The 56,908-nt window shown below is 34.6% G+C and carries 59 protein-coding genes (2 of these 59 only partly in view); 20 read left to right on the top strand and 39 right to left on the bottom strand.

The window, feature by feature from the left end; translation table 11 throughout:
• The 3 genes in view from OXQ85_RS03905 to OXQ85_RS03895 are tightly spaced (at most 15 nt apart) and all read right to left on the bottom strand, a layout consistent with a single transcriptional unit that may run on beyond the window.
• Window positions 1-191, bottom strand: the beginning of a protein-coding gene (locus OXQ85_RS03905; protein ID WP_267402501.1) for an ABC transporter ATP-binding protein. The gene continues 730 nt to the left of window position 1, outside the view; 191 of the gene's 921 nt are visible here — the first part of the coding sequence; the start codon lies at window positions 189-191; its stop codon lies off the left edge, out of view.
• 9 nt (window positions 192-200) lie between these two features.
• A complete protein-coding gene (gene egtB, locus OXQ85_RS03900; RefSeq protein WP_267402500.1) occupies window positions 201-1,391 on the bottom strand; it encodes an ergothioneine biosynthesis protein EgtB in 1,191 nt (396 codons plus the stop codon).
• 15 nt (window positions 1,392-1,406) lie between these two features.
• Entirely contained in the window at window positions 1,407-2,384 is a 978-nt protein-coding gene (locus tag OXQ85_RS03895; protein WP_267402499.1) for an L-histidine N(alpha)-methyltransferase, read from the bottom strand.
• A 260-nt stretch (window positions 2,385-2,644) separates the two neighbouring features.
• On the opposite strand from OXQ85_RS03895, the gene OXQ85_RS03890 reads away from it, so the two are divergent.
• Window positions 2,645-5,044: a hypothetical protein gene (locus OXQ85_RS03890; protein ID WP_267402498.1), complete on the top strand. Its 2,400-nt coding sequence runs from the start codon at window positions 2,645-2,647 to the stop codon at window positions 5,042-5,044.
• A gap of 80 nt (window positions 5,045-5,124) precedes the next feature.
• On the opposite strand, the gene OXQ85_RS03885 is transcribed toward OXQ85_RS03890, so the two are convergent.
• The 12 genes from OXQ85_RS03885 to OXQ85_RS03830 all read right to left on the bottom strand — a co-directional run bounded on the left by OXQ85_RS03885 (window position 5,125) and on the right by OXQ85_RS03830 (window position 13,489).
• Complete coding sequence (locus tag OXQ85_RS03885) at window positions 5,125-5,514, bottom strand: 5-fold beta-flower protein (RefSeq protein WP_267402497.1); 390 nt, start codon at window positions 5,512-5,514, stop codon at window positions 5,125-5,127.
• 142 nt (window positions 5,515-5,656) lie between these two features.
• Window positions 5,657-6,781 (bottom strand): hypothetical protein, encoded by a 1,125-nt coding sequence (locus tag OXQ85_RS03880; protein ID WP_267402496.1) that lies wholly within the window; start codon window positions 6,779-6,781, stop codon window positions 5,657-5,659.
• A complete protein-coding gene (locus OXQ85_RS03875; RefSeq protein ID WP_267402495.1) occupies window positions 6,778-6,948 on the bottom strand; it encodes a hypothetical protein in 171 nt (56 codons plus the stop codon). The genes OXQ85_RS03880 and OXQ85_RS03875 overlap by 4 nt, the downstream gene beginning before the upstream one ends.
• 66 nt (window positions 6,949-7,014) lie before the next feature.
• Entirely contained in the window at window positions 7,015-7,581 is a 567-nt protein-coding gene (locus OXQ85_RS03870; protein ID WP_267402494.1) for a transposase, read from the bottom strand.
• A gap of 38 nt (window positions 7,582-7,619) precedes the next feature.
• Window positions 7,620-7,895, bottom strand: a complete 276-nt coding sequence (locus OXQ85_RS03865) for a heme-binding domain-containing protein (RefSeq protein ID WP_267402493.1) — start codon at window positions 7,893-7,895, stop codon at window positions 7,620-7,622.
• A gap of 34 nt (window positions 7,896-7,929) precedes the next feature.
• The gene (locus OXQ85_RS03860) at window positions 7,930-8,307 is read right to left on the bottom strand and encodes an antibiotic biosynthesis monooxygenase family protein (protein WP_267402492.1); all 378 of its coding nucleotides are present in this window, start codon (window positions 8,305-8,307) and stop codon (window positions 7,930-7,932) included.
• 23 nt (window positions 8,308-8,330) lie between these two features.
• Complete coding sequence (locus tag OXQ85_RS03855; protein WP_267402491.1) at window positions 8,331-8,963, bottom strand: NAD(P)H-dependent oxidoreductase; 633 nt, start codon at window positions 8,961-8,963, stop codon at window positions 8,331-8,333.
• Between the two features lie 59 nt (window positions 8,964-9,022).
• Window positions 9,023-9,466 (bottom strand): nuclear transport factor 2 family protein, encoded by a 444-nt coding sequence (locus tag OXQ85_RS03850; protein WP_267402490.1) that lies wholly within the window; start codon window positions 9,464-9,466, stop codon window positions 9,023-9,025.
• A 259-nt stretch (window positions 9,467-9,725) separates the two neighbouring features.
• Window positions 9,726-10,733, bottom strand: coding sequence for a VOC family protein (locus OXQ85_RS03845; RefSeq protein ID WP_267402489.1), 1,008 nt, complete (start codon window positions 10,731-10,733; stop codon window positions 9,726-9,728).
• A 265-nt stretch (window positions 10,734-10,998) separates the two neighbouring features.
• The gene (locus OXQ85_RS03840) at window positions 10,999-11,856 is read right to left on the bottom strand and encodes an SDR family oxidoreductase (RefSeq protein WP_267402488.1); all 858 of its coding nucleotides are present in this window, start codon (window positions 11,854-11,856) and stop codon (window positions 10,999-11,001) included.
• A 116-nt stretch (window positions 11,857-11,972) separates the two neighbouring features.
• Window positions 11,973-12,551, bottom strand: coding sequence for a Crp/Fnr family transcriptional regulator (locus OXQ85_RS03835; protein ID WP_267402487.1), 579 nt, complete (start codon window positions 12,549-12,551; stop codon window positions 11,973-11,975).
• Window positions 12,552-12,748: 197 nt separating this feature from the next.
• Window positions 12,749-13,489, bottom strand: a complete 741-nt coding sequence (locus OXQ85_RS03830; protein ID WP_267402486.1) for a hypothetical protein — start codon at window positions 13,487-13,489, stop codon at window positions 12,749-12,751.
• Between the two features lie 264 nt (window positions 13,490-13,753).
• Between OXQ85_RS03830 and OXQ85_RS03825 the strand changes: the two genes are divergently transcribed.
• The 3 genes from OXQ85_RS03825 (at window position 13,754) to OXQ85_RS03815 (ending at window position 15,672) form a co-directional block, all read left to right on the top strand.
• Window positions 13,754-14,212, top strand: coding sequence for a MarR family transcriptional regulator (locus OXQ85_RS03825; RefSeq protein WP_267402485.1), 459 nt, complete (start codon window positions 13,754-13,756; stop codon window positions 14,210-14,212).
• A gap of 12 nt (window positions 14,213-14,224) precedes the next feature.
• Window positions 14,225-15,070, top strand: a complete 846-nt coding sequence (locus OXQ85_RS03820; RefSeq protein ID WP_267402484.1) for a universal stress protein — start codon at window positions 14,225-14,227, stop codon at window positions 15,068-15,070.
• Window positions 15,071-15,177: 107 nt separating this feature from the next.
• Window positions 15,178-15,672 (top strand): hypothetical protein, encoded by a 495-nt coding sequence (locus OXQ85_RS03815; RefSeq protein WP_267402483.1) that lies wholly within the window; start codon window positions 15,178-15,180, stop codon window positions 15,670-15,672.
• Between the two features lie 75 nt (window positions 15,673-15,747).
• Here the strand turns inward: OXQ85_RS03815 and OXQ85_RS03810 are convergent, their stop codons facing one another.
• From OXQ85_RS03810 to OXQ85_RS03800, 3 genes are all read right to left on the bottom strand, one after another.
• On the bottom strand, window positions 15,748-17,145 hold the full coding sequence (locus OXQ85_RS03810) for an alkaline phosphatase (RefSeq protein WP_267402482.1): 1,398 nt from the start codon (window positions 17,143-17,145) through the stop codon (window positions 15,748-15,750).
• 81 nt (window positions 17,146-17,226) lie between these two features.
• Window positions 17,227-18,432 carry a GTP-binding protein gene (locus OXQ85_RS03805; protein WP_276590710.1) on the bottom strand — a complete coding sequence of 402 codons (1,206 nt, stop codon included), beginning with the start codon at window positions 18,430-18,432 and terminating at the stop codon, window positions 17,227-17,229.
• 9 nt (window positions 18,433-18,441) lie between these two features.
• Window positions 18,442-18,780 carry a MerC domain-containing protein gene (locus OXQ85_RS03800; protein ID WP_267402481.1) on the bottom strand — a complete coding sequence of 113 codons (339 nt, stop codon included), beginning with the start codon at window positions 18,778-18,780 and terminating at the stop codon, window positions 18,442-18,444.
• 87 nt (window positions 18,781-18,867) lie between these two features.
• On the opposite strand from OXQ85_RS03800, the gene OXQ85_RS03795 reads away from it, so the two are divergent.
• Window positions 18,868-19,248: a transcriptional repressor gene (locus tag OXQ85_RS03795; RefSeq protein ID WP_267402480.1), complete on the top strand. Its 381-nt coding sequence runs from the start codon at window positions 18,868-18,870 to the stop codon at window positions 19,246-19,248.
• A gap of 481 nt (window positions 19,249-19,729) precedes the next feature.
• Here the strand turns inward: OXQ85_RS03795 and OXQ85_RS03790 are convergent, their stop codons facing one another.
• The 3 genes from OXQ85_RS03790 to OXQ85_RS03780 all read right to left on the bottom strand — a co-directional run bounded on the left by OXQ85_RS03790 (window position 19,730) and on the right by OXQ85_RS03780 (window position 24,404).
• Window positions 19,730-21,049 (bottom strand): aspartate kinase, encoded by a 1,320-nt coding sequence (locus OXQ85_RS03790; RefSeq protein ID WP_267402479.1) that lies wholly within the window; start codon window positions 21,047-21,049, stop codon window positions 19,730-19,732.
• 358 nt (window positions 21,050-21,407) lie between these two features.
• On the bottom strand, window positions 21,408-23,666 hold the full coding sequence (locus tag OXQ85_RS03785) for a TonB-dependent siderophore receptor (protein ID WP_267402478.1): 2,259 nt from the start codon (window positions 23,664-23,666) through the stop codon (window positions 21,408-21,410).
• 333 nt (window positions 23,667-23,999) lie between these two features.
• Entirely contained in the window at window positions 24,000-24,404 is a 405-nt protein-coding gene (locus tag OXQ85_RS03780; protein ID WP_267402477.1) for a DUF1573 domain-containing protein, read from the bottom strand.
• Window positions 24,405-24,561: 157 nt separating this feature from the next.
• Between OXQ85_RS03780 and OXQ85_RS03775 the strand changes: the two genes are divergently transcribed.
• Both OXQ85_RS03775 and OXQ85_RS03770 read left to right on the top strand, forming a co-directional pair.
• A complete protein-coding gene (locus tag OXQ85_RS03775; RefSeq protein ID WP_267402476.1) occupies window positions 24,562-25,806 on the top strand; it encodes a HAMP domain-containing sensor histidine kinase in 1,245 nt (414 codons plus the stop codon).
• A 16-nt stretch (window positions 25,807-25,822) separates the two neighbouring features.
• Entirely contained in the window at window positions 25,823-26,503 is a 681-nt protein-coding gene (locus OXQ85_RS03770; protein WP_267402475.1) for a response regulator transcription factor, read from the top strand.
• 3 nt (window positions 26,504-26,506) lie between these two features.
• Here OXQ85_RS03770 and OXQ85_RS03765 read toward each other — a convergent pair whose 3' ends face one another.
• Both OXQ85_RS03765 and OXQ85_RS03760 read right to left on the bottom strand, forming a co-directional pair.
• Window positions 26,507-27,208, bottom strand: coding sequence for a response regulator transcription factor (locus tag OXQ85_RS03765; protein ID WP_267402474.1), 702 nt, complete (start codon window positions 27,206-27,208; stop codon window positions 26,507-26,509).
• Complete coding sequence (locus tag OXQ85_RS03760; protein WP_267402473.1) at window positions 27,198-28,259, bottom strand: histidine kinase; 1,062 nt, start codon at window positions 28,257-28,259, stop codon at window positions 27,198-27,200. The genes OXQ85_RS03765 and OXQ85_RS03760 overlap by 11 nt, the downstream gene beginning before the upstream one ends.
• A gap of 182 nt (window positions 28,260-28,441) precedes the next feature.
• Here OXQ85_RS03760 and OXQ85_RS03755 point away from each other — a divergent pair, with 182 nt between their 5' ends.
• Window positions 28,442-29,545: an acyltransferase gene (locus OXQ85_RS03755; protein ID WP_267402472.1), complete on the top strand. Its 1,104-nt coding sequence runs from the start codon at window positions 28,442-28,444 to the stop codon at window positions 29,543-29,545.
• Between the two features lie 62 nt (window positions 29,546-29,607).
• On the opposite strand, the gene OXQ85_RS03750 is transcribed toward OXQ85_RS03755, so the two are convergent.
• Complete coding sequence (locus tag OXQ85_RS03750; protein WP_267402471.1) at window positions 29,608-30,735, bottom strand: alpha/beta hydrolase-fold protein; 1,128 nt, start codon at window positions 30,733-30,735, stop codon at window positions 29,608-29,610.
• A 233-nt stretch (window positions 30,736-30,968) separates the two neighbouring features.
• Between OXQ85_RS03750 and OXQ85_RS03745 the strand changes: the two genes are divergently transcribed.
• Window positions 30,969-31,454, top strand: a complete 486-nt coding sequence (locus OXQ85_RS03745) for a hypothetical protein (protein WP_267402470.1) — start codon at window positions 30,969-30,971, stop codon at window positions 31,452-31,454.
• Window positions 31,455-31,615: 161 nt separating this feature from the next.
• On the opposite strand, the gene OXQ85_RS03740 is transcribed toward OXQ85_RS03745, so the two are convergent.
• The 6 genes from OXQ85_RS03740 to OXQ85_RS03715 are packed head-to-tail and all read right to left on the bottom strand — an operon-like array spanning window position 31,616 to window position 39,387.
• Window positions 31,616-32,308, bottom strand: a complete 693-nt coding sequence (locus OXQ85_RS03740; RefSeq protein ID WP_267402469.1) for a hypothetical protein — start codon at window positions 32,306-32,308, stop codon at window positions 31,616-31,618.
• A 3-nt stretch (window positions 32,309-32,311) separates the two neighbouring features.
• Window positions 32,312-33,883: a hypothetical protein gene (locus OXQ85_RS03735; RefSeq protein ID WP_267402468.1), complete on the bottom strand. Its 1,572-nt coding sequence runs from the start codon at window positions 33,881-33,883 to the stop codon at window positions 32,312-32,314.
• Window positions 33,871-34,557 carry a hypothetical protein gene (locus OXQ85_RS03730; protein ID WP_267402467.1) on the bottom strand — a complete coding sequence of 229 codons (687 nt, stop codon included), beginning with the start codon at window positions 34,555-34,557 and terminating at the stop codon, window positions 33,871-33,873. The genes OXQ85_RS03735 and OXQ85_RS03730 overlap by 13 nt, the downstream gene beginning before the upstream one ends.
• A gap of 5 nt (window positions 34,558-34,562) precedes the next feature.
• Window positions 34,563-36,365, bottom strand: coding sequence for a DUF2235 domain-containing protein (locus tag OXQ85_RS03725; protein WP_267402466.1), 1,803 nt, complete (start codon window positions 36,363-36,365; stop codon window positions 34,563-34,565).
• Between the two features lie 21 nt (window positions 36,366-36,386).
• A complete protein-coding gene (locus tag OXQ85_RS03720) occupies window positions 36,387-37,487 on the bottom strand; it encodes a DUF2931 family protein (protein ID WP_267402465.1) in 1,101 nt (366 codons plus the stop codon).
• Window positions 37,488-37,524: 37 nt separating this feature from the next.
• The gene (locus OXQ85_RS03715; RefSeq protein ID WP_267402464.1) at window positions 37,525-39,387 is read right to left on the bottom strand and encodes a phage baseplate assembly protein V; all 1,863 of its coding nucleotides are present in this window, start codon (window positions 39,385-39,387) and stop codon (window positions 37,525-37,527) included.
• Between the two features lie 268 nt (window positions 39,388-39,655).
• On the opposite strand from OXQ85_RS03715, the gene OXQ85_RS03710 reads away from it, so the two are divergent.
• The 4 genes from OXQ85_RS03710 to OXQ85_RS03695 are packed head-to-tail and all read left to right on the top strand — an operon-like array spanning window position 39,656 to window position 42,299.
• Window positions 39,656-40,213, top strand: a complete 558-nt coding sequence (locus OXQ85_RS03710; protein WP_267402463.1) for a hypothetical protein — start codon at window positions 39,656-39,658, stop codon at window positions 40,211-40,213.
• Window positions 40,214-40,265: 52 nt separating this feature from the next.
• Window positions 40,266-40,715 carry a lipocalin-like domain-containing protein gene (locus OXQ85_RS03705; RefSeq protein ID WP_267402462.1) on the top strand — a complete coding sequence of 150 codons (450 nt, stop codon included), beginning with the start codon at window positions 40,266-40,268 and terminating at the stop codon, window positions 40,713-40,715.
• Window positions 40,716-40,740: 25 nt separating this feature from the next.
• The gene (locus tag OXQ85_RS03700; protein ID WP_267402461.1) at window positions 40,741-41,709 is read left to right on the top strand and encodes an NAD(P)H-quinone oxidoreductase; all 969 of its coding nucleotides are present in this window, start codon (window positions 40,741-40,743) and stop codon (window positions 41,707-41,709) included.
• A 14-nt stretch (window positions 41,710-41,723) separates the two neighbouring features.
• Window positions 41,724-42,299 carry a YoaK family protein gene (locus OXQ85_RS03695; RefSeq protein ID WP_267402460.1) on the top strand — a complete coding sequence of 192 codons (576 nt, stop codon included), beginning with the start codon at window positions 41,724-41,726 and terminating at the stop codon, window positions 42,297-42,299.
• A 117-nt stretch (window positions 42,300-42,416) separates the two neighbouring features.
• Here the strand turns inward: OXQ85_RS03695 and OXQ85_RS03690 are convergent, their stop codons facing one another.
• The 6 genes from OXQ85_RS03690 to OXQ85_RS03665 form a co-directional block, all read right to left on the bottom strand.
• Complete coding sequence (locus OXQ85_RS03690) at window positions 42,417-42,755, bottom strand: hypothetical protein (RefSeq protein ID WP_267402459.1); 339 nt, start codon at window positions 42,753-42,755, stop codon at window positions 42,417-42,419.
• A gap of 206 nt (window positions 42,756-42,961) precedes the next feature.
• Window positions 42,962-43,612 (bottom strand): nitroreductase, encoded by a 651-nt coding sequence (locus tag OXQ85_RS03685; protein ID WP_267402458.1) that lies wholly within the window; start codon window positions 43,610-43,612, stop codon window positions 42,962-42,964.
• A 5-nt stretch (window positions 43,613-43,617) separates the two neighbouring features.
• A complete protein-coding gene (locus OXQ85_RS03680; RefSeq protein WP_267402457.1) occupies window positions 43,618-44,706 on the bottom strand; it encodes an RnfABCDGE type electron transport complex subunit D in 1,089 nt (362 codons plus the stop codon).
• A 3-nt stretch (window positions 44,707-44,709) separates the two neighbouring features.
• The gene (gene rsxC / locus OXQ85_RS03675) at window positions 44,710-45,963 is read right to left on the bottom strand and encodes an electron transport complex subunit RsxC (protein WP_267402456.1); all 1,254 of its coding nucleotides are present in this window, start codon (window positions 45,961-45,963) and stop codon (window positions 44,710-44,712) included.
• Window positions 45,942-46,910, bottom strand: coding sequence for an FAD:protein FMN transferase (locus tag OXQ85_RS03670; protein WP_267402455.1), 969 nt, complete (start codon window positions 46,908-46,910; stop codon window positions 45,942-45,944). The genes rsxC and OXQ85_RS03670 overlap by 22 nt, the downstream gene beginning before the upstream one ends.
• Entirely contained in the window at window positions 46,855-47,175 is a 321-nt protein-coding gene (locus OXQ85_RS03665) for a hypothetical protein (RefSeq protein ID WP_267402454.1), read from the bottom strand. Before OXQ85_RS03665 ends, OXQ85_RS03670 begins: the two co-directional genes overlap by 56 nt.
• A gap of 184 nt (window positions 47,176-47,359) precedes the next feature.
• Here OXQ85_RS03665 and OXQ85_RS03660 point away from each other — a divergent pair, with 184 nt between their 5' ends.
• From OXQ85_RS03660 to ade, 6 genes are all read left to right on the top strand, one after another.
• Window positions 47,360-48,367, top strand: a complete 1,008-nt coding sequence (locus tag OXQ85_RS03660) for a histidine kinase (RefSeq protein ID WP_267402453.1) — start codon at window positions 47,360-47,362, stop codon at window positions 48,365-48,367.
• Complete coding sequence (locus OXQ85_RS03655) at window positions 48,364-49,077, top strand: LytTR family DNA-binding domain-containing protein (RefSeq protein ID WP_267402452.1); 714 nt, start codon at window positions 48,364-48,366, stop codon at window positions 49,075-49,077. Before OXQ85_RS03660 ends, OXQ85_RS03655 begins: the two co-directional genes overlap by 4 nt.
• A gap of 779 nt (window positions 49,078-49,856) precedes the next feature.
• Window positions 49,857-50,420 (top strand): hypothetical protein, encoded by a 564-nt coding sequence (locus OXQ85_RS03650; protein WP_267402451.1) that lies wholly within the window; start codon window positions 49,857-49,859, stop codon window positions 50,418-50,420.
• An 82-nt stretch (window positions 50,421-50,502) separates the two neighbouring features.
• On the top strand, window positions 50,503-51,207 hold the full coding sequence (locus OXQ85_RS03645; protein WP_267402450.1) for an ATP-binding cassette domain-containing protein: 705 nt from the start codon (window positions 50,503-50,505) through the stop codon (window positions 51,205-51,207).
• 51 nt (window positions 51,208-51,258) lie between these two features.
• Complete coding sequence (locus OXQ85_RS03640) at window positions 51,259-51,690, top strand: hypothetical protein (protein WP_267402449.1); 432 nt, start codon at window positions 51,259-51,261, stop codon at window positions 51,688-51,690.
• A 110-nt stretch (window positions 51,691-51,800) separates the two neighbouring features.
• Entirely contained in the window at window positions 51,801-53,429 is a 1,629-nt protein-coding gene (ade, locus tag OXQ85_RS03635; protein ID WP_267402448.1) for an adenine deaminase, read from the top strand.
• Window positions 53,430-53,596: 167 nt separating this feature from the next.
• Here ade and OXQ85_RS03630 read toward each other — a convergent pair whose 3' ends face one another.
• The 3 genes from OXQ85_RS03630 to OXQ85_RS03620 all read right to left on the bottom strand — a co-directional run bounded on the left by OXQ85_RS03630 (window position 53,597) and on the right by OXQ85_RS03620 (window position 56,065).
• On the bottom strand, window positions 53,597-54,403 hold the full coding sequence (locus tag OXQ85_RS03630; RefSeq protein WP_267402447.1) for a patatin-like phospholipase family protein: 807 nt from the start codon (window positions 54,401-54,403) through the stop codon (window positions 53,597-53,599).
• 71 nt (window positions 54,404-54,474) lie between these two features.
• Window positions 54,475-55,047 carry an NAD(P)H-binding protein gene (locus tag OXQ85_RS03625; RefSeq protein ID WP_267402446.1) on the bottom strand — a complete coding sequence of 191 codons (573 nt, stop codon included), beginning with the start codon at window positions 55,045-55,047 and terminating at the stop codon, window positions 54,475-54,477.
• Between the two features lie 34 nt (window positions 55,048-55,081).
• Window positions 55,082-56,065 carry an aldo/keto reductase gene (locus OXQ85_RS03620; RefSeq protein ID WP_267402445.1) on the bottom strand — a complete coding sequence of 328 codons (984 nt, stop codon included), beginning with the start codon at window positions 56,063-56,065 and terminating at the stop codon, window positions 55,082-55,084.
• A gap of 163 nt (window positions 56,066-56,228) precedes the next feature.
• Between OXQ85_RS03620 and OXQ85_RS03615 the strand changes: the two genes are divergently transcribed.
• A protein-coding gene (locus OXQ85_RS03615; RefSeq protein WP_267402444.1) for a response regulator transcription factor crosses the window boundary here: on the top strand, window positions 56,229-56,908 show its 5' portion. 217 nt of this gene lie beyond the right edge of the window; the window shows 680 of its 897 coding nt (coding positions 1-680); the start codon lies at window positions 56,229-56,231; its stop codon lies off the right edge, out of view.

Below are 56,908 nucleotides of genomic sequence, written 5' to 3'. Positions count from 1 at the left end.
TTTTTGCCGTCAATAAAAATTGCTCCGGCGTCTGGTTCTATAAGCCGATTAAGCATTTTCAATGTCGTTGTTTTTCCACACCCGCTGGTTCCCAACAACACTATAACTTCCTTATCATTTGCTTGAAAAGAAATATTATCAACCGCTTTCTTTCCGTTAAAATTTTTTGAAACTGATTCTACTGTAATCATGATTAAAAATTATTGAGCAAGCCTTATTCCCGTAAACTGCCACTGCAAATGAGTAGGAAAAAAATTTCTGTAAGTATTTCTGCTGTGCCCAATGGGTGTAGCAATTGAGGAACCCCGCAAAATAGTTTGATTGACCATAAATTTACCATTATACTCACCCACTGCTCCGGATTGCTTTTTAAATCCGGGATAAGGCAGGTAGGCAGAATTTGTCCATTCCCAGCGTTCTCCCCAATGGAAATGTTCTGATGCAATCTCCCATTCTGCTTCTGTCGGAAGACGTTTCCCCTTCCAAGCGGCAAAAGCAGAAGCTTCAAAAAAATTGATATGACAGACCGCCTCATTTAAATCGATCACTTCTAATCCTCTTAAAGTATAATTTAGCCATTTTTCATCTATAAAATGCCAGTATAATGGAGATCTTGCATTATTCTGCTTTACCCACTCCCAACCCTCAGCATGCCAGTATCGAAAATCTTCATACCCTCCAGCCTCAATAAACTGCAAATATTCTTCATTGGTAACCAGTTGATTATAAATTTTGAATTCATTGAGATAAACTTTATGTCTTCCTAGTTCATTATCAAAACAAAATCCTTCTCCATTGAAGCCAATTTCGTAAATTCCTTCTGGAAAATTAATCATTTGCGGATTTTTTTTGCTTTCTTTTTTTGAAATATTTTCTTTCTTGTAGGGTGGAAATAAAGGGTTATGTCCTAAAATATATTTAATATCTGTGAGTAGTAATTCCTGATGCTGCTGTTCATGATTAAGGCCCAATTCGATTAAGGATTCTAATGACTCGTTGAGGTACCCGCTTTTAAAAAATTCTCCCATCTTTTCATCAACGTATTTTCTATACTTAAAAATATCCGATACAGATGGTCTGCTAAGGTTTCCTCTGTCTGTGCGGATTACACGAGCTCCAATGGTTTCATAATAACTATTAAACACAAAGTTATACTGTTCATCAAAAACTTTATATCCCGGAAAGTTAGGTTGTAAAATAAATGTTTCAAAAAACCACGTTGTATGTCCCAAATGCCACTTGGGTGGGCTTACATCTATTATAGGCTGTACAACATAATCTTCAATCTCAAGCGGCCTACAAATTTCTACAGAATGATTTCTTATTTCTGAGTATTTTTCTGCCCAATTTTTAGTAAAATTTATATCATTTGGTAACTTAACTGTTTTCATACAAATCATTTTAAATTATACCATCCAGATAGAATCTACAAACCAATTTTTAGAGTCATTAATTTCAGTAACAATATGAAATCCTGAATTTCCTGCAAGGCTTCTAATATCTTGCCGGGAGAATTTCTGAGAGATTTCCATGTCAATCAGTTCATTTTCTTTGAAATGAAAACGGTGATTTCCTATGCAAACTGTCTGATCGCAAAGACTTACCAAAAAACTTTTGCATGCTCCTGAAATGGGATCATATGTTTGATAATGCTGAAACTGTTCCAACATAAAGTTTGCATTCAGTTCACGGTTTATTCTTGTAAGTAGATTAAGATTAAATGAGGCCGTAATACCGGCAGGATCGTTATAAGCATTGAGAATAGTCTGTGGATTCTTCTTTAAATCAAAACCTATTATAAACAAATCTCTAGGGTTCAGTTTTCGTTTTACTTCACTGCAAAAATGGATTGTTTCTTTCATATCCATATTTCCGATATTGCCCCCTAAAAATAATACTACCTTTTTTCTTTCAGAAATACGAGTCGCTTTATCAAGCATATCGAAATATTCGCCTTCTAAAGGATAGATTTCCAATGTTGGAATCTTTTTACTTAGACTGTCCTGCAAAACAGAAAGGATATTGCCGGAAATATCTATGGGCATATAGGTAAAACTTGTTCCTTTTTCAGCCAGCGTTTCAAGTAAAAAAGAAGATTTCATCGCATCTCCGGCTCCTAGTTCTATCAAATCAAAAGATTCAATACCCTTAGAAATAGCATTAACGATCTGTTCTGTTTTATTCTTAAATATATCTAATTCACATTGTGTAAGATAATATTCCGGCATGTTCATAATCTGCTGAAAAAGATGATCTCCTATTTTATCATAAAAATATTTTGAAGATAATTTTTTTGGATAATTAGATAATCCGGAAAAAATATCCGCACGGAAATCAGAAACATAGTCATTAAGCTGAATATTCTGTTGTAAGTTTATATTCATAGTTCATATTTTGTTTGGTTTTTATCTAAATACAACTATCTTGCCGCCGCGGGAATTACTCTCCTTCCCTCATGATGTTTTATAATTTCATCTCACTTAAAGATAAGATTTATTTTAAATTTTATTACTCCGTTTTAAATAATCAAATTCAATTTTCTATCAAAACCTATATATTTTTTTCAAATTATAAGTTAAATATCAATTATTGAAGTCTTTTATTGAGTAATTTAGCATTGGATTTAAAATGCGTTAAGATTTCTATGAAAAATATTTTCTTTCTATTGCTTATTTCAGCGGTACAACCTGTGTTTTCACAAACGAAACTCGAAAAAGCACTCACCAATCTTGAAAATAATTACGAACAGGAAAAAGTATACCTCCTTACCGATAAAAAGCAATATGTAGCCGGCGACCAGATTTGGTTTAAAAGTTTTGTATTTGATGGCTATAACCGTTCAGCACTTTCTACCACGTTATTTGTAGAATTATACGACGCTGATAAAAAACTGATCGATTGGAAAACCGTACTTCTTACCAACGGTGAAGGAAGCGGAGATTTCAAGCTTAAAGAAAATCTTCCGGAGCAAGTGTATTTTGTACGAGCTTATACTCCTTACATGACGAATTTTAATGAAGATTTTCAGATTGTTAAAACGATTCCTATTTATAATCCTAATTCAACGGAAACACTGGAAATCGCCAAAAGTTCTGACTGGTCTGCCAAAGCTTTTCCGGAAGGCGGAAATTTTATTAACGGAATTCCTACAAAATTTGCGGTAAGATTATCCAGCAACTCCGCTTTACCCGAAACCTGGAGCGGAAAAATCATAGATGCACAAAATCCAAACACAACCATCACAACTTTTACTTCTTTCGATAAAAATGTCGCTTCTTTTAAAATAACTCCATCTTTAGGAAAAAAATATCAGGCAATTATTCAGGATAATACTGGAAAAAAGCAAACCATTGATTTACCAGAAGTAGCAAGCAGCGGATTGAGTTTAGAAATTGTAAGTTCCAAAGATGGAATTAAATACAGTTTGAAAGGAGTAAATTTAAAACAACAGCTTCAGAACTATAAAATCATAGGAACCATTAATAACCATTTGGCTTACAAAGCGAATATCAATCAGTTAATTAATGAAGCTTCGAGCCTTATTCCGACAAAAATAAGCAACGGAAATAATGGTATTTTTCAACTGGCAATTTTTGATGATGAAGATAATTTGGTGGCAAAAAGACTTTGTTTTATAAAACCTGACAATCTGAAAATTGAAAAAGCAGAAATTATTGGTCAGGATTTGAAACATACGCCAAGATCTTTCAACAGCATTGACCTTTCGCCAGAATCTTATTTTAAAAATTATACCGTTGTCGTAAGCGATGATGATGGCAGCAATACTCCGGAAGAAGAAAATCTACTGAGCGGACTTTGGTTAACGGGAGATTTTCATTCAAAAATAGATAGTCCGGCGCAATATTTTTCTAAAAATGCCAACAGCGAAGCTCTAGATGCCTTGCTTATTTCTGAAAACTGGGGAAGATTCGACTGGAATACTGTGCTTAACGGAGCTATTCCTAAACTGAAAAGTAATTCTCAAAAATTTCTTTCTTACAGAATAAAACCTCTTAAAAGCAATGCTTTGTTGAGAGATGCAACGGTAAATTTGGTTTTGAAATTAGGAGAAAATCAGCCAACGATTAATCCATTCAAAACAGATCAAAACGGATATGTTTATTTAAATAATGTCAACTTCAATGAACCCTTGAATGTTTCCATCTTTGTAAACGCAGATAATAAAGAATCGAGCACGGATAATCTATTTGTGACCGCAGAACCTTTAATTGTTCCCACTCCATTTACAGGGAAATTTCCGACTACAAAATATAAGCTGGTAACGGCTTCCGGCAATAAGAAGATTTCACCATCAATTTCAAGAGCTATCAATACTCAGAAAAATATGAGAAAAGATGAAAATATTGATGTGCAAATTGAAGAAGTAAAAATAGTCGGTAAAAAAGCTGACCCAAAAGAAGAACTCGACAAACAATTGTCTACCGGGATGTTTAGTTCTGTAAATTCTACCGTTTTTGATTTTGTAAATGAAGATCAACATGCCGAAGGATTTAATAATATTTTTGACTGGCTACAAGGCAGAGCGGCGGGTTTAACGTTTCAAAGAGATAATTCGGGGGTGAATGTTCCTTATATTCGTAATTCGCAGGCTAAGTTGTATTTAGATGAAATTCAAACAGATCCGTCGATGATTTCAAGCCTGCCCGTAACAAACATTGCAATGGTGAAAATCATCAAAGGTGGCGGATTGGTAGGCGATGCCGTGGCAATCTATACTTTGAGAGGAAATATGAAATCTAAAACAAATGAAAAAGAAGCGACTAAAAACAATTCGACAACGATAAAAGGATATGATAAACCTTCAGAATTTCCGCTTGAAATGTTGAATGACGACGATTCTCCAAAGAAAATAGAAAACGATACACGAGAAACATTATACTGGAATCCGAATTTGTTTGACAGCGATTATGTTCCGCCAAGAATTAAATTTTACAATAACGATACAGCAAAACAATATAAAGTATTGATTATAAGTTTTGATGAAGATGATAATTTGCTATATGATCAACAAGTTTTAAAATAATTTTACGATTATTATTTAAATTCAATACAAAAAATTCCGCACTATTGTAGCGCGGAATTTTTATTTAAATATTTTTCATTTTAAAACTTAAAAAAGAAAAAAGCCACTGCCGCCCATTCTTTTTTGACGCCTTTGGCATAACCGATGGTACTGCGGCTGCTATTTTCTACCGTTCCGTCACTTTTTACATAGCCAATTGTTGAGCGGCTGCTGTTCTCAACCGTACCGTCAGTCTTCACGTAACCTACTGTAGAACGGCTTTTATTTTCAATCGTTCCATCACTTTTAATATAGCCAATCGTACTGCGGCTCTTGTCCTCAATTGTTCCGTCACTTTTAATATAACCAACCGTGGAATGGCTACTGTTTTCAATGGTTCCATCTGATTTAATATAGCCAGTTGTACTACGACTTCCGGATTCTATGGTTTGGGCACTTACAAGGGAAAGACTGAATAAAAGCGAACACATACATAATGTTTTTTTCATGGTTTAAAATTTTAATGGTTATTATTTTTTTGATTAATTAATGCTTGCCAAAATATAGCGACTTTCTGGGAAATAAAAAACGAAGCTTCTAAAAATAGAAACTTCGCTTTAGGTTATAAATTGATTAGACTTTATCTTTATAATGATTATAAAATTCTAACTGGTCTATTAAAACTTCATTAATTTCTACCCAGCCATGCTTTTCAGATAAATCGATAGCAGCTTTCCAAGCATTCATATTAGGACTTCCAAAATTTACACCATTCCAATATCCCGCACTTACCAAAGCATCCCATGCCAAAAGAGGATCGTTTAATTCTTCATCTATAGCTTTAGCGGCTTCAATATGAGCGTCTCCACCGTAAGTATTTTTATTTTTACTAAGAATTTGACCTACTTCATACAATGGATGATTCTTCATTTTTGAAAAATATCCTAATTCAGGTTTAAATTTACTTATTATACCTCCTAATTGAAAACTGGATGATGTTGCAGAAGGTATAAAATCAAAGTCAACTTCCATAGCATCAAAACCATGTGGTTGGATAAAACTTTGCCAAAATTGATTTTCCTTTTTTTCTGTTTTAATATCAATCAAATTATAAGCTCTGTGACCAATAGCATTATAAACTCTCGTATTCCAAATACCATAATCTTTTACTTCAAAATCCGGAAGATAAGATTCATTTTCAATCATTAAATTCATTAAATTAACATACTCTTTCTGCTGTTGAGTACTATAATAATGATTCCAGAAATCTAAATATACTTTGGTGTAATGTTCTGATGGATTTTCAAGATATACTAGTTTATCTTCGCTATTTATATAATCCTTTAAAAATTTCAAGGAATCAAGATTATCAGTATATTCTCTATAAGGCAAGGATAGCTTCTCTAGCAACTCCCACTTTTCTTTAATTTCTTCATTTACAATATCTATGTCATTTAAAAATCGAAGCCATGACATTGTAACAAAAGAGCTTAGGTTAGGTGAAACCGTCCAAAAATCAACATTACTTTTTGCGACAATTTGCGAATTTAATAATTTAATATTTGGTACTAACTTTATAGCAAAGCTATTATAAGATTCGAAAGCAAAAGGAGCAACAGACCAGTATCCTGAACGCAAAATACCCATACATCTTTCAATTTCATTTTTATTTTCAAATTCAAAACCTAATGTAAGATACACTTGTTTTTTTTCACTATATGCTTCTTTTAAATCTTGATGTATTTTATTTAATTTCATAAATTTATTTTTTTAACAATCTGATTTTCCCATATTCGTCTTGCTAACGATTCCAACTTATCCAATGCTTTTGGATGCTCTGACTTATCTCCATCTTTATCACTTTTACTAAGTGCTGTAGCTACAGTTTGAAGACCTACAATTAAAGCATCCTTATAACTTTTCATTGCGATATCATTAATATTTGATAAAATCCCCGCTACCGCACGATTGCATCGTGTGGTTTACATTATTTATAAATCAAACATTCTAAAAACAACAACATGATCTAAAAGTCCTTTTTCATCAGAATAATCTATTGCACTGCTGTATCTATAATCCTCCGCACGGAAAACCAAACCTGCTTCTACCGGATTTTGATGTATATAATTAATTTTCTGCCAAATCACTCTGTTGCTCCACAATTCAATGGGCTTATTATCATGTCTCCAAAATTGATATTGGGTTACATTTGAAGTTTTTAAACCTTCTTTAAGAAAGAAACTTAATAAAAATTCTTTTCTACTTTCTGTAGGATTTTCTTTGATTGCTGTGACAATTGCTTTGCTTGTAAACCTTTTTAAATCGCCAATCAAAAGTTCTGGTTTCTGTCCATTTATACTCCTAAAAACTAAATGTACATGGCTTGACATGATGCACCATGCATGAATTTCCATCCCTTTATTCTTTTGGCAAAATCTTAAACTTTCTAAAAAAATTTCTTTGTATTCATTTCTAATAAAAACATCCAGCCAACCTACTACAGCAAAACTTATGAAATATATTCCTTCAGGATTGTGAAACTTATAATTACGACTCATCAATTATGTTTTTATAAAGATAAAAACTTTTTAAGAAATTATTGGATAATAAAAATGCCACACGAAAGGATTCGTGCGGCAGCGGGGGGAGAATTGACCAAAAAATTCGCAGGCGTAATTTTATCATACCAAAGCAAATTGGCTTCCGAAGAATGACAATCAAAACACGAATTTCTGAGAATCGTATTGACATCTTTGGGAACATTCACAAGGTCTTGCGTAGGTTTTCCGTCATTAATATTTTCAGGTCTAAAAAATTGAATGAGTAGAAAACCAGCAAGTAAAATCCAAATGAGTTTATTGATGTTTTTCATTAGATTAATTTAAGAATTAATTATAAATCTACAATCATACCTTTCCACGTGGGTCGTCGATATGAATTTTTGAAACATCATAACGAACACCTTCTCGGTCAATAATCCTAACGTTTTTCACCACAGTACTCAAAGCTTTCAAAAATGTTTCTGAGTTTTCGTGGCGCTCATACGCTTCTTTATCTTTCCAGCCTTCGAGAAGATGAAATGTATTTTCATCGGTCAAATCCTGCGAGAAAGCATAATAAATACAGCCTTCCAGCTCGTTTGCTGCAACCATTTCGGGAATAACGGCGTCAATGAAAATTTGTTTGTCTTCGGGATGCACTTTGTAATAAGCGCTTACCGTAATTCCCGTTGTTTGTGTTTTATCGTGGTTATTGGACGTTCCGATTTTTTCTGAATGATTCATATTATTTATTTTAAAATTAATGATTAAAGAAAAGTCACAAACTCCTCAAATGGTTTTCGTACTTTTTTCTGATTAAGATTCCAGTCGTTTTCTGCGTCTCTGTAGCCTAAAGCCAACAGCATTGAACTTCGTAAACCTTTGGATGAAAGTTGCAAAAATTCATCAAGCGCAATTGGGTCAAAACCTTCCATCGGTGTAGAATCTATTCCTTCCGAAGCGGCTTCAACAATCGCTAAACCTAAAGCAATATTCGCTTGTTTTGCTGCATGATGAAAGTTTTCTTCGATGCTCATATTTCCGAAAAACTGTTTTGAAAACGCTCTTTGCTTATCATAATGAGCAGAATCTACATTGCGTTTTTCTGCCAGATAATCGAATACATTATCAATTCTTTCTTTAGAATATTCATCCCAAACTGCGAAAACCAAAAGATGCGATGATTCTACAATTTGAGGCTGGTTCATTGCGATAGGCAATATTTTCTTTTTGATTTCGGGATTACTGATGACGATGATTTCGTAAGGTTGTAATCCAATTCCTGAAGGCGCCAAATGAGCTGCTTCCAATATGTTGTTGATTTTTTCTGAGGAGATTTTTTCGCCTGTCATTTTTTTTGTGGCGTATCTCCAGTTCAGTAGTTCTAATATATTTTTCATTTGATTTTATGTTTTAAATCAAGGCAAATGCGAATAATCATTTGCCTTGATTGGTTTATTTAAAAAACGCCTAATTGACCTAAAAGTATCATTCCTGCATTATAACAATGGAATGATTTTACTTTTCCGTTTTCAATTTTGAAGACATCACAACAAGGCACTTCGATGGTTTTTCCCGTTGGTTCCAAAGTTCCAGATGCTAATTGAAGTGATCCGTTATGCGTTCCGTTCAAGGATAATTCTACGATGACTGTATTTTCATCTTCCAAGACATACAATTCGTATAATTCTCTGTGCATATCCGGAAATGCGGTAGCAAAAATATCTACAGGTTTCCCAATATCTTCACCGTAATATTTGGTTCCGGAAGATACATCCCAGAAATATCCGTCTTCTGCAAAAAGTTCTGCAAATCCTTTTGAGTCCTGAACTTCGGCTATTCTGTACAATTCGCGGATTAATGTTTCGTTGGCTGAATTTTGATTGATTACTGATGCTTTCATATTGTTTTATTTTAAATGTTAAAGATTGAGTTTGATTTAAATTTTTATTGTTCTATTTTTTTAAACGCAAAGTTTTAATTCAACTTTATCCATTATTTTTAGAGGGCAAAGGCAAATAAAATTTGCTTCGCGAAGCTTGAAAACACAGCTTAATCAAATCAACTTGTTGATTTTTCTTTGCTCACTTAAATAATTAAATCTTTAAATAAAATCTTTGCGTCAAAAAATAAATATTGAGTTTATTAAGAAATGAGAGAATTTAATTTTTGTTGTCTACAAAAACATATAGTTTCACAGCTTTTCCGTTTTCAAAAACGAATAAATCCATTCCTGTTATAGCATCTGGTTTTTCGGGAGTTCCGTTTTGCCAGTACAGTCTTGCAATGTTGTGATTGACGTCTATGGCTTTGATGTGAGAAAATTTAGAATTCGGACTTTTCTGTTGCAATCCATCCACAAAACCATTGATTTCTTTGTGACCGACTGCGATAAAATGACTGTCGACCATTTCAATATCATCTGCGTAAATTTTTGACATTAATGCTTCACGTTTTTTAAGGTCTCTCTCGTTCCAGATTGCTAAATGTCCTTCTACCAAAGATTTAATTTCTGCCTCGGAAAGCGGTTTGACATCTGATTTTTCAGTTTGAGTTTTTACTGCATCTTTCGGTGACCATAAAATTGTTGCCGGACTTTTTTTCTCATAGCCTTTTCCGTTCGGGTAAGAAACCAATTCCATTTTAGAACCCCAAGGTGTTACAAAATAAACCCAAGTTTCGCCTTCTGTATCTCCCGATGGCATCAAAAACGGTTCTCCTAAAAATTGAACGCCTTTGCTTTTAAGATACGCTACACTTTTGCTGATATCATTGGTGTAAAAAGCAATGTGACTCGCTCCGATATCGTCTCCTCCGGGTTGTTGAGAACTTCCTTTGTTGTCTTGATATTCGAATAATTCGATGTTGGCTCCTGTTCCCGCTTTTACCATTTTGATGGTTACGGGACCGGTTTTAGTATTCATATGATTGTTCTTTTTCCAAGCATCATCCAAAGGAATCGGACCTAAAGTGGTTACTGCCGAAAATCCTAAAACGTCTGTGAAGAAATTTACTGCCTGTTTCATATCCGGAACGTTGATTCCCACGTGGTCGATTCCAAGAATTCCTGTTTTTTCCTGCGCTGAAGTGTTTGAAACTGCTGCTGATAATAAAAGTGCACTTGCTACTGCTGTTGCATTGGCTTTGATTTGTTTTTTTAAATTGCTCATTGTGATAATTTTTTGTTATTATTTATGAAGCAAATTTCCAACATTCAGTAGCCTTCTTCCATTGACAAAAGCTTGAAAAAAAAGCAAACAAATGTCAATGAAAATGATGATTTGAATACCAAGCTTTCTCTCTAGCCCCGATTGCAACGGCATCCTTTTGTGGAGCAAAGCGGAACAAAAGATATAGTGGAAAGCGGGATTAAGCTCCAAATAAAAAAGGCTGGAACGAAATATTCCAACCTTTGATTCTTTATTTAAATCTTACTTATTCGCTGTATTTTGCCAGCCATTTTGCTTTCAGTTCGGCTCTGGCATTGATGAATTCCAAATCTGTTCCCTGCGCAACGGCATCTAACGGAAAACGTAACGGGCGAGAACCCTCTTTCATCTGAATCAATTCTAAAATTCCGTCTGCAATGGTTTGCGGATTCATATTAAATTCTTTCATCTTGCCAAATAACGCAGCGCCAATCGCATTGAATTGTTCTGTTGCAACCGGGTCATACAATGTTGCAATTTCTGGTTTGTCTGCATTAACTCCGGCTTTTTCGCCTGTATTCATTTCTGTTGGATAAACTCCGGGCTGGATGGAAACGTTGTCGATATTGAATTGTTTCAATTCGTCCTGCAAGCCTTCTGTAATGCTTTCAACGCCGAATTTCGATGCAAAATAGGGAATCATAAAAGGTGAGGTATGAGCGCTTGCTCCGGAAGTAATGTTGATAATCAAACCGCTTTTATGTTCTCTCATAGAAGGTAATACAGCCTGATAAGTTCGGATAACTCCATAGAAATTCACTTCAAACATTTGACGAATTCTGTCCAAACTATATGCTTCCAACAACCCAAAACCTGAAACTGCGGCGTTATTAATCAAAACATCAATTTTACCAAATTTTTGAAGTACTTTTTCAAAAGCATTGGTGACCGAAGCATCGTCGGTTACATCGATTTCAACGACTTCTAAATTAGGCAGTGCTCCCAATTCTTTGGCTACGGCTTCATTCTTTCCTGACACGCCGCGCATTCCTGCAATTACATTATAGCCTGCGTTGGCTAGGGTTGTAGCTGTTAATTTTCCAAAGCCTGTGCTTGTTCCTGTGATAAAAACTGTTTTGTTCATTTTGTCTTATTTTTAATTGTTATTTTAATAAGGCAAAGATGTTACAAGATGAGGCCTTTTTCCATTGACAAAAGCTTGAAAAAAAAGCAAACAAATGTCAATGAAAATGAAGTGTTTTATTTCTTAACCATATTCCTACGCAGTCTGGTAAGGGTTTCGGGAGTAATTCCAATATAGGAAGCAATCATGTGTTGCGGAATACGGTTGACAATATGAGGATACTTTTCAAGGAAATTCTGATATTTTTCTTCTGCCGTAAAACTGATATTTGCCAAAATTCTCCCTTGAGAAACAATAAAACTCTTCTGAATAATCTGATTGACCATTTGATTCAGTTGAGGAATTTCTGCGCAAAGCTTCTCAAAATCTGCTTTTTCAATTAAAATCAATTCTGTAGGTTCGATAGCGTCAATATTCAAACGAGACGGAGTTCCATTGATTAAACTTTCACGGTCGCCTGTCCAATAATTTTCGGGAGCAAAGTTGATGATGTGTTCTGTTCCGTTTTCAGCGATGGAAAAAGTTTTCACCAAACCTCTGCAAATAAAAGCATTGTAATGCCAAATGTCTCCTTCCTGACAAAGAAATTGTTTCTTGCGGAGTTTTTTAAGTTTGTAAACAGATTCTATTAATTGTATCTCCTCATTAGAAAGTTCTATTTTGTCGGTAAGGTATTTTAGGAAAATTTCAAACATTGATTTTCAGTTTCAGAACAAATTTAACGATAATCACTCTAACAAAGATTATTTTGGAAGATTTTACGTTTGAATAAATTCAAAATATAATCAGAAAGGGAAATTAATTTTAAGTAAATCTTAATTATATAACAAAAACCTCCGTATTGGAGGCTTAATTTTCAATATGCTAAAATAAGTTGATATAATTTTTTGCCTTAATTTGAAACCTTATAGATATAGAAAGAAGCGATACTAGACCCTAATAAACCCACAGACAGCGCATTAGAACCTGTAAGCCCAAAGGAAATTTTGTCGCCCGCCTGAAATGTGTACACTGAATTAATACTCGTTTCCGAAATTGTTAAATTCAAAAGAACCAAATTCGCTCCGCTGAATGCTTTGGAATCTATTAAAGTAGCTATTCCCAATCGGGTTCGCGTTATTCCTATTCCCGGTGTATTGGCGAGAATTTCTGCCTGTAAACCTGTACCATATCTGAAAGTAAACCCTAAAGCATATGTGCCGTTAGACGGTATGATATACGTATTATCGGTATCTGAAAATAAAGCTGCGCTGCCTACCGTTCTTTCCGAATTGAGGAAATTAACAGCTCTAAACCCAGTCGGGAAAAGTCCTAAACTTAATAAGCTAATTCCGGCTGTTTTTTTGGCAGCATACATTGAAGTATTAGTCGTACCCGATGTATTCACCGCAGTTACAGCAGCATCAATAATAGTTTGCGGAGGAATCTGAGAAACAAGAAAATCGCCTCCCGGATTTTGGTTGGATGCTAAAATTTGATAGCCTGGCAAAGCCGCCGCCGTAGGAGTTTGTCTGATTTTCAGCGTGCCATTTACGTCGAGAGTCGCTGCGGGATTAGCCGTGTTTATTCCCACTTGGCCAAAAATACTGTACGGAATAACCGCAAGGATAATTGTAAAAATCGTTGCTTTCATGAGTAAATTTTTTATAGTTTTCATGAAAATATGATCCAAAAAACATGCCTTTAGGTTTAAATAAAATTAATATTTAGCTTATTGTGGTATCAAAATATTAATCATAAAATTAAATTTAATAAATAAAATAAACAATAAAACATATTTTAAGGAATTTATTTTAATTGAATACATTATTATTTATCATATTTCTTCTTATTAGTTTTAATTCAAACTAATTTTATTATATTTGATAGAAGAAAGATGTAATCTAGATCATAGAAAATGGTAAACGAAAAAGACAATATCAACGAGCTGGCTCTGAGTCTTGGGTTTGCCATGACCGAAATGAAAACTAAATTTCGGCAGAAAATACAGGAAAAAATCAATGAACATGATCCTAGTTTTTCTTACGAAATGCTGGAGATATTGGGCTTGATCTGGCGAGGAAATGACGGCATCAATCAGCAGGAAATCGCCAACCAGATCAGTAAAGATAAATCGAGTGTGACCTATCTTATCAGTAATTTGGTAAAACGCGATTTGGTTTTAAGAATTGAAGATACCAATGACCGCAGAAATAAAAAGATTTATCTTACCGAAAAGGGAAATAAGATCATGGAAAATGTATTTCCGTGGGTTTTAGAATTATATAAAAAAGCCGCCGGTGATGCGAAAAAAAGTGAAGTAAAACAAGCTTTTGATCTCATCAAAAAAATGACAAATAATCTCGATCAACTATAAAAATCAACTGAAATGAGAACAATATTAATTCCCGTAGACGCAAGCGCAACCACCCAAAATGCAGTAAAATTTGCCGCAAACTGGGCAAAACAATATGCTTATGAACATATTATTTTGCTGATGGTTTCTAATGAATCGATGTTTGATTATCTTCATATTGCAGATCCGTATTCTGTGGTTGCAGAAGATCATGTTAACAATGTACGAGTAGATACGGAAGCTTTATTGCGAAATTTAAGTTGGGTTGTGAAAGAAATTGTGCCCAATGTTACCGTTTCGACTGTTTTAAGCAGATCATCTATTCTGCGAACCATCAACGAATCGATAAAGGAAAATCCGTCTGTTGAATTGATTGTTTTGGGAGCCGATTTACATGATGAAAATGACGATAGTCTGGTTTCAGAAAATATTGTGGAAATTGCCAGAACAAGCCCGATTCGAACATTAATTGTTCCTAATAATCACAGTTATACGAGGGTTGAAAACGTTTTGGCTCCGTGCGATATTACTCAAATCGGAAAGCTGGAAAGAATTTCAAAATTTAAAGAAAGACTTCAGACCAATCATTTAAAACTTAGCCTGCTTCATATTTACCAAAAAGACGAAAATCTAGATCAGGAAAAGCAACAGGAACTCGAAAAATATATTTTCAACAATTTTGCAGATATTTCTACACGTATTTATTATTCGCAAGATCCTAATACGATTAAAGGAATTTCATCGTTTGTTGCCGAGCATCCTGTCGATATAATTACTGCACTGCCCGGAAAACATAGTTTCCTGTATTATTTAATGAATAGAAGTGTAACAGAAGCTATTTATCAAAATATTAATAAACCTGTAATGATTTTAAAGTAATCGGTTTTTAGACTCTTTTAAAATTTTGTTGAAAGGCAAACCCCTAATTTAGATATATTCCAAAATCACAAACCTGTATATTTGCGTTTTAAAAAAGAACGATAAATATGCCGAATAACGCTTTCTATAAGCTTATCCCTATGACCACTTTTGTGATTGATTATTATTCTAACGAAGGATATGCCGATTTGCAGACCCTGAAATTAATGATCAATTACGCACAGTTTCTGAAAAAAGATCTTCAGTTAGGAATGTTTGTGCCTGTGGATCAGAATGGAGAACCTTTGAAAGAACCTAAAAATTATTCGAGCTGGAAATCAATCAAACATAATACCATCGAAAGTGAAGATGAAAACAATGCTTTCGAAGAATATAATATATACAAAAAAGCAGCGAAAAAATGTTTGTTTGAAGGTTTTGAAGTCGCATACAACGGCTATTCTGTCGTGAGAATTGTGGCTAAATACAATCAGTCTATCGAGTTGTCTTTCAATAAAAAAGACGGACTTTGCTCAACCTTTACAAATGTTGAATCTTTGGTCGATCAGGATATTTATTTAAGCACCGCTGCTTTAAAAATGATCGGCATAAAGAATTTTTAAGCTTAAAAAAATTTTGACTTGCTAAAAACTGGCAAGTCAAAATAATATGATTACATATTTCGTATTCGATTTACATTAAATTTTTGAAGCTTTCAGCAACAATTGATGCAAATCTGTATTTTTCACGAAAGAAGGCAACAATTCTTTACCGGGACCAAAAGCCGCAACCTCAACATAATCTCCGGAATGATCCATACTAATCCAGCCGACATTATTATGTTTCTGCTGCATATCCGAGAAAGCTTTGTAAGGCAATTTTTTGTAATTATACAATCCCGATTCATGCTTTTCAAGGCCTAAATAAAAATCAAGCAAATGCTTTCCTTCTTCATCGCTCAATCGTATTTTGTTGGTTTCATAAATCCAGTCTTTAATTTGTTGAAGGTTAAAATCTGATTTAATAGAATTTAAAACATATTCATTCGAATATTTATAATTTGAAATACTATTGAATTTTGAAGTCGCATCTGGACCATAAATCGTTCCCGGATTGGCATTTCCGTGATCTGTGGTAATGATGACAAGCGTTTCACCATCTTTTTCAGCAAAATCTAAAACTGTTTTTACCGCTTCATCAAAAGCCAGCTGATCATGAATTAATGCTGAAATATCATTCGCATGCGCCGCCCAATCAACCTTTCCGCCTTCCACCTGAAGAACAAAACCTTCAGAATGATCTCTCATCTGCTCAATTGCCGCGCCAGCCATTTCTGCCAAAGTTGGACTTCCCTGAAGATCCGACAAATTATTTCGATCAACCGTATAAGGCAACGCTCCCGAACTGAAAACGCCTAAAACCTTTCCGTTTTTTTTAGCATTCTTAAGATCCGTTTTAGTTTTTAAAACCTGATATCCTTTTTGTTTATATGAATTGTAAACATCTTTACGATCGGTTCTTTTTTCGGGATTAAAAAATTCGTCACCACCGCCCATCATTACATCTAATCCCTTTTCAAGATACATTTCAGCGATTTCGGGCTCTGCATTTCTGCTCTCGGAATTAATACAAAAACCCGCCGGCGTCGCATGCGTGATCGTAACCGTTGTCACACAACCTGCCTTCTTTCCTGCTTTTTTAAATTTTTGCCAGATAGGAACGTATCTTTCACCATTATCTCCAACATTCAAAACCCCATTTTTAACCCTTACTCCACCGCCAAAAGCTGAACTTGCTGCCGCTGAATCGGTCACAATAGAACTCGCAGATGCCGTATCCATCAAAGCTCGGCTTACTTTTCCGGTATAGTACAGATTAATCCAATGGCTGGTTTTTCCCAAAATGTTTCTGGAATAAAGATCTGCCATGCTTAACGTTCCCAAACTCATTCCGTCGCTTACCATGAAGATAATATTCTTAGCTTTTTTTGAGTCTGAAGGAATAGCTTTGGCATTTCCGGCAAATAAATCAAGCGGATTTATAGTCAATAAACCGGATAGCATGGCCGATCCTTTTAAAAATTTACGTCTGTCCATAATAAAAATCTAATGTTCAAAGTTAATGCGAATACATCAACTAATGAGACTAAGTTGCATTAATTATTTGTGAAATTTATTCTAAATATTTTGAGGAAAAGGATCTTCAAAATTTCTTCCTTCTTTCATCATTATGGCTTCCAATTCAGTGATAAGACAAGTTTCCAAATCATGTAACATTTGTTCTTTATCTAAATCCTGACCAATAAAAACTAGTTCATTTATTCGATCGCCCCAATTTTTGTCCCACCTTTCTTCAATATAAGATTGATTTTCCATAAACGATTCGTACTGAACCCTTTGATTCATTGGCATGCTACACCACCAAACTCCGGCTTTTTCTAATCGGAAAGAACCTCCGGCTTGAGAAAAATTCAATGCATCATGAGGTCTTGAAGCCAGCCAGAACAGACCTTTTGCTCTTAAAGCACCCTGAGGATAATTTTTGCTGAGGTATTCCCAAAGTCTAAGCGGATGAAAAGGTCGGTTATTTCTGAAAACAAATGAACCAATTCCGTATTCTTCTGTTTCCGGGGTATGATGATCAGATTCAAGTTCTTTTTGCCAACCTGCGGAAGACTGTGCTTTATCAAAATCGAAAAGACCGGTATTAAGGACTTCTTTAGGATTTACTTTGCTGAATTCCGACTGAATAATTTTAGCTTCAGGATTTAATTTCTGAATAGCAGCTTTTAAAAACCCTAAAGTATCGGCATCTACAAGATCGGTTTTATTAAGAATGATGACATTGGCAAATTCGATCTGATCGGTCAGAAGATTCACAATCGTTCGATAATCGCCTTCCATATCGGTAAGATGACGATCCATCAAAAGTTCATTTGTTCCGAAATCTTTTTCAAAATTAAAACAATCAACCACCGTAACCATCGTATCAACATAACTGAATTTTGAAAGATCGACCCCATTTTCTTCATCAATAAAAGAAAAAGTCTGCGCCACAGGAATAGGTTCGCTAATTCCCGTGCTTTCAATTAAAAGATAATCAAAACGTTTTTCTTTGGCGAGTCTTTCGACCTCAATCATCAGGTCTTCTCTCAACGTACAACAGATGCATCCGTTGCTCATTTCCACGAGTTTTTCTTCAGTTCGCGATAATGTATTTTGGCTTTCGACCAATCGTGCATCAATATTTATTTCACTCATATCATTTACGATCACAGCGACTTTCAGTCCTTCTTTGTTGTGAAGAATATGATTGAGTAAAGTTGTTTTTCCGGCTCCTAAAAACCCGCTCAGAACGGTAACCGGTAGTTTATTTATTGTCATTTTTCGGAATTAATGTTTGTGATTTCTAAAGTTGATGATGTGTGCCAAAATCAATCCGGCAGCTCCGATGTAGATTAAAGGAAGGTGAACTTCAAAGATCAAATCAGCAAAAACCGAAATGGAAATTAAGATAATTGAGAACCAGAATAAACCTTTTAAACGAGTTGATTTGATCTGTCGCGTGGTTCGCCAAACAACGACTGCTCCAATGAAAAGGAAAGCGAGATCGATATACGGATTATGCGACAACCCAAACGGAATAACCATTAATAAAGGAAAGACAATGCAATGAATCAAACATAAAACCGCTGCTGACACCCCTACTGCATCCAAAATTTTTGACTTCATAAAATAGATGATTTAATTTTCTTATTGTAACTTTGTTGCAAAAGTAAACAGAATATTTTTATATCGCAACTTTGTTGCATTAAAGTTATGAAGCAAACCAGAAATACCCAGGCAAAAACCGAAATATTGAATTTAATTAATGACTCTGAGACAGCTTTATCGCATCATAATATTCAGGAGAAATTATCGAATTTATGCAATAGAGTTACAATTTATCGTGTGTTGGATCGTCTTGAAGAGGAAGGAAAAATTCATAAAATTATAAATATTGACGGCGTTGTAAATTATGCTAAATGCCACGATTGCCAAAGAGATCATCACAATCATAATCATCTGCATTTTAATTGTAAAAAGTGTAATTCGGTGACGTGTATTGAAAATGTAGTTCCGAAGATTGATATTCCGAAAGAATTTGTTGTTGAAGATTATAATTTTATTGTGAGTGGGATTTGCCCAAAATGTAAGTGATATTTAAGTTAATTTGAACGCAAAGTTCACAAAGTTTTTTTGGCTACTGAACGTTTTTTAAAGTACATAAAGGCGTTTCACTTGTAAAAGCTCGCAAAGTTTTTTAATTATGATCAATTGCAGATAATTACTTGATTTTTAAATATGTATTTGTTTAAAATTTCCTAATTGAAACTTTACCATAAAGTTTGTCATCTCTCAACATAGTATTAGGAAAATTATGGCTTAGATTCTTCCAGAATGACAAATTTTGAGAATATTGTACTAGAGCTGATGAGATGATTACTACCCTAGCCCCGATAGCAACGGTTACCCCGGAATTGGGTTGGAGAGTTTTAGGGTTTGAGCTTTGGAGAGCTTGGCGTGAGGAGTATGAGTGGATAGCGGGAAATTGCTCCTTAAAATAATTCGACGTTGTTAAAAAGCTTCAAACAAAAAAGAGATCATTCATATTAGAACAATCTCTTTTCAATATTTTATTTTAGAATAATCTGTTGTGTAACGATCTTAATGTTTCAATTTTATGAGTGGACGGAACCAATAATGAGATATTATTTTCGCTTCCGCCGTAAGAAATCATCCTGATCGGAACATGCTTCACCGCTTCGGAAACAATAGTTGCATGCCCGTGATTATTTTCTCTGAAATCCCCAACGATACAGATGATAGACTGTTCGCCATCGATCTCAACAGCCGAGAACACTTCTAATTCTTTGATGATTTCGGAAAGATATTCGGTTTGATCGATCGTTAATGAAACCGCAACTTCGGAAGTCGTAATCATATCGATGGGCGTTTTGAAACGTTCGAAAACTTCAAAAACTTTTCTCAAAAATCCATAAGCCATCAACATTCGCGAAGATTGAATACGAATTGCCGTAATTCCGTCTTTTGCAGCGATAGCCACGATTTGATTTTGGTTGGTTGTTTCACCAGAAATCAATGTTCCGGAAGCACTTAGATTCATTGTATCCAGTAATCTCACAGGTACATTGTATTTTCTTGCCGGGAAAACACTTTGCGGGTGAAGGATTTTTGCTCCGAAATATGATAATTCGGCAGCTTCGTCAAAATTCAGTTGCGCAATTGGTTTTGTATTAGGAACATAACGCGGATCGTTGTTGTGGAAACCATCAATATCTGTCCAGATCTGAATTTCTTCAACCTGCAAAGCTGCGCCAAGCAATGAAGCCGTGTAATCTGAACCTCCTCTTCTTAGGTTATCGATCTCGCCCTGAGCGTTTCTGCAAATATATCCTTGCGTGATAAATAGCGTTTCTTCAGGATATTTTGCCATTTCAAGGTTAGCATTTTCTCTGATGAAATCTACGTTCGGTTCGTGTTCTTCATCCACCAACATAAAATCGAGTGCCGATAATAAAGTTGAAGGAATTTCGATTTCTTTTAAATGTAAATGAAATAAGGTCGTGGAAATGATTTCGCCCTGAGCTAAGATAATTCGTTCTGCATCTGAAGTGAAGTTTTTATTTTTAAACTGATAAAAAAGATCAAATATTTTTTCAATAAAAACTAAAGCTTCCGAAAGTCCTTCTTCTGTTTTAAATAACTGATTAACAAAAACTTTGTACTTTTCATACAACACATCAATATGTTTGTAAGCACCTTCGATGTCTTTGCTTGCATAGAGTTCAGATAAGGTTACCAAATCATTTGTAGTGCCGGAAACTGCTGATAAAACCACCAAATGTTTATCTGCCGCCTGAGATTTAATAATTGGCAATAGCTGTTCAATTCTCTCCGGACTTCCCACTGAAGTTCCCCCAAATTTCAATACTTTCATAAATAGATTATAATATTAATTTAAATTTCAAACAAAAAAAAGGAGCCTGTCGTGATGACAAGCTCCTGATTTATTTCGATTCTAACCAAAGGAAGATGACTCACGACGTTTGACGTAAGTACTGTTTCTTTGCCTTTTTTAAGTTAGATACTATCATTTTCTTTTTTTGCTGGGCAAATATAGTCATTTGATTGGAATAATTTTAATTTTTGATGATTTTTTTGATATTTTGCTTTTTGTTGCCTGTGTTAAATAGGACTGGCGTCCTATTCTGACGTAACTCGCCCTTTCAGGGCTCGAATATTATTTGTTTATTTAAATTCGTAACAAGCAACTAAAAACCATCAACAATCAATCATTAAAAAGTATACCCTACCGAAACCATATAATTACGAGGTGCTCCTGGAAATAATCTCGAATAGCTGAAACCACCCACCCAATATATTTTATCAAAGACATTGTTGACATTCAAAGCCATTCTGAAATTATCGAAATTATAATATATTCCTGCATTGGCAACGGTGTATGCTGGTAATTCAAGAATCGTTTCGTTGGTAAATCTTTTGCTTGCGTAGTTGGCTCCTGCTGCAATCCCAATTCCTTTTAAAGCCGTGTCGTTTTTAAAGTTATATTTTATCCAGACATTTCCTTGATTTTTAGGCGCATTTGGCATAATGCTTCCGATTTCTGCAGGATTATCACTTTCTGTAATTTTTGCCAGATTATAAGAAAATGCTGCCGTCATGCTTAAATTCGGAAGAATTCTCCCGTTAATATCAAGTTCTATTCCTTTTGCCTGTTGCTGACCAACCTGTCTCAACAAATCAGGATTTGACGGATCGAGTGCATTAATTAAAATATTATTCTGTTCGATATAATAAGCGGCTGTGGTCACAGAAAGCATTTTGCGGAAAAATTCAAACTTAGCTCCCACTTCCACCATTTTGCTTTTTAAAGGATCAAAAGGACCTCCAAAAGTTTCCGGACTACCGATTGTTCCTGCACTTTGCGGTTGATACCCTTGGTTATACGTTCCATACAAACTGATTTGTTGTGTCGGTTCAAAAACAATTCCGATTCTTGGAGTAAATGCTTTTTGCTGAATATTTTTTTCATTATTCGTTGTAAAGCCCTGAACATCGGTATAAAACTCCTGTCTCATCCCTAATAAAGCTTTCCATTTTCGCCATGAAATCTGCTGCTGAATATACACCCCATGTAAAAAATATCGGGAAGGCGTTTCTGCGCGGCTCACATTGATATAATTTGAAATTTCAGAAATAGAATAATCCGGATTTGCTAAATTAAAATAGGGAACATTCGGAACAGGCATTCCGTTGGCAATCATGTATTTTTCAGGGTGAGCCGGATCGTATTTCGAAATAACCGATTTTCCGTCTGCCGATAAAAATCCCGAAGCATTATAGGTAGAATTTCCTTCCGGAAACGTCTCCTGAATATGATCGTAACCCACCAACGTTTTATGGGTAACTTCTCCCGTTTTATAGTCAAAAGTAAAATAGGCAGAAATATTATCGATGTAATTTTTACGAAGCCTTCTGATCGTCTGCATTCCCATTAATGTAGGAATTTCATTTCCGTTAACATCTACTGCAAAACTGTTTGATGTACGGTGTTCCAAAAGATCTTCATCATACATCGATCGCAGATAGGAAGCATTGAAAGAGATATGATCGTTAAATTTATGCTGCAATGAAATGGTGGTGAAAATATTCGCTTCTTTCTGATAATCGTTTCGTTTTCCGATGGCAAATGAAATCGGCACAGAATACAGATCAGTTCCCTGAGTTGCTCCGAAAATAGGCTGTCCACGGTCTAATCTTCCGTTGGTATTTTGATAGACAAAATCAAAATTTACACTTGTTTTTTCATTCGGAATAAAAGAAAACGAAGGTGCAATCACCAATGCTTTCTGATCCTGAAGAATACGGAAAGATTCGGTGTCCTGATATGCAAGATTCAAACGATACAACAAACTCTTTTTTTCGTTCATGGCTCCTGTGAAATCGCCTGTAATTCGAACTGTTTTAAAACTTCCCGTTGAAAAATTAATTGAATTTCTATTTTCCTTCAATGGCTTTTTAGTGACCGTATTAATCGTTCCTCCGGGATCTGTATTTGCAAATAAAGCAGATGCAGGCCCTTTGATAACTTCAATTCTTTCCACATAAGGCGTAAGATTCTGCGCCCAGCCTCTTGTAGAAATCCTTTGTCCGTTCACCAAAGTATTGGAAGCCCTGAAACCTCTCAACACAAAATCATTATTATTATAGGAAGCCTGATTGACCCCGCTGATATTCTTCACCGCATCACTTGTCTTAAAAGCCGCCTGATCATCCAGCGTTTCCTTCGTAACATAATTAATGGATTGTGGAATATCCATCAAATCCGTATTCGTTTTTGTGCCGCTGAACGTGTTGCTGTTTTTATAGCCACGTTCTCTACGGCCTGTAATTTCTACAGTTTCTATTGTTTTTTGTCGGGTTGAAATGGTGTCTTTGGTCGGTTCAGAATTATTTTGTGTGGTATTTTGTGCTGAAACGTTTAACGAAATCAAGCCACATAAAGCACTCACCAGAATACCTGTCTTATTCATATTAATTAAGTCGAAGTTTTTTTAATGTTTAAGAAGATTAAACTGTATTATTACAGATTATGATTAAATATCTTCACTAATATTTGAGATATGGCGCAAAAATAAAATTTATTTAGATTAAATAAAAATTAAATCTTGTTTAAATTTTAATTATTTTGACTTATATGAATTTTTGTAGGGGTAAAACTGAAATTTTAGATTAATTGAATACTAATTCATCATTTTAAAAGGGTAAATAAAAATTTAACATACTATTCTTTTATTGAAACAAAAAAATAGGCTACCTCAATGAGATAGCCTGAACTTGTAACTGTAAATATTTAAAAATTTAGATTAGATCACCACTCCTTTGAAAGAAAGAGTTTTTGGAGTTTTACTCTCGCTTGTTGTAACGTTTACTGTTTTCATAAACGCTCCCGTTGCTGCTGCATTGTAACTCGCTTCTACAAATCCTTTTTTTCCAGGTTGAATTGGAGTTTTGGTGTAATCTGCCGTTGTACATCCGCAAGATGGCGCAACATTTTGAATAATAATGGGTTTTGAAGTTGTATTGGTGAATTCAAAACGAATCAACTTTGGTTTACCTTGAGGAATATTTCCAACATCGATCGATTCTTTGTTCCATTTAATCGCATCAGCAATTACCTTTGCAAAAGATGGCGTTTCAGAAATTACGTTAGCATAAAACGGAGAAAATGCTAAAACAGCCAACAATGCTGTGATTTTTAAATTTTTCATAAGTGTAAATTTTAATTATTGAAACCGATTGTTTTTTCTTGTTGTAGCAAATGTAAAGCCGAACTTCGACATAAATTGTTAAACGATTTCAAACATTTGTTAACGAGTTGTTAATGCTCGGGATTAATAGATTTTTTTAAATAATATTGCCTCAGAAATGGAAATAAAAAGGCTCAACATCATCATCACTCTCGGACTTCTGGCGATTGTCGGAATTTTGATTGCGCAGCTTTTATGGACGAAACAGGCTTATAATATCGAGAATCAGAAGTTCAATCAAAAGGTGAATATCGCTTTGATGGAAGTGGTTGAAAAACTGTCTGGTGAGGGAACATTCACAGAAAATCCGGTGCAGAATATTTCCAACGATTATTATTTGGTGAATGTGAATAATGAAATTCATCCGACGGTTTTAGAATATTATCTTAAAACAGAATTCACTCGTTTTCAAATAAATACCAATTACGTTTACGCTTTATATAATTGCAGAAGCGACCGTATGATTTATGGAAAATACGTTTCTCCCAATCAAAAAAATCCAAAAAATAAGGAGATTAAATTTCCGAAACATAAAGATTTGGTTTACTATTTTTCGATCAGTTTTCCGGATAAAACGACGTATTTAATCAGTTCATTACGATTTTGGTATTTGCTGACTTTCGCGTTGATTATTATCTTAATTGTCTATGTTTATTCCATTTATACGATCATTCAACAAAAGAAATTTTCGGAATTGCAAAGGGATTTTATTAATAATATGACGCATGAATTCAAAACGCCTTTATCATCCATTCTTTTGGCTTCAGAAGCGCTGAATAAACATGAATCTGTAAAAGAAAATCCGAAGCTTCAGACCTATACTTCCATTATTATCAATCAAAGTTTTAAACTGAATAATCATATTGAAAAAATATTAAATATTGCGAAAAATGATGCTTCCGGATTATCCTTAAAGCCTCAAAAAATTGTATTATTTCCTTTCATTCAAGACATTGCCGAAAATATTCAGCAAAAAAATGAAAATACCACGATTATTATTGATATTCCTGAAAATATTTCGATTCAGGCAGATGAATTTCACTTTAACAATATCATCTGTAATATTCTGGAAAACTCCATTAAATATTGTGAAACCAAACCTGAAATCAGAATTTCTTTAATAAAAGACTCAAAAGGCTTATATTTAAAGTTTAAAGACAACGGAATGGGAATTCCTGCAAAAAATCTCCCTTATATTTTTGATAAATTTTACCGCGTAAAAACGAAGAAAAGTGATGAGGTAAATGGTTTTGGATTGGGATTATTTTATGTCAAAAAAATTGTTCAGCAACATCAATGGAAAATTTCTGTTGAAAACAACAGCGAGCAGGGAATTACCACTACTCTATTTTTCCCGTCTTAATTTTAATGCACAACTCATGGAAAAATCTAAAATTTTATATGCCGAAGATGATCAAACTATTGCTTTTTTGATTCAGGACAGCTTAGAAAATTATTACGAAATCAATCATTACTCGAACGGAAAATCTGCTCTAGAAGCCTTTGAAAAACAAGATTTCGACATTTGTCTATTGGATATTATGATGCCTGAAATCAACGGTTTTGAAGTCGCTAAACAGATCCGAAGTAAAGATTCTGAAGTTCCCATTATTTTTATTTCGGCAAAAACATTGAAGGAAGACCGGATAAAAGGCCTGAAAATTGGTGCTGATGATTATATCGTGAAACCGTTCAGCATTGAAGAACTGGTTTTAAAAATTGAAGTTTTTCTCAAAAGATCAAAAAAAACGGAATCTTTTCCTTCCACTTATAAAGTTTCAAAATACGATTTTGATCCTAAAAATTATACCTTAAAAGATCAGGAAAATACCATAACGTTGACTCAACGAGAATCTGATCTTCTTCTGTATTTTATAAAAAATAAAAATACCGTGCTCAAAAGACAGGATATTTTGAAAGCGATTTGGGGTGATGACGATTATTTTATGGGCAGAAGTCTGGATGTTTTTATTTCGAGATTAAGAAAGGTATTTGCCAATGAAGAAAATGTGCTGATTGAAAATCTGCATGGGATCGGTTTTCGATTTTCTGAGGTTTAATCTTTAAAACAAACGTTTTTCAAAAAAAGTTTTCACAAAATCATCAAATTCATTTTTATAACTTTTCCCAACGGGAATCGTAAACTGTCCTAATAAAACTTCATGATTATTAACAGCAGTTACCCGTTTGGAATTGATGATAAATGAACGATGAATTCTCACAAAACCTTTACTTTTTAAACGATCAGCCAATTCTGTAATGGCTATTTTTGAAGCCAGAAAATATTCATCATTCAAGATAATTTTAATATCATTGCCCTGACTTTCAAAATAAGTAATTTCGCTAAGTTTTATTTTTTGGTTAAAACCATTCACTTTAACAATAACAAAATCTTCTTCATAATCTTTTGCCTTATTTCTGAGAACCCGATCAACCGATTGGAAAAATCGCTGAAACGTAATTGGCTTTAGCAAATAATCAACAGCTTCTAATTCAAAACCATCTAAAGCATAATCGCGAAACGCTGTGGTGAATATTGTTTGAGGCTTATTTTTCAATGATTTTAAAAACTCTATTCCGTTTAAATTGGGCATCTGAATATCTAAAAACATCAAATCAACGTCATGAGTTTGCAGGATTTTATAGGCTTCCATTGCATTACTTCCGGTCGCCACAAGTTGAAGATCGTCGATCTTGGAAATATGATTTTCAAGCAATTTGACCGCCAGCGGCTCATCGTCTATAATAATACATTTAATCTTCATTGTTTGGCGTTATAATTTCAATGCTAAATTTATCTTCTTTTTCGTTGATGGCTAAAGAATAGTTGTTTTTATAATACAATTCGAGTTGCTTCTTCACATTTTTCAAGCCAATTCCTGTTTTTTCTTGCTCTTGTTTCAGAAATTTTGAATTTTCAACTTTAAAAATAGTAATATCTGCTTCTATTGTTATCGAAATCTTGATTTCAATTGCTCCGCTTATCTTTTCAGCGCCATGCTTAAAAGCATTTTCAACCAAAGAAAGATACAGTAAAGGCGGAATACAGCCTGGAAAATTCAGTTCTTCGTATAAACTGATTTTCAGTCGTTCATCATACCGCAGTTTCTCAAGTTCAATATAATCACGAATGATCTTCATTTCATCAGTGATGGCTACAATTTTTTTTTGCCCTTTATACAATGTGTAATCCAAAATATCCGATAATCTTTCGATAGATTGTGATGTTTTCGAAGGTTCGAGAATCGATAAAGTGTAAATATTATTAAGCGTATTGAACAGAAAATGAGGGTTTAACTGAGATTTTAGTGCATTCAGTTCCAATTCTGATTTTTCTTTCTGAAGCTGAGCTGTGTTTTGTTTTTCATTCTGATACCGTAAAATGTATTGTATTGAAATAAAAATAAACGAGCCTGAAAGAATGGGCAAAATATAATGGAAAAGTAAATATTTCACATCTGTAAAGATCGAAATAAAATCGTCTTGCGGATATTTTACAAAAAAAGGTTCTGCCAAATAAACAATGAAAATCCGGTTGAAGACCCCTAATAGATAAATACTTATCAAAAACAATAATGAAAAATGTAGATATTTCCTGCTATCAAAATATTTCCTGATCAGCACAAAATAGATAAAATTAGCCCCGATGATTTGAAAAATCCAGTGACAGAGGTCATAATAAAATAATTCTTTAAAATTAGGCTGTTCATGTTCACCGTAATTTCGGGCAAGACCAAAAATCAGCAACGATATCCAAAATATCGCCTGATAAACCAATTCTTTTTTTATTTTCTTCTTCGATGTTTGATTCACCATATTCAAAAATAGAAATTAAAAATTTCATTCATGCAAAATGTATTTAAAATACCGAAAACTGAATGTAAATAACCCTTTTTGGAATTTATATGAAAATAATGAGTCTCCGCATTCAAAACAGAACTTTCCACATCATTTTATATCTTTCAATTTAAAATAGCCGGAATTTCGTGTAAAAAATAATGGATAAAAACAAATTCTACGGACTCGATCATCTGCGCGCACTGGCTATTATTCTGGTATTTTTATATCATTACAGAATGTTCAAGCATCCTGATTGGATCGATACAATTGGCTGGGTGGGCTGGACGGGCGTCGATTTATTCTTTGTATTGAGTGGTTTTCTGATTTCCAACCAATTATTCGAAGAAATAAAAACACAACATAATATTGATCTGAAAACATTTTTCACCAAACGTTTTTTCAGGATTATTCCGCCGTATGTTTTTACGTTGATATTGTATTTCTGTTTTCCCATTTTCAGAGAAAGAGAAGCGCTGCCCTCGTTTTGGGAATTCATCACTTTTACACAAAATTATGGGTTGAATGTGATCGAAAAAGGAACTTTTTCTCATGCCTGGTCGCTATGCATCGAGGAACAGTTTTATCTTTTACTTCCCGTTTCGCTTCTGTTTTTCGTTAAATTCAAACGTGTTCACTATCTGTGTTTCGGAATTCCTTCTTTAGTCATCATATCAATTTTATTGCGATATTTTTCGTGGAATGAATATATCATTCCCAGTCTTGAAACTTCTGATTTCTGGAAGGAATGGTATATGAAAATTTATTATCCGACTTATACCCGATTTGACGGATTAGCAATTGGAGTTTTAATTGGATATTTTTATCAGTTTTCTTTAAAATTTAAATCAATTATCAATAAAAACGGAAATATTCTTGTAGCATCGGGATTTTTCGCTTTGATCTTTTCTTTATGGTTTTGCAAAGATCAATATTCAGAAAAAGCGTCTGTTGTAGGATTTACTTTTGTAGCCGTCAGTTATGGAATTCTATTACTCGGAGCGATTTCGAAATCCTCTTTTTTAAGCAGAAAAAGCACTTATTTCACTTCTCAGCTCGCCATACTTTCCTATTCACTTTATCTTTCCCATAAAGGAATTATTCATCTGGTTCAGCTATTTTTAGAAAAAGAAGAAATAGATATTTCAGATAATGTAACATTGATAATCTGCTTTTCTGCCTGCATTTTGGTAAGCTTTTTTTATCGATTTATTATTGAAAAACCTTCAGCCAGAATAAAAAACAGACTGATTATTAAAAAATAAATGAATTTCAATGCATTCCTTAAACTCTATTAACTTAAAAATAAGAATTTGATAATCTCCATTTATCTAAAAATCAACTGTGCAAACTGATACAGACATCTTCTCCACGTCAGCCATTCATGATAGGTTTGCGGTGATTGATATTGAGTGTAAGGGTATTTATTTTGATCAAGATAATTGGCAATTGTTTTATTAAAATCTAAAAATCTAGCCTCTTCTTTTTCGCCAATTCCCATGAAAAATATTGGTTTTTGCTTTGATTTTAATAAATTATTGATAGAAAGTTCTTTAAAAGGCTGATTTTGGTCTCCACCGTAAATCACAGGACTGAAAGAACCAATCGCGGAGAATACTTCAGGATGATTTACACCAATCAGCATTGCCTGAAAACTTCCGCGTGAAAGTCCGGCAATAGCTTTTTTACTGTTTGTGGAGTATTTATTTTCGATATAAGGAATCAATTCCTGCATGACGATTTTATCTAAATTTTTAGCAGAAAGCACCGTACGCTCAGAATTATCAGGCCATTTTTCCTGTTCCGGATTCAATGCCACACCGTAATCCATCACGACAATCATTTCTTTCGCTTTATTTTCAGCAAAAAGATTATCCAAAACATTCAAGATATAGCCTTGCTTTTCCCAACCCGTAATATCTTCTCCAGTTCCGTGATAAAGATACAAAACTGGCAGTTTTTTCTTTCCGTAATTTGAAGGGAGATAGACTTTAAAATTTCTTTTTCCTAAAGTTATTTTTGAATCTAACTGATCATCAACAATTTTCCCTTGCTTAACATTCTTTGCAAAGAAAAAATCTTCTCCCGAAGGAATTTCAATACCACTTGTAGGTTGCCCGTATCCGAAATAAAGTTGCGTGTTCGGATCATTGGTGCGTTTTCCATCCACATTAAACCAATAATAATGAAAACCCACATCAATAGGCGAAGTGGAAACATTCCAAAATCCGTCTTTGTCTTTTGTAACGGAAGACTGTACGTTTTTCATTCCGTCTCCGCCTTCTAAAACAACAGATTTTGCATCAGGAAAATATGCCTTAAATTCAGCATTTCCTTTTACATCAATTCTTGGAAAGTCTTTCCCTTTTGTCGCCGTTACAGAAGTTGTGTATTGAGAAAATAATGTTGCTGAATAAAAGCAAAGAATGGAAGTCAGTATTTTAAAATTTTGCATGAATTTAAATTTAAAACGAAAAAATTAATCAATCCTAAAAAGATCAATTATAATAATTCATTAATCAAATGTACATAAAATTTATTCCTTCGTTTTGATTCAATAAAAATCAATGGATTATTTTAATCGAAAATATTGTGTAAATATCATATTTAAAATGCAAAAAACGCGGCTATTCGTTTTCTCTCATTCTCTTTTTTAAGTAATTTTACCTGATAATATATAAATAATTCATGAAAAAAATCATACTTGCAGGAATCGTGACTTTTGGAGGATTTCTAACAGCCAATGCGCAGTGTAAAACGGTAAATACGCTAACGGAAAATTTCGATACCTGGAAAGACATCAACAAATGTTGGACGGCTCAAGCAGGAAAAGCGATGCTGTATGCCAGTGATAAAAAGATCATATTTTACTCGATGACCAATCCTGGTGAAAATATGTATCTGATAACTCCAAAAATCAAAGCAGGAACGTATACATTAAGCTTAGACGCGTCAGATAACGGAGGAGAAACATCTTTAGAATTGTTTTCTATAGCGAACGCAGCTGATACAAAATCGTATATTTCTATTGCTAAAGCAGCAAAAATTACGGGAGATAAGAAAGTATTTAACGTTACATTAAAAAAAGATACTCATTTGGGGCTTAAAGTTCTTCTGAATGGTGTACATCAGGCAGTTTATGTAGATAACTTCACGTTGAAGCCTAAAAAATAGTTAGTTTCAACAGGATAAAATAGCTTATTTTTAACGTTCTATGTGCATATAAAAACATGGAACGTTGAAAGTAAGTTATCATTTTAATTATATAATTTCAGTTTTGAAGACGTTATTTTTCAGTACCTCAAACACAAACACCTTACAATCAGGAGACTAAATTATTTTCCCGACAGCATATTTCTATAAGCAGGAGCTATAAACTTTTCAATTTCCTTCCATGTAAACGAAGCTGAATATTCCTCGTAATTGCTTTTACCTTCTTTATCGCTTTCATGAAAAATAATTCGAATACCTGATATTTTTCCATTACGATCAGCGATCAATATATATTCGGAAAGATTTTCAGAATGAAAAACAACCCCTTGCTGACCTTTAATTTTTTTGTCACACAATGATAAAAGAAGACGTTGATTGATAAATAACTGTTTACCTATTTCTGCATCTTTATTGAGGTCGAAGAAGTAATATTGAGTCTGCTCAAAAGAAGAACCATACGCCTGAATATTCACCGAAACATTCAGCAGCCCGTTTTTTTGATACAGTATTTTATATTTTTCAAATCCGTATTGGGATTCTTGTAAGAGGTCTTTTGATATCAGGTTGTTCAGCGTATCTTTTTTAGCCTTCAGTCTTTTAGTGGCGTCATCAAATAAAACTCCATTAAAAAGATCATCCTTTTTCTGAATCTGCTGGTAAATTGCAGTTCCTTTATGATCTCCTATTTTCAATTCCTGCAGTTCAAAACAGCTATTAGAAACACAGACCGAATCTTTTAAAACAGAAACATTCTGACCCGATACATTCAGAAAAAATGTACAAATAAACAATAAACTTATACTGAGTGTCTTCATTTCTTATTTTTTTAAAAATTCATAATGTTCATCAATCTGAAAAGCCACTTTAGCCCTGTCATAATTTGCTTTTCTTTTAGGCAACGCCTTGGTATCATATCTATTGACTGCTTTAGAAACAGAATCTACATCATCGGCATCAGCATGTTCTTTGGCTGTCTTTTTATTGTATTTTGTACCTTCATTCCAAAACCAGATTGCAGATTGAGTAGCATACATGGCATTTTCGGATAATTTAAGATAATTTCCTTTCAGATCTACACCAGGTTTCTCTTCGGTAAAATCGATTTTTCCGGTAGTATCATCAGGAAAAGAATTCTTGTTTCGGTATTTTGAAAACGTAACGTAATTTGCCCTTCCGGTAACCTGCTTCAATCCTCTTCCTTTAAACTTCCAACCGTCTCTCGTTAATTCGTCTCCATTCCCAAGCCCTCGCGTATCTCCTGGAAAAGGCGCATAGGCTCGTGACATCAGAGGAACGCCGAAAACACCGTGTGGTATAAGTACAATTTTGTAATCTGTTTTTTTATCCGCTTTTAAAACTTCTTTTAGCAGTTTTCCAATTCTTTTTTTAGGATCTTTCGGATCTTTTACGCCGAGGTATTTGGCATACAATTCACCATCAACAATAGACGGTTTGTCTTTTTGAAGAATCGCTTTAAGCTCTGCATTGGTTTTGGCTACATCATTTCCTTTGTCATCGGTAATTTTAAAAATCGAGGTTAAATTATTTTGAAGCGACTCAATAATCGTATCATTTATCTGAATTTTGGAAGTACTGAAAACGCCCAATGTAATAGATGAACTCCATGCTTCACTTTCCTCAAAAGTTGAAAAATTAGCCGATTCCAAAGCTATCTGCGCTATAAAATGAGCTTTCCTCAGGCAAGTATCGAGTCCGAAATCTTTTCTGTATTTATTAAGATAAGGCAGAAAAGAATTAATAACGGTCTGCTGTTTTTGGCTCAGCGCTTTTGCTCCAAGAGTTTCTCTAATTAATTCAGCTGTAATTTCTTCGGAACAGTTGGGGCATTTGTTATCTTTTTGTTCCGGAAGCGGAGCTCCTGTAGGATCTACTCGCTCGGGCTGATTAACCTGCCCTGAGTTTACAAATTCTATATTTCCGTTTTCAGGAGGAATATTTCCCGGCATTTTACCCGTTCCCGGTAATATAGATTTTTTCAACAATACATAATTATCCTGTACTTTGGCTGTTCCAAAATCCTGCCATTCTGCAAGCGATATCATCTGAAAACCATCATCAAATATAAAATTAGGAATCTGCTTCTCGACAATTGTGCCGGTAAGTTTTCCTTGGGTAGTGGGTACGTCATTCAGTACCTTGAACTTTCCCAAATGAGCATTGAATTTTATTTTAGCACCGTCTATTGCCAGCAACAGTTCCTCAGCTTTACTATCCGATTCTTGTCTTTCGGCACGTTTTTCCTCCATCTTACGGCCATTTTCCGCCTTCATATCGTGGGCTTCCTCTTTTTCCGTACCCTCAGCATTTCCCTGAGATACATGTTCTTTTTGATCCGGAAATTCATTTTCTTTATTTTCTAACCGATCCATAATAATGAGTACTTTATATGATAATGATGTTTTTTAATTTCTATAAAACCTTCTTCATACCGATTATTTCTGCACTTGAGAATTCCTCCGAAATAATCTGTTTTACTATCTTCTTCATTGGCAGCTGTTATCGTAACGATCGTTTTTTCGTCCTGTTGTACAAAAGTAGATACCTCTGGGTAAAAATTTATATTTTTTCCTTCTTTGATGGTGAGAGATTGATGAAACAACAATCCCAACATAGAATAGCCGGATAAAAAATTAATAAGCCTCTTTTCATTTTCCAATACGCTGCTGATTTCGCGGAAATATTTATCTACAGCCGCTCCCTGATGAAGTTTTGATAAATCAGCCTGAATGGCGATCCATCTCATTCGGAGAAAAGATATATTATCAACAGTTAGTATTTTTCCCTCGTTATTCAGGGTAAGCTCGAGCTCATCAAACAAATAGCTCAACTTCTTCAACAGCATCGACTGAGCATCTTCTTCAGAAAAAATAAAATCTACCACAACAATCTGAAACTGATAATTCTCTTTCACCTTTCCCAAATAGTAAACCTCTACATTTCTGGTAAAACTTTTTTGAATTGTATAAAACGGATTTCGTTGCTCGTAAACAATGGTTTCCAGCCTGTAGGTCTTTTGATTAAGATTCTGCAGTATATCCATCATTGGCATTAATATATTCTTCGCTGATAATCACTGTTCGGATCCATACCCATCCAATCTCTGTTTGCCGACCAATGGAGATACTCGTTTCTCATTTTTCTCAATAAACTTTGCCAACGATCTGCATACACCGTAACTTCAGGAATATTAATTACAGGATTTCCATCCTTATCTCTTGTTACCGTAGTAGGCCCAACGGGAGTTTCGGCTCTCTTTTTTTCGTTTTGTTTATCCAGCTCTTCATCACTAATGAAATTCCAGGCTTCTTTATTTCCAAATACATATTCATGAAGCCTTCTTTTAGCAGCAGGCAAATGATTATCAAAATCGATAGAATATGCTGTTTCTGTTTTGCTTGTAATATGATGATCGTAAAAAGCTTGCCCCTGTTCTTCCATAAAGTGCAAAGGAATATAGCTGTATTCTTTTCTGAGAAACCTAGTTCCTGTGATTTTTCGGTAAGCAGCTCCCCAGGTCAGAATATTAATCGCCGTATTATTAATCTCAATTTGATCATCTTTAAACCAATGTTCATCAATTAGTTGCTGCATTCTATTTTTTAACGCCCAAAAAGGTTTATGATTGGAGGTTTCAATTTCATCAACTTCTTCCATACCGTTTTCATACGCGCCACCGATATCGCAATGAACTCCCGGAAACTCTTTTTCTATACTGCCGGGAAATCTTGTTAATGAAAAATTCTCACGATGTTCATTAGCCGCAGTAAAATGAACTGCTTTAAAGTAAGGACCTGGATTTTTTAATTGAAGCTGCTCTACATCGTCTCCGAAGTTATGCTGAGATCCTAAGGTAGAATGCACGATTCCTCTATATCCTACTCTTTCCATACTTCCCATATCGCCAAATTCTTCATAAGATGACACGGTATCGTATACTCCGATGAAACGCAGGTCTAATTCCAGCTCCTCAAGTTCTTCATTCGTGAGAATACCTTTGTTTAAAAGATAATATCCTAAAAAGCCAAACTTGGGTAATTTTCCATCAATTAAAAACGCAGGATCTACTTCCGTTTTATCTTTATCTATCCAAATATCTTCAAATACAGGAACTCTTACAGAACCACTCTGAGTATAGGTTTCAACGTACTCATACCCTACTATCTTTCTGGATTTTCTGATTTCAATATCTTGCGACCTTTTATGACCATTGATTTCATAAGCGAAATTTCTGGCGGCGGCAGCTCCTCTACTGAACCCAAAAGTATCGATAGTAATTTTTGTAAGTTGCTTATCCAGATTGGAATTATTTCTGATAATTAATTTAATTCTATCAGCCAATTTTTCACATCCCTTTCTTACTTTTCCTCTTACTCCAGTTTTTCCGGAACCGTATTGAAATCCATCGTCTACATCTCTGCTATTATCCAGTGTACCAATACCTTCTATATAGATGGCATAGTCTTTCTGCTCGCAACTTTTATACAATCTTGCAACATTGGTAAAGTCGTTACTGAAACTGTTGTCAACCCCTTGCTTGTCCAGCATTCCTCTATGGCTGCCTTTAAGATAGCGATCGTATTCAGAATCATTTTCAGAGATGTTTTCACTTTCGAGCGCATCAAATTGTTTTTCATGTTGCTCCCTCGTTTTTTTTATGGCTTCTTCTTTAGCCAAGATTTGCTCCTTGGTATCGGTACTTTCTATTTTATTTTTACCATCTCTGTATTTTTCCCTTAGTTCTGTATTTTTAAGATTATTCAAAGTTCCATCAAAAAACACCCCTATCTCCAACTGCAGTTCATCTACAGGAGATTGGGAATTACCAGAATTATAAACAAATGTTTTTTGCATAATAATAAATTGAAGTTTACTTTAATGCTTTTTTTTAGATTTAAACATTTCTAAACGATCTGTTTTAATAAAAGCTTCTTTACCATTCTCTCCTTTTAGTTTTACTGTAAAAAAACTAAATGCTTCGTTAACTGTAATTACAAGTTCTGCTTTGGTGCTTTTAGGATCGTCTCCAAAAACTTCTTTAAAAGCGTCTACACTCGATTTCGCATTCAGGTCGCATGCTGCTCCATATCTGTTATCATTTTTATCTGTTACCGACATTGAAATTGAAGCAGGAATTGCTCTATTATCATAATCTGACAGTGGCTTTTTTGCAGCATCCAATTGCTCACGTTCTCCGTTGATCATTCTGAGACCTATATCTCGAGAAGAATTTAATGCAGCATTTTCTGGAAGTTCAAAAACAGGTTTCCAGCTAAATCTTGTTCGATAAACCTCCCATAAACCAAATGGAATAGGCTTTCCTTTGTTTTCTTCCTGGATCTTTTTCGGAATAATTTGCTCTCGGGTATGCACCATATCCAAATAATCTTTTCTCCAAAAACGATTTTCGTGGCTGTCTAGTTTTGCAATCTCAGATTCCGGGATAGTTACCTTTTTACCTTGGTACCTTCCGATTTCTTTTTGTACACCTACGCCTGCTACCCATACTACTACAACACCACCGGGCGCCATTCCTACGGCAATTACATCATAATTCAGATGTTCAGTTTTTCCGCTTCCGTTGGTTGCTTTTATATCATAGCCTTTACTGAAATATTCTCTTATTTTTTGAGTATCTATATCGGTATCTATTTGATAGAATTGATTTTCCATGAAAGACATCCAGATAAAATCCAGACGGGTTGGCAATCCTTTAAAACCATTGCTCATTCCGTTATTAATGTCGCCCCAAATGTTTGTTCCGGGAGCTATTCCAATACTTAAACCAACCCACTCGCCACCTTCACAATCTATTCCTCCTTTATAAACTTCCATGGGAAATCCCAACGGAGCCGAAGTTCCTTCCGTCCATTCAAATTTTGTCATAGTTTTAGCTTTTTGAGGCTCTTTTTTTTCCTGACACGAGATCTGAATAAAAAATAATACGCTCAGTACATATTTTATTAATGTGTTCATGATTTTAAAATCTAGCTATAAATGATTTATTTAACCATTATCCTTTATTTACCTTTGCATCAATCTTGCCAAGCATTTTGGCAACTCCTGAACTTTGCAGTAAAATATTACCATTTTTTGCTTTGTGAGTTGTTGTGGAAGTTGTTTCCTTTAAATCTCCTGTAACATTTACCGTTTTATTTTCGTTTACCGTTTGTTTATAATTCTTAGAACTAAACTGATGATTATTTTGAATGCTAACATTATGATCGTTTCCAACCGTAGTTTTCATGTCTTTTCCAACACTTACAGTAAGGTTTTCGCCTGCTATAAAAGTCATATTTTTCGGAGCTGTGACTGTAATATTACCATTTCCATCCATGAAATAGGTATTACCACTCGGATCTAGTATTGTCACACTTTTTTCATCATCATTCATCAAAACCTTAATTCCGCTTTTAGTTTGAATAGATCGCATATGATTGTTTACACCGCCACCGAGCCCAATTTGGCCATGAAACATTCCTCCCATGGCAAAAGGAAAATCGGGATGGTGATATTCAAAACCTACCATTACCTGATCGCCTACTTCCGGCACGGCAACATACCCTCTGTTTTGGGTAACGGCATTGGTACCTCCGGCATCGGGACTCATCATACGGATAAAATGTGTAGAATCGTTCACCTGCCAATCAAATCTTACCTGTATACGCCCCTGATTAAGAGGATCTGTATTGGAAATAACAGTGGCAATCTGCGGTTCGGCATTCGGAACAGAGAACTCAGATCTTGGTAGAAAACCTGTACCTTCGGCGATGGCTTCAAAGCTTCCTGTATAAAATCCTTTTGTATTTACTTCGTGAGAAACTTCTGTAATCATCAATTTAGTAAAATAAGAAGTCTGATTACTATCCGGCTTTCTCATCTCAATATCAGCAATGCATCCCGGATACAAAAATGGAACTGTTGTAGATCCTGAAACGGTAAATACTTCTACAGCAGCACTTCCGGCAGCACCTTTCTGTGCATCATCCAAATCCATTGAAAGATTGGCGTTAATGGGTGAAGAAACTAATGACTGACCGGTAAAAATATCATTATTAAGCTGATAAGCCTTTCCTGCCAATTGTCCAAGATGTTTTATATCAGCGGTTGAACTATTGAATTTGGAATGTTCACTACTGTTGTAACCAAAAAACTGGGGTTTGGTATGGAGCGCTTTCAGCTCTACACAAATATCATTTACATTACTGCCATACGTAAGACGTACGGGTTTCTTTGCAGCAGGCAGTTTACCGAAATACAGAATTTCTCCGTCATAAAAAAACTGTTCTCCGTAAGACACAGCAAGCCTTGCCAAGTAATTGTAATGCGTTTCTTTGTATTGAGCGCTGTAGTTGATATAACTTTTGTTCTGGGCATCAATCTTATAATCAAATGCTCCGGAACTTATTGTTTCTTTGATGATACGTTCTGCGATAATAGAAGTATTTACAGTCTGACCACCTCCAAAACTCTGCGTATGAAGTGCAGAATCCATAAGAATGGTAGGGCTGAAACCTTTTAAAATAATATTTCCCAGACTCATTTTTTCCTGACTGTAGGCTACCTTTGTAATAATTCCTGCAAAGGTTCTTTCAGGGCCATTATTATCGACATCTTTATATCTGAAAACTACCGTAAGCCTTTTTCCCAAAAAATTCTGAGCTTCTTGTAAATCATGATTCTCTATATTGCCCAAAGAATCGTGAGCCAAAATAAGTTCAAAATCATGATGCTTCCGTACACTCTGTTGGAGTTTAAAATGTTTAAAATGTCGTATGATTTTACCATCTACCACTATTTCAAGCTCTACAATACGCTGCACTCCTGAAATATGATTTTCCGCAATTTTATCTGAATTTGTTGCAATCTTACTCATATTTATTTGTGTTTTGGTTACTATATTACATTAAAGTTAATCAAGTTCAATGAGATATAAAATTTAACTCCCAATAATATGAGAAATTGTAGTAAAACTACGATTCTGTATTTTATCATCATAAAAAAGTAAAAATATTTGGTCACCGCTTATTTTCTCTTATCTACCGAGTGATTTTGCCCATTCGATGAAAAGTACCTTGATTCCTGAGGTAATGAGTATAGTTTTACTTCAGAAATAACACACAAAACAATTAAAATAAAACATTATGGAAATTATTCAAACACCAGAAAACGCATTATCTCACTCAAGTGTAACAGCTATTATTAATGCACCTATCGAAAAAGTAAATATTGCAGATTGGTTATTAAACTTACCAGATGCCGAATACCAAAGATGCTCAACTCAACACATCGGCGCGGCGATTTCTAAAACTTATGACGGCGAGCCTGTTTCATTAAATGTAGAAACCATCGGAGATGCATTAATGGTACAACATTATGTTGCCGATGTTTACCGTCCTGATTACTGCAGAATGCTTTCAATCTCAGATTCAATTACTAAAAACGGACGTACAAAAGTTCAGGTTTTATGGGAACTGAAAGCGACAAAAATTGATGACAACACTTGTCTTTACACCAACGAAATTCACGCTACGGCAACTCCTGAAATGCTTGCTTATATTAAAAAAAATGGAATTAATTTAGCTGATGCAGCGGCTTCAAGACAAGCAGCTTCTGATGCCCACAACCACGAAGAAACTCCAAACTTTGCGAAAAGCATCGAAAATAAAGCTTTAACAGGGAAATATAATCAACCTTTTTAATCTAAAGCATAGATGAGCGTATTTTCGGATATGCTCATTTTTATTTTAAATCATGGAAAAAACATTATTTGAAAAGTTAACAGGAAGCTGGAAACTGGTAGATCTCATCGAAGTTCCGGTAGATAGTGGCGAAATAACCAAACCTATGGGTGATGATCCTAAAGGTTTAATTATTTACAACAGCGATGGCTATATGTCGGCTCAAATTATGAATCCCGAACGTAAAAATTTCACACAAGAACATTGGACGAACGCAACACCTGAAGAATACACAATGGAAGCTTCTACTTATATGGCATATTCGGGTTCGTTTCAAACTGATGATGAAAAGCAGATCGTGAGCCACATTATAGATATTTCACTTTTTCCTAATTGGATGGGGCAGACACAAAACAGAAAGGTTATCTTTAGAGATGGATTGCTACATTTGGAAAGCGAAAAGCCTTTTTTGAGCAATTCAAGGTTGGTGATTCATCAATTAAAATGGAAAAAAGTATCGTAAAAATTTAAACCAAATTATTATTAATATGAAAGCAGTAGTTATTACAAAATACGGAGATCCTGAAGTACTTCAATGGCAGGAAGTTCCAACTCCACAGATAAGCGGAGACCAGGTTTTAATAGAAGTACAAGCAGCCGGACTTAATCGTTCTGATGCCTTTCAACGTGAAGGAAATTATCCAGCCCCCAACGGCGTTGCTGCTGAAATTCCAGGGTTAGAAGTTTCAGGAATTATTGTTGAATGTGGACCGGATGTTGTCGATTTTAAAGTAGGCGATAAAGTATGCGCTTTACTCGCTGGCGGAGGTTATGCAGAATACGTAAGCGTTCGCGAAGGGCAATGCCTTCCCATCCCTGCATCATTATCATTTACTGAAGCAGCAAGTCTTCCGGAAACCGTTTTCACTGTTTGGTCAAACGTTTTCCAAAGAGGAAGTTTGCAACCGGGAGAAACCGTTTTATTTCATGGTGGAAACAGCGGGATTGGGATTACGGGAATTCAGATTGCACATGCACTGGGTTCAAAAGTTATCGTGACGGCAGGTACAGAAGAAAAAGGGCAAAAATGTATTGAACTTGGGGCAGATGTATTTATCAATTATAAAACTCAGGATTTTGAAAAGGAATTACAAGATGAAGGTGTAGACGTAATTTTAGATATGATTGGCGGCGATTACCTCAGCAAAAACATTAATATTCTGAAACCGGAAGGCAGATTAATCCACATTAATGCGGTAGACGGAAGCCACGTAGATCTCGATATCTGGAAAGTGATGCTGAAACGTCTCACGGTGAGCGGAAGTACGCTTAGAAGCAGAGAATATGAATTTAAAAAATATTTAGCCAAAGAAGTTCAGAAAAATGTGTGGCCTTTGATAGAATCCGGAAAATTCAAACCTGTTATTTTCAAAACGTTTCCTTTTTCAGAAGCTGCAGAAGCGCATCGATTGCTTGAAAAAAACACGCATACCGGAAAAATTATATTGGTGAAATAGCTTAAAAATTGACCATGAAAAAGGACGCCATTTTTTATTCTTCTATTATCATGGCTTTCTGTGCGGGTTTTGTAGACACCAGTACATTTACCGTGGCCGATGGATTGTTTTCTGCACATATCACAGGAAATCTGGTTGTTTTTGCCTATAAACTGAGTAACCACACTCAAATTACAGATTTTATCAATTTACTTAGTTTTCCTGTTTTTATAGTAGCCGTGATCTTAACAGGAAAAATAAGTACAAAATTTAACGATCAAAAAAAGATAACGGGATCAAGTGGTATACTTTTGATCCTCTCCGGAATGCTCGCTTTTTTCCTGAAAGAACACAATATTTCTTCAGGATTTTTATTTCATGGAATGCTGATGATGATTGTATTTGCAATGGGAATTCACAATTCGGTCAACAGGCTGTATTCAGGTTCTGTATTCGGGCCAACCACCGTCATGACGGGAAATATCACCAAAGCAGTAATTGATTTTTTCCTCTATCACTCTACGCAACATACCTCTCAAAAGCTTTTGGAAATCAAACAATCCTTGGTATTGCTATCAGGTTTTTTGGGTGATGTATTTCTGGAGCATTGATTTCAGATCGTTTCGGCTTGGTTTCTATGCTGATTCCTGGGATTTTATTAGCTGCTTACAATAAGGTTGCGATTAAGAAAAAGACAGTACTTAATTTGTCTTAAAGCTTTTAAAAAATTATTTCACGACGTTAATAATCCAGCTACAAAAGCAACCAGAGCCCGTCATTTGGCAGCCTATATATAAAATCGGAAGTAAGAAAAACAGCAAAAAAGGTACATTCAATAGCGCTGCTTTGTATTCTTTTTTTAAGATATTTTTTATAAAATCTATCAGAAAACCGATCGATAAGAAGAGCAATATAAAGAACAGCAAAATAGCTATTCCTAATCCGACATCAGTAGGGTGTTCTTTCCTTCGATTGGCTTCGAATGCCATCTGCGCATAAAAATATAAGGCTGATAATGGAATTACCACAATAATCAAACGGATAAAAAATAATTTAAGATATTTCATTCAATTATTATTAATTAAATTCTTTTGTTTTTCTCTTTGTAGATTTTGAACTCCTTTAAATAAATCCAATAAGGTCTTTTGCTTCTTTTGCGGTTAAATTTAAAATTAGTTTTACATTAAAAATAATACTAAAAGATCGACCACAAATAAAAAAGAGACCTTAAAGAGATCTCTTTCGTAGAAAAATGTAAATATAATAGGTAAAATTATTTAATGATTTTCACCTTCTCGGAGTAACGAATCGGTGCCTTGGGATTTTCGGCAGGATAACCTAATGCGATATTAATTCCCACTTCATAGCCTTCAGGGATATTTAATAATTTTAAAACATCTTCGTTTTCAGGAAGATTTAAAGCAGTGACCAAAGAACCCAGCGGACAGGTTCCTAAATTCAATGCATGAGCACTCAAAAGAATATTTTGTAAAGAAATTCCTGCATCCAGCTTGGCTGTTGGGTTAGATTTATCAATTGCCATCACGATCAACGTTGGCGCATGGTGAAAAATGCTGAATCCTGGTTCTTTATATTTAGCTGCACTTCCCTGCATCTCTTTACCTTCCGCAAAATTCAGAAAACGCTGATTAATTTCTGCCAAAATCTTAGGATTCTGAATCACACGAATCTCCCAAGGCTGCTTGTTTAAAGCACTTGGAGCAAAGATTGCACTTTTCATAATCGTATCAATCTGCTCTTGCGAAACCTGCTGATCGGTATATTTTCTGATCGATCTTCTGGTCAGCATATTGTCGAGAATCGCCTGCGTGGCAGATCCCGTGTAATACGTTTTCGGGGCTTCGTTATCCTTACATGAAAGTAAGCTCACCAAGATAAAACCTGATAATAGTAGTTTTTTCATATCTTTTAAATAGGACTGTTTATTTTTTTGCTGAATGAATAATTAAACTTCAATACGGTGAATATGATATACAGATACACCACATATTTAATCATCTGATAATGGTATAATGAAATAATGGCAAAGGCAAATACGAGGATTATTAAAATCAGTTTGCTAATATTTTCGATGAATGAACAGTATTCCCTTTTGTTTCCCCACGCGGTTGGCTTAAAAAGCTCGTTGATTTTGGGTGAAAAACCATTAAGTAGCAAAATAGAATATGACATATATTCGTTGCTGATTCCACCCAGAATAAAGGCAAAGGCAACACAGCCAATCATGCTTCCGTAGAAAAGTTTACCCTTCATACTTATTGGACTGGAAGGCATATCCGTTGCCATAAAAATAGCTCCGAGCAGTAACCCTGAAATAGAGAATTTAAAATCTCCTTCATAACTGATAATCCACGACAATAGAATAAAAACAATAAATATCGCAGATGGAATATGCCACGAAATACGTTTTCTCAACAGCAGATATAAACCGCCTAGCGCAATGCAGACCACAGAATATTCACCAATGGCTCCTGAAGTTTTGTAGAGTAAACTTTCCCAATAAGGCGAATTGCTGTTTACGCCAATGCTTGAAAAAAATTCAGTTGTATTAATATTGATAAAATTCTTTGTATTCCAAATGGATGAGGAAGTCATAACCGAAGCAAAAAACACCGTCATCAGTTCCCGACCAACCAAAGCAGGGTTAAACTTATTTTTTCCTGTTCCGCCCCATACTATTTTTCCAAAAACAATTGCCATTACGGCTCCAAAAGCGACCACATAAAGCGGCGTAACCGGAGAAATGGTGAAAGCCAGCAGCAAACCTGTAATCACTGCACTTAAGTCGAACGAAAGCTGGATTCTCTTTAATATAACAGCAGAAAATACAATATCTGTGATGAGGCAAACTGCCACAGAAACGGCAGTCACAGCAAGAGCTTTCATTCCAAACGCCAGCCAAGACATCGCAACCATTGGTAATAAAGCAATAATCACATCGAGCATCACAAAAAAAGTACTGCCGAATTTTGGTTTTATATAAGGATTCAGTTTCATTTTTTAATTATTATGTAAAAGCATTTTTCCTTCGAAAATAGCATCCATCAACGGAAGATCGCTCGGGCAGATATAAGCGCACGCACCACATTCTATACAATTCTGAACATCAAATTCTATCAGCTTCACCAAATCTTTATCAGCGCTTGCCCGAAGAAATTCCAGCGGCATCAACCGTTGCGGACAGACATCTACGCAATAGCCGCAGCTGATACAATTGTGCGATTTCGCTTTTTGATTCTTCAACAACAGAATTCCTCCTGAACCTTTATTGATTGGGGTTAAAAGAGATTTCACCGCTTTTCCCATCATCGCACCGCCAAGCACTATTGTTTCATTATTATTTGTTGAAATTTGGGTTTCTTTTAGAATATGCTCAATCGGAGTTCCTATTTTGATGATGTAATTTCCCAATGTTCCATTATTGTTCCCTGATAGCGTGACCAACCTTTCCGTAAAAGGAATATTTTCGCAAAATGCTTTATAAATCGCCCAGATAGTTCCTACATTATTCACTAAAATGCCATGTTGAGAAGGAATTTCTCCTTTCTTGATTTCTTTTCCTGTAATGGATTTGATTAATTGCTGCTCGCTTCCCTGAGGATAATTATTTTTAACCAGCTGAATACTTAATGGTAAATTATATTCTCTAGAAATTTTTAGCAAAACCCTTGATAATTCCTTATTCTGCTTTTCAATCGCAACCACTATCTTTTTAGCTTTAATAAAATACTGAGCGACCTGAAGTCCCTTCATTAATTCCTGCGTCTGCTCTTTCATCAGAACATAATCTGCACTCAGGTAAGGTTCGCATTCTACCCCGTTGATGATAAATGTATCAATCTCAGAAAATGTATTATTGTATTTTACATGGGTAGGAAACCTTGCTCCGCCACTTCCTTCAATCCCGAAATCACTGAGTTTTTGGATAAACTCCTGAGTCGTTAATTGAGTATATTTATCCACCTGAAAAGCCAGTTCATTATTTTTAAAATCATTTTTTAGAACAATGAAATTCTGACCGTCAATTTGAATACATTCAGAAATAATTCCTGAAACCGGCGCGTGAATATTGCTTGAAAAAAAATCATCAGACTTCGCCAACAACTGAAACTTTTTCACTTCACAACCAACTGCAACCACAGGCTGCATTTCCGAACGGTAACTTTTGAGTGGAATATAGAAATACTCCGGATCGGTGATGGCTCGGATCTTTATTTTTTTTGTTTTATTTTTTAAAGAAGGGATGAGAAGCATAAACTTTTTGTTGTAAATCCGTTATTTTCAATTCTGTAAAATTCAAATTCGAAATTTTCCTGCAATTTTTTGAGAACATTTGGAAATTGATTAGGTTCAACAGCAAATAAAGCCGTCGACAAAATATCACTCAGAAACGCCTGCTCACAGATTACTCCAACTTGTGAAGTTTCGGAGGGAAATCCCGTTTTAGCATTCAGAATATGTCCGAATTTCTGTGTTCCAATGGTGATATAATTTTCGTTTCGTCCTGACAGACTAAAACATTCATTAGAAATCAATATTTCAGCTTTTTCATTATAAACGGAAGTTTTTGCATCTGGAATTTTGATTCCCCAGGTCGGATGTTCAGCATTATTAATTACTTTTATGGTACTTCCTCCTGCGTTGATCAAGGCATCCTCCACTCCATTTTCTTTTAAAATTTCAATGGCTTTATCCACGGCAAAAGCTTTGATAAAAGATCCTGTGATAATTTCCTGACCTTTATTTATTTTAACTGAATTTCCATCAATCTCAATCTTGCTATAATCAATTTTTTGCTTGATTTTTTCAATATCTCCAGAGCTCGGAACCAAATTAATTTCTTCATTATAAAATCCCCAAAGTCGAATCAGTGGCATTGAGGTAATATCATAAGCCCCCGAAGTAATTGAACTTACTTTTTTTATGATCTGAAGTAAATCAATTAATTGGTGATCAACCTTCACCCAATTTCCACTGTTTTTATTGATCTGATCGACAAATGAATTTTCCTGATATGAATTGTATTTCTGATCAATTTCCGACATTGCCTCAAAACACTGATCTATGATCTGAACATCGTATTTCGTCGAAATTTTTATCTTGCAGTCGCAGTAAAAAAGGCGTTCGGTTTTCGAAAGATAAACATTATTTGCTTTCAGAAGCTTTTTCATCGTCATTGGTTTCAAGTTGAACTTTAGCATTCTTTTTCAACGCTTTGAAATTCACATTTCCCACGTTTACAATCTGGAAATAAAAATTGGGATTTCGCCACTCAGATTTCGCTGAATCATATTCCAGTTTCTGAACTTCAAAAGATTTCTTTTTTTCGTTTTCTGCTTCTAAAGCCTGCCTTTCTTTTTCTTTCGCAAGTTCTTTTTCCTCCTTAAGGTTTTCGAAGAATTCTTTATTTCCAAAAATGAGCAAAATGACACCTATACTATAAAGTATGACCGATTGTAACTTCATCTAACGTTTATTAATAGCTGATTTGAATAGATTGATGAAACAAAAATAGTTTTCCGGACACGGTAAACCATAGTTTTAATGATATATTCGCTAAAAAAATGACGAATTGAATTCATCATTTTAATCATCAAATCCTTTTATTTTACGTTACTTTTGCATAAAACTTACCTTCATGTACGGGAAAATGAAACAATTTATTGAAAGTAATTTTTTGCAGGAAGTTATTCTCCTGGTCTTTTCTTTCGTATTATTTACTTTAAACGACTGGATTCTTATCGCCAGCTGGCAAAGCCTTTTTCTGGGAATCATTTATTTTATTCTGCTATATGGTCATGCACAGATCAACCGTTTTTTTCTGCTGCCGATTTTAATTGAAAAGCATAAACTTTTACAATATTTACTGTTCACTTTTTTATTGTTGATTGTCTCTGCCTTGGCGCTGAATTATTTAACTGTAAATCAATTATATAAAAACTGTTTTCTGCACAATAATCCTATCAAAATGTCTTATCAGTATCAGATGGGAATTTTGTTGGGTTCCCTGATCTGCATTCTCGGTACAACAAGACTCGTGGAGTATTATCGTTCACAAAAAATAAAGGCAAGCAAAGAGCTTTTATTCAACAAAAATCAGATGGCTTTTCTGAATATGCAGCTCAATCCGCACTTTTTATTCAATACCCTGAATACCATTTACGGAATCAGTTTTAAATATCCCGAAAAAACACCGGAACTGATCTTAAAAGTTTCCGAATTACTTCGTTATCAGGTTGAAAATACGAAAAAAGAGACTGTAACAATAGAAAAAGAGGTCGATTTCATTTCAAGCTATATCGAACTCGAAAAAGAAAGAATAGGACATCGCTGTAAGATTGATTTCGTTTGCAATATCGATCATCCCAAAGATTTTAAAATTGCTCCGATGCTGCTTTTCACGTATGTTGAAAATGCCTTCAAACATGGAACCTGTACCATAGACGATTGCTTTGTTAAGATTAATCTTTCTATTCTGGAGGGTTGTTTATTATTAAATATTGAGAATTCAGTTCCCGCAAAAAAGTCCGAAACTTCCACTAATGTCGGGCTCGAAAATACGCAAATGAGGCTCGAAATGTTGTATAAAAACAATTACGATTTGCAGATTAAAAATGATAAAAATATCTTCACCGTTGCTTTAAAAATAAAACTATGACGGAAGCAAATACATATAAATGTCTGATCGTAGATGATGAACCGGCGGCACATTATGTGTTGATGAATTATATTGAAAAACACCCGAATCTGCTTCTTTCAGGACAATGTTATAATGCTATTGAAGCATTAAGTTTTATGAGAGATCAGAATATTGATCTTTTATTTTTAGATATCAATATGCCTGAACTTTCCGGTCTTGAATTTTTAAAACTACTTCCCAATCCGCCCAAAACGATTCTTACGACGGCTTATTCCGAATATGCTTTGGAAAGCTATGAATTTGGCGTCATCGATTATCTGTTGAAGCCGATTTCTTCTTTAAGATTCATAAAATCCATTGAACGCTTTTTATCATATCAAAATATTTCTTCAAAACAAAATTCCTTGACTGAACAAACAAATCTCAATGTAAAAGTAAATGGAAGGGACGAAGAAATTAATCTGAATGAGATCACTTATATTCAGAGTTACGGGAATTTCATTAAAATATTTACCGGGCAAAAATTTTATCTTGTTTCTATGACAACGCAGGAAGTTCTTAAAAATCTCCCTTCATCACAGTTCCTCAGAATTCATAAATCCTATATTATTTCATTACAGAAAATAGAAAAGTTTGAAAATAATGAGATTTTTATTTGTGACACAAAACTGCCCGTGGGAATTACTTTTAAGCAGAAATTGCAGGATCTGATGAATGGAAATTTTTAATACTATATTTAGACCCCTACGGGGATGACAAACTCCATACATAAAAACTTAATAGTCACTTATTTTGTACTTAATTTCTAAATGCAATATAAGTCTGAATATTATTGCAAAAAATAGGAGGCTTATAAAAACCTCCTATTTGTATTAATAACCTAAAAAAATCCATAGACTTCTTTATATTGTGTGTGTTTTTTTATAAAGGTGTTGTAAGAAGTCGTTAATAGATTTACTACTCGTTCATGTAAAATATCAAACTTTTAATTTCAATATTTGCATAAATTTTATACTACAAAGTAACGGTATCGAGAAATAAAATCCACAATCAATATTGTAGATAGATATCGACGCAATAGTAGATATTTATCTACAAACATATTTTAATTCTAAAATTTCAATGCAACAGGTTGTGAAGAAAAAATGCTAATTGATTTCAAAAAAAGTTATTAATCAAGCATAATTAACATTTATTTCAAATTGATCGTTATTTTAAGCTTAAAATATTAGTTAATATCTGGATTTGAATAAATTACATTTTAAAATAAATTTACATCACCTATTTGGGTTATAAATAAATCTTAATTAATCCAATCACGTAAACAATTAATTAACAATAGATTAAATTTAAATCATATAACAGATAAGCTCTAAAAGCTCGCTTTATCTAAATACCGAATATTAAAAAAAAGTATTACTTTTGCTTAGAGAATAAAAATTGCTTTTCTGCGTTTTTATTACTAAATTTAGGTACACCAAATTATAAAACATTAAAATCCAGTCAAATGAGAAAAATACTTCTACTATTTACTTGTATGTTCGGTATTTCTGTTTTTTCACAAATTAAAGTGTTGAAAAACGAAACTTTGGTGGAAATTGGCAAAGATAATTCCGTAGGTTTATATAAAAAAGACGACAAGTTTACAATTAATTATCAGGATCTTAACACGAGTAATCTGAATACCATCAGATCTTTTTCTTTCTTGAATCTAAACGCCGATGTGGAGGGTCTATACAAGCTGATCTCTGACGGATTTATTGATACGCCCGTAGGAAATATAACGTTGGAATTACCCAATGACATTATTGAACTGAATTACGAAAAAAACTACGGCCAACCGACCGTACAGTTTATACAGTACATCAATAAAAACAGAAAATACGTTGGAAAATCTCAGTTTCTGAATAAAAAACAGGTGGATAAAATATTCGGAAAAACAACAGGAAAATCTGCACTGTATGATAAACCGGCAACGATAAATCACGTTAATCCATCAAAATCTTCTTCAAGCCAAGCTTCAACAGCCACGCCGGCAAACAACGGAAAAGATAAAAAACCAAGAAAATAATTACATTTTTAAAATAATTACTTAACTCATTCTCCTCGGATGAGTTTTTTTATTTTATTTTTGCAAAAAAGATTGTTAAAATATGTCTCTTCAAATAAACAATTTAACCAAGAAATTTGGTGAACAAACCGCACTTAACAAAATCAATATTTCTATTGACAAAAACGAAATCATCGGACTTTTAGGCCCCAACGGAGCCGGAAAATCTACCCTGATGAAATCTATTGTGGGCGCGTTGAAAATTGACGAAGGAGAAATTATTTTTAATGGTAAAAATATTGCCGAACACGATATCGAAAGCAAAAAAAATATAGGATTTTTGCCTGAAAATAATCCTTTATATTTTGAGATGTATGTGAAAGAATACTTACAATTCGTTGCAAATATTCATAAAATTCCGTCTTCGAGAATAGATGAAGTGATTAAACTGGTTGGAATTACACCTGAAAGATCGAAAAAAATCGGACAGCTTTCAAAAGGATATAAGCAAAGAGTTGGTTTAGCCCAGGCTATTATTCATCAACCGGATTTGTTGATCTTGGATGAACCAACCAACGGACTTGATCCTAACCAAATTATCGAAATTCGAAATGTGGTCAAAGAAATCGGGCAGGCAAAAACTGTTTTACTTTCTACACACATCATGCAGGAGGTTGAAGCACTGTGCTCAAGGGTCATTTTGATTCATAAAGGGAATATTCTTCAGGATTGCCCCATCGATGAATTTAAAGGCAGATTCGACAGTCTGGAAGAGGCTTTTGCTAATTATACGCAAGCCACCGTTTAAATGGCTTTATTTTTGATGGAGTTTTATCCTCAACTAATAAACATTTAAAAAATGATTAAAAAAATTTTATTAAGTACATTTTGTATCGCACAATTTTCATTCGTAAGCGCAAATGTTATTAATGAAAATCCCGTTTCAACCATAAATTACCAAAAAGAAAAAGTTCCGAAATCGGTTATTATTAAAACTAAAAAATTTAAAATAAAAATCGATCAGCAGCCCAATGGTAATTACCTTTATCAATCTTGGGGCGTAAACGGAAAAGTTTCTACAAAAGCGGCGATGATTATCTCCAACGGAAGTTTGATTCCTGATGGCAGCGGTGGAAACTATTATTATGAATTTGACAACAATGGTTATACGTACCAAGTTTGGAGAAATTATTTAACCGCATCTGCTAAAAAAGCTCCTTACACTTTAGTTGTTGTTGACCAAAACGGAAAAACAATCGTTAATCAAGACGGAGTAGTTGTAAAAAATTAATTTCAAATCAATATTAAAAATATTCCTGATCGTATGGTCAGGATTTTTCTTTTTAAACCTAGTTTATTTACCATTATTTTGGTACATTCACTTAAAAATATTCAACATCAATGGCATTTACCATTAAATCAAACCTAATCGACATCGTTTCAAAGGAAACATATCCTGCAGAAATTACAATTAAAGACAATAAAATCAATTCAATACAAAGAATTTCTGAAACACTTGAAACGTATATTCTGCCAGGTTTTATTGACGCTCATGTTCATATCGAAAGCAGCATGCTCGTTCCTACTGAATTTGCTAGAATTGCTGTAAAACACGGAACAATCGGAACGATTTCTGATCCGCATGAGATTGCTAATGTTTTGGGAATTTCCGGAGTTGAATATATGATCGATAATGCAAAGCAAGTTCCTTTTCATTTTTATTTTGGAGCTCCGTCATGTGTTCCTGCGACTCATTTTGAAACATCAGGAGCTGTAATTGATGCTGAAAATATTGATCAGTTACTGAACAAAGAAGAGATTGTATATCTTGCGGAAATGATGAATTTTCCCGGCGTGATTTACAAAGACGAAGAAGTCCTGAAAAAGCTGGAATCTGCAAAGAAACACAAAAAGCCTATCGATGGGCATGCTCCGGGATTGATGGGTGAAGAAATGAAAACGTATTTTAATGCTGGAATTTCAACCGATCACGAGTCTTTTGGATACCAAGAAGCATTGGAAAAACTTCAGCATGGAGTAAAAATTATGATTCGTGAAGGAAGTGCTGCCAAAAATTTTGACACTTTAATTCCTTTATTAGAAGACTTTCCAGACCAAATCATGTTCTGTTGTGATGACAAACATCCTGATAATTTAATTGAATCTCATATCGACGACCATGTAAAACGTGCCCTGAAATTGGGACATGATTTGTATGATGTTTTGCGTGCTTCATCATATAATGTCATCAAACATTATAATTTACCGATCGGTTTATTACAAGTTGGAGACAAGGCAGATTTTATTGAGATTGATAATCTTCAGGAGTTTAATATTTTAAAAACTTATATTGATGGAAATTTGGTTGCCGAAAACGGAAAATCTTTCCTTCCCTCTATTGAAACTCCGATCGTAAATAATTTTCACTGTAATCTGAAAGAATCCTCCGATTTTAAAATAGAAAGTAAAGGTGAAAAAATTCGTGTGATAGAAACACTGGACGGACAATTAATTACCAAAGAAATTCATGCAGAATCATTAACTGTTGACGGTTTTGCCGAATCTAATCCTGATGAAGATATTCTGAAAATTGCGGTGGTCAATCGTTATTATGATGCGCCTGTAGCCACTGCTTTTATCAAAAATATAGGGTTGAAAACCGGAGCAATTGCCTCTTGCGTTGCCCATGACTGCCATAATATTGTGGTTGTAGGAACTAATGATGAGGATATGTGTAAAGCCGTCAATGCGATTATCAAGGCAAAAGGTGGAATTTCGCTTGCTACAGAAGCCGAAGAAAGGGTTTTAGAACTTCCCATTGCAGGAATTATGACAAATCTTCCCGCGGAAGAGGTCGCTGAATCTTATATAAAATTAGACCAACGTGCTAAAGAACTGGGAAGTAAATTGAGAGCACCTTATATGAGTTTATCTTTTATGGCGCTTTTGGTAATTCCTGAACTGAAACTGAGTGACAAAGGGCTTTTTAATGGAAAAAGCTTTGAGTTTACAGATGTTTTTATTGAATAAATAGGTTTTATAGCTTTTGTCTGTTCGAGTTTTTTTCGTAATGAAATGAAGAAAAATGTATCGAGAACTTTTACTTAAATTGAACTTCTCGATACGATTTTTTCAAAATCTACTCGAAGCGACGTAATTTCAAAAGAAATTAAGGGTTTAATCATTTAAAGTTAATTTTAAACAATTCTTTTTTCAGTTTCGGGTGATGCGTAAAATTTACTTTCATTAAAGCTATCTTTAGCCGCATGATAGCCGATATTGAAAATTTCATCCAGTCTGTCTTTTCTTCTTTCAAAAGTTCCGTAAGTGGAAAGTTCCTGTGAAGTGATAAACCAGTCGCAATATTCGAATTTTGCCTTTTCTACACGATAAGAAAGCAAGTCGTAGGAACGGGAAACAACGGCTTTTATTGATTTTAAATCATGAATTTTAATATCGTGAGGCGGAGATACAAAAACACCGATCAATTTATCGCAATCCTCGCTTATAATATCGGCGGGAAAATTGTTCAACACTCCTCCATCACAGTACATTTCATCACCGATAATGTAAGGCGTTGTAATCCCTGGAATCGAACATGAGGCAATAATCGCATCGACAACTTTGAAATTTTCATCGAAGATTTTTTCGGTTCCGTTGACTAATTCGGTGGCAACAATTTTTACTTCTTTATCCAAATCACCTAATTTCATTTCACCAAAAATAGGATTCAAATAATTACGAAAAATCACTGAGGAAACTAATCCCGGCTGATTGAATGTAAAATGTTTCCAGTTGAAGAAATACACCGAGTTGAAAAAATCGAGAATTTCTTCGGGAGTTTTACCTACCGCATACAAAGCCCCGACAATAGATCCGGCGCTGCAGCATGATAAAATATCGATATCAATATTCTTTTCGTTCAGAAATTTTAATACGCCTGCATGTGCAATACCTTTTGTACCGCCTCCCGATAAAACAAGTCCTGTTTTCTCAAAATTCATAGAATAAATTTAAGAAAACAGGACGAGATAATCAGATTAATTTCCTAAAATATCAGGATTTTAAAATTATTTTAATTTTTACTAATTCCTAAATTCTGGTTAATATACAGATTAGGATAATTCATAAGTTTTGAAACGAAATCCGCAATGCTTTTTCGTGAAATCGCAGAACCTTTTTCAGGAGTACCTTTGTAAGTGATCTCATAATCAATCTCATCATTATTGGTAAACCAATCGGGTCTGAGTATGGTATAATCGAGCCCAGACTTTTCAATAATATCCGCCAGCTTTCGATAAGGCTCTAAAACGGGGCGCAATGGAACATTATAAATCCCGATCGAGCTAATGGCAATGACTCTTTTTACGCCTTCCTCTCTCATTGCTTTCACGATATTTCCTGTCATAATTTCAAGGTTTCCGTCAAGATTTATATAAACGATTTCCTGACCTTTTATCGCTTTTTTTATATCATTAAACCGAAGCGCATCGCCTTCTATTACTTGGCAATCTTCCGAAATATATCGGGAAAGTCGGTTTTTATTTCTTACGAATAAAGTTAATTGTATATTTTCCAAAGGTTTTACAGCTTCTATTACATATTGTGCAAGACTGCCGGTAGCGCCTATGATAAGTATTTTTTTCATTTAAATTTTTAATTCTTTTTGTAAAAGATGGAAATTATTTTCCAACTCTTGCCTGAAGATGCTGAGGATATCTTTCTCCCACAATCTCGATGGTTTGCAAAGCATTTTGAATTTTTGCTAAATCCTCAACTGAAAGATCAAGAGCAGCACCTCCCACATTTTCTTCAAGTCTGTGGATTTTTGTAGTTCCCGGAATTGGAGCAATCCAAGGTTTCTGTGCCAAAAGCCAAGCCAATGCTACCTGAGCAGGCGTTGCATTTTTTTCGATTGCAATATCTTTAACCAAATCTACCAATGCCTGATTCGCCTTTCTATTCTCTTCTGAAAAACGAGGTACGATGTTTCTGAAATCATCAGCGGCAAATTGAGTCGTCTCATTGATCGCGCCCGTTAAAAAACCTTTACCTAAAGGACTGAAAGGCACAAAACCTATTCCCAACTCTTCTAAAGTCGGAATGATTTCTTTTTCTGGTTCGCGGTAAAACAGAGAATATTCACTTTGTAACGCAGCAACAGGTTGTACAGCATGAGCTCTTCGAATGCTTTCTACACCGGCTTCCGACATGCCCCAATGTTTTACTTTTCCTTCTTTAATCAAATCCTGAATCGTTCCTGCAACATCTTCCATCGGCACATTCGGATCTACCCTGTGTTGATAAAAAAGATCGATATAATCTGTCTGTAAATATTTTAATGAATTTTCTGCTACCTGACGAATTCTTTCAGGTCTGCTGTCTACTCCTTTCATAGCATCACCTTCTAAAAAGCCAAATTTTGTAGCAATGACTACTTTATCTCTAAATGGAGCAACCGCCTTTCCAAGTAAAGTTTCGTTTCCACCTTGGCTATATGCTTCAGCGGTATCAAAAAAAGTAACGCCAAGATCGTATGCTTTTCTGATTAAATCAATAGCTTCATTTTCCGGAGTTGCCGGCCCATATCCAAAAGTAAGCCCCATACATCCTAAACCTAATGCGGAAACTTCAAGTCCGCTTTTACCTAATGTTCTTGTTTTCATCTTGATTGTACTATTGTTAAATTTTATAACACAAATGTCCGAACTATAATCAAGGAGGATTTTATACAGATTACGGTATTTATTACCAAAATTACTGATTACGATTTCAAATTGATTGTCAACAATTTATAATATCTAATTTTGTATCAATAAATTTCACTGTATGGAAAAAATTATCAAAATCGACACTGTTGATATGTATAATAAAATGCGAGGCGTGGAAACTCTAAACCCTCTCATCACCATTATAGATCTTTCTAAGGCGCAAGCAATGCCTTCACAGACTTTTCATTTCGGGCTGTATGGTATTTATCTGAAAGAACTGCAATGCGGAGAATTGAGATATGGCAGAAATACCTATGATTATCAGGAAGGAACTTTAATTTTTGTGGCGCCTGGACAGATTTTAGGAGTGCAGCCTAATGTAACGAAATTCGAGCCTAAAGGTTGGGCTTTGTTATTTCATCCGGATCTGATAAAAGGTACTTTACTGGGAAAACATATGCAGGATTATACTTTTTTCTCCTATGAATCGAACGAAGCATTGCATCTCTCAGAAAAAGAGCGAAAATTTGTATTGGAGTGCTTTGAAAATATAGAAAATGAAATTTCTCAAAACATTGATAAACACAGCAAAACATTAATTACCTCAAATATAGAACTGTTCCTTAATTACAGCGTTCGATTTTATGATCGGCAGTTTATTACAAGAGATAACGCCAACAAAGGGATTATTGAAAGGTTTGAGAATATTTTAAATGATTATTTTCTTTCTGAAAAGCCTTTAACAATAGGTTTTCCTTCGGTAGCCTGGTGTGCGGCGCAACTTAACTTATCTGCCAA

It is taken from the genome of Chryseobacterium sp. GM_Chr_2 (assembly GCF_026540445.1).
Taxonomy (GTDB): Bacteria; Bacteroidota; Bacteroidia; order Flavobacteriales; family Weeksellaceae; genus Chryseobacterium.
This window is presented reverse-complemented; position numbering and strand designations above follow the sequence as displayed.

What these genes read in the sequence shown, in the direction of transcription:
- egtB (WP_267402500.1), bottom strand. Translation starts at nt 1,391, where the DNA reads ATGAAAACAGTTAAGTTACCAAATGATATAAATTTTACTAAAAATTGG.
- OXQ85_RS03895 (WP_267402499.1), bottom strand. Translation starts at nt 2,384, where the DNA reads ATGAATATAAACTTACAACAGAATATTCAGCTTAATGACTATGTTTCT.
- OXQ85_RS03890 (WP_267402498.1), top strand. Translation starts at nt 2,645, where the DNA reads ATGAAAAATATTTTCTTTCTATTGCTTATTTCAGCGGTACAACCTGTG.
- OXQ85_RS03885 (WP_267402497.1), bottom strand. Translation starts at nt 5,514, where the DNA reads ATGTGTTCGCTTTTATTCAGTCTTTCCCTTGTAAGTGCCCAAACCATA.
- OXQ85_RS03880 (WP_267402496.1), bottom strand. Translation starts at nt 6,781, where the DNA reads ATGAAATTAAATAAAATACATCAAGATTTAAAAGAAGCATATAGTGAA.
- OXQ85_RS03875 (WP_267402495.1), bottom strand. Translation starts at nt 6,948, where the DNA reads ATGAAAAGTTATAAGGATGCTTTAATTGTAGGTCTTCAAACTGTAGCT.
- OXQ85_RS03870 (WP_267402494.1), bottom strand. Translation starts at nt 7,581, where the DNA reads ATGAGTCGTAATTATAAGTTTCACAATCCTGAAGGAATATATTTCATA.
- OXQ85_RS03865 (WP_267402493.1), bottom strand. Translation starts at nt 7,895, where the DNA reads ATGAAAAACATCAATAAACTCATTTGGATTTTACTTGCTGGTTTTCTA.
- OXQ85_RS03860 (WP_267402492.1), bottom strand. Translation starts at nt 8,307, where the DNA reads ATGAATCATTCAGAAAAAATCGGAACGTCCAATAACCACGATAAAACA.
- OXQ85_RS03855 (WP_267402491.1), bottom strand. Translation starts at nt 8,963, where the DNA reads ATGAAAAATATATTAGAACTACTGAACTGGAGATACGCCACAAAAAAA.
- OXQ85_RS03850 (WP_267402490.1), bottom strand. Translation starts at nt 9,466, where the DNA reads ATGAAAGCATCAGTAATCAATCAAAATTCAGCCAACGAAACATTAATC.
- OXQ85_RS03845 (WP_267402489.1), bottom strand. Translation starts at nt 10,733, where the DNA reads ATGAGCAATTTAAAAAAACAAATCAAAGCCAATGCAACAGCAGTAGCA.
- OXQ85_RS03840 (WP_267402488.1), bottom strand. Translation starts at nt 11,856, where the DNA reads ATGAACAAAACAGTTTTTATCACAGGAACAAGCACAGGCTTTGGAAAA.
- OXQ85_RS03835 (WP_267402487.1), bottom strand. Translation starts at nt 12,551, where the DNA reads ATGTTTGAAATTTTCCTAAAATACCTTACCGACAAAATAGAACTTTCT.
- OXQ85_RS03830 (WP_267402486.1), bottom strand. Translation starts at nt 13,489, where the DNA reads ATGAAAGCAACGATTTTTACAATTATCCTTGCGGTTATTCCGTACAGT.
- OXQ85_RS03825 (WP_267402485.1), top strand. Translation starts at nt 13,754, where the DNA reads ATGGTAAACGAAAAAGACAATATCAACGAGCTGGCTCTGAGTCTTGGG.
- OXQ85_RS03820 (WP_267402484.1), top strand. Translation starts at nt 14,225, where the DNA reads ATGAGAACAATATTAATTCCCGTAGACGCAAGCGCAACCACCCAAAAT.
- OXQ85_RS03815 (WP_267402483.1), top strand. Translation starts at nt 15,178, where the DNA reads ATGCCGAATAACGCTTTCTATAAGCTTATCCCTATGACCACTTTTGTG.
- OXQ85_RS03810 (WP_267402482.1), bottom strand. Translation starts at nt 17,145, where the DNA reads ATGGACAGACGTAAATTTTTAAAAGGATCGGCCATGCTATCCGGTTTA.
- OXQ85_RS03805 (WP_276590710.1), bottom strand. Translation starts at nt 18,432, where the DNA reads ATGACAATAAATAAACTACCGGTTACCGTTCTGAGCGGGTTTTTAGGA.
- OXQ85_RS03800 (WP_267402481.1), bottom strand. Translation starts at nt 18,780, where the DNA reads ATGAAGTCAAAAATTTTGGATGCAGTAGGGGTGTCAGCAGCGGTTTTA.
- OXQ85_RS03795 (WP_267402480.1), top strand. Translation starts at nt 18,868, where the DNA reads ATGAAGCAAACCAGAAATACCCAGGCAAAAACCGAAATATTGAATTTA.
- OXQ85_RS03790 (WP_267402479.1), bottom strand. Translation starts at nt 21,049, where the DNA reads ATGAAAGTATTGAAATTTGGGGGAACTTCAGTGGGAAGTCCGGAGAGA.
- OXQ85_RS03785 (WP_267402478.1), bottom strand. Translation starts at nt 23,666, where the DNA reads ATGAATAAGACAGGTATTCTGGTGAGTGCTTTATGTGGCTTGATTTCG.
- OXQ85_RS03780 (WP_267402477.1), bottom strand. Translation starts at nt 24,404, where the DNA reads ATGAAAAATTTAAAAATCACAGCATTGTTGGCTGTTTTAGCATTTTCT.
- OXQ85_RS03775 (WP_267402476.1), top strand. Translation starts at nt 24,562, where the DNA reads ATGGAAATAAAAAGGCTCAACATCATCATCACTCTCGGACTTCTGGCG.
- OXQ85_RS03770 (WP_267402475.1), top strand. Translation starts at nt 25,823, where the DNA reads ATGGAAAAATCTAAAATTTTATATGCCGAAGATGATCAAACTATTGCT.
- OXQ85_RS03765 (WP_267402474.1), bottom strand. Translation starts at nt 27,208, where the DNA reads ATGAAGATTAAATGTATTATTATAGACGATGAGCCGCTGGCGGTCAAA.
- OXQ85_RS03760 (WP_267402473.1), bottom strand. Translation starts at nt 28,259, where the DNA reads ATGGTGAATCAAACATCGAAGAAGAAAATAAAAAAAGAATTGGTTTAT.
- OXQ85_RS03755 (WP_267402472.1), top strand. Translation starts at nt 28,442, where the DNA reads ATGGATAAAAACAAATTCTACGGACTCGATCATCTGCGCGCACTGGCT.
- OXQ85_RS03750 (WP_267402471.1), bottom strand. Translation starts at nt 30,735, where the DNA reads ATGCAAAATTTTAAAATACTGACTTCCATTCTTTGCTTTTATTCAGCA.
- OXQ85_RS03745 (WP_267402470.1), top strand. Translation starts at nt 30,969, where the DNA reads ATGAAAAAAATCATACTTGCAGGAATCGTGACTTTTGGAGGATTTCTA.
- OXQ85_RS03740 (WP_267402469.1), bottom strand. Translation starts at nt 32,308, where the DNA reads ATGAAGACACTCAGTATAAGTTTATTGTTTATTTGTACATTTTTTCTG.
- OXQ85_RS03735 (WP_267402468.1), bottom strand. Translation starts at nt 33,883, where the DNA reads ATGGATCGGTTAGAAAATAAAGAAAATGAATTTCCGGATCAAAAAGAA.
- OXQ85_RS03730 (WP_267402467.1), bottom strand. Translation starts at nt 34,557, where the DNA reads ATGATGGATATACTGCAGAATCTTAATCAAAAGACCTACAGGCTGGAA.
- OXQ85_RS03725 (WP_267402466.1), bottom strand. Translation starts at nt 36,365, where the DNA reads ATGCAAAAAACATTTGTTTATAATTCTGGTAATTCCCAATCTCCTGTA.
- OXQ85_RS03720 (WP_267402465.1), bottom strand. Translation starts at nt 37,487, where the DNA reads ATGAACACATTAATAAAATATGTACTGAGCGTATTATTTTTTATTCAG.
- OXQ85_RS03715 (WP_267402464.1), bottom strand. Translation starts at nt 39,387, where the DNA reads ATGAGTAAGATTGCAACAAATTCAGATAAAATTGCGGAAAATCATATT.
- OXQ85_RS03710 (WP_267402463.1), top strand. Translation starts at nt 39,656, where the DNA reads ATGGAAATTATTCAAACACCAGAAAACGCATTATCTCACTCAAGTGTA.
- OXQ85_RS03705 (WP_267402462.1), top strand. Translation starts at nt 40,266, where the DNA reads ATGGAAAAAACATTATTTGAAAAGTTAACAGGAAGCTGGAAACTGGTA.
- OXQ85_RS03700 (WP_267402461.1), top strand. Translation starts at nt 40,741, where the DNA reads ATGAAAGCAGTAGTTATTACAAAATACGGAGATCCTGAAGTACTTCAA.
- OXQ85_RS03695 (WP_267402460.1), top strand. Translation starts at nt 41,724, where the DNA reads ATGAAAAAGGACGCCATTTTTTATTCTTCTATTATCATGGCTTTCTGT.
- OXQ85_RS03690 (WP_267402459.1), bottom strand. Translation starts at nt 42,755, where the DNA reads ATGAAATATCTTAAATTATTTTTTATCCGTTTGATTATTGTGGTAATT.
- OXQ85_RS03685 (WP_267402458.1), bottom strand. Translation starts at nt 43,612, where the DNA reads ATGAAAAAACTACTATTATCAGGTTTTATCTTGGTGAGCTTACTTTCA.
- OXQ85_RS03680 (WP_267402457.1), bottom strand. Translation starts at nt 44,706, where the DNA reads ATGAAACTGAATCCTTATATAAAACCAAAATTCGGCAGTACTTTTTTT.
- rsxC (WP_267402456.1), bottom strand. Translation starts at nt 45,963, where the DNA reads ATGCTTCTCATCCCTTCTTTAAAAAATAAAACAAAAAAAATAAAGATC.
- OXQ85_RS03670 (WP_267402455.1), bottom strand. Translation starts at nt 46,910, where the DNA reads ATGCTAAAGTTCAACTTGAAACCAATGACGATGAAAAAGCTTCTGAAA.
- OXQ85_RS03665 (WP_267402454.1), bottom strand. Translation starts at nt 47,175, where the DNA reads ATGAAGTTACAATCGGTCATACTTTATAGTATAGGTGTCATTTTGCTC.
- OXQ85_RS03660 (WP_267402453.1), top strand. Translation starts at nt 47,360, where the DNA reads ATGAAACAATTTATTGAAAGTAATTTTTTGCAGGAAGTTATTCTCCTG.
- OXQ85_RS03655 (WP_267402452.1), top strand. Translation starts at nt 48,364, where the DNA reads ATGACGGAAGCAAATACATATAAATGTCTGATCGTAGATGATGAACCG.
- OXQ85_RS03650 (WP_267402451.1), top strand. Translation starts at nt 49,857, where the DNA reads ATGAGAAAAATACTTCTACTATTTACTTGTATGTTCGGTATTTCTGTT.
- OXQ85_RS03645 (WP_267402450.1), top strand. Translation starts at nt 50,503, where the DNA reads ATGTCTCTTCAAATAAACAATTTAACCAAGAAATTTGGTGAACAAACC.
- OXQ85_RS03640 (WP_267402449.1), top strand. Translation starts at nt 51,259, where the DNA reads ATGATTAAAAAAATTTTATTAAGTACATTTTGTATCGCACAATTTTCA.
- ade (WP_267402448.1), top strand. Translation starts at nt 51,801, where the DNA reads ATGGCATTTACCATTAAATCAAACCTAATCGACATCGTTTCAAAGGAA.
- OXQ85_RS03630 (WP_267402447.1), bottom strand. Translation starts at nt 54,403, where the DNA reads ATGAATTTTGAGAAAACAGGACTTGTTTTATCGGGAGGCGGTACAAAA.
- OXQ85_RS03625 (WP_267402446.1), bottom strand. Translation starts at nt 55,047, where the DNA reads ATGAAAAAAATACTTATCATAGGCGCTACCGGCAGTCTTGCACAATAT.
- OXQ85_RS03620 (WP_267402445.1), bottom strand. Translation starts at nt 56,065, where the DNA reads ATGAAAACAAGAACATTAGGTAAAAGCGGACTTGAAGTTTCCGCATTA.